The organism is Methylobacterium indicum, assembly GCF_017347565.1.
Classification (GTDB): domain Bacteria; phylum Pseudomonadota; class Alphaproteobacteria; order Rhizobiales; family Beijerinckiaceae; genus Methylobacterium; species Methylobacterium indicum.
Genome location: NZ_AP024145.1, coordinates 792,118 through 848,293, shown reverse-complemented (window position 1 = coordinate 848,293; position 56,176 = coordinate 792,118). Strand labels below are relative to the sequence as shown.

At 71.1% G+C, this 56,176-nt stretch carries 49 protein-coding genes (2 of these 49 running past the window's edge); 30 read left to right on the top strand and 19 right to left on the bottom strand.

Annotated features, from left to right (window positions below; translation table 11 throughout):
- From rsmI to miv_RS03865, 3 genes are all read left to right on the top strand, one after another.
- Nucleotides 1-761: the 3' portion of a 16S rRNA (cytidine(1402)-2'-O)-methyltransferase gene (gene rsmI / locus miv_RS03875; protein ID WP_207183384.1), read on the top strand. 208 nt of this gene lie to the left of the window's left edge; the window shows 761 of its 969 coding nt (coding positions 209-969); the start codon falls outside the window, past its left edge; the stop codon is at nt 759-761.
- On the top strand, nt 745-1,128 hold the full coding sequence (locus miv_RS03870) for a YraN family protein (RefSeq protein WP_207181533.1): 384 nt from the start codon (nt 745-747) through the stop codon (nt 1,126-1,128). The genes rsmI and miv_RS03870 overlap by 17 nt, the downstream gene beginning before the upstream one ends.
- A gap of 161 nt (nt 1,129-1,289) precedes the next feature.
- On the top strand, nt 1,290-1,433 hold the full coding sequence (locus miv_RS03865) for a hypothetical protein (RefSeq protein WP_162234104.1): 144 nt from the start codon (nt 1,290-1,292) through the stop codon (nt 1,431-1,433).
- Between the two features lie 187 nt (nt 1,434-1,620).
- Here miv_RS03865 and miv_RS03860 read toward each other — a convergent pair whose 3' ends face one another.
- Complete coding sequence (locus tag miv_RS03860; protein ID WP_207181531.1) at nt 1,621-1,995, bottom strand: ArsR/SmtB family transcription factor; 375 nt, start codon at nt 1,993-1,995, stop codon at nt 1,621-1,623.
- A 118-nt stretch (nt 1,996-2,113) separates the two neighbouring features.
- On the opposite strand from miv_RS03860, the gene miv_RS03855 reads away from it, so the two are divergent.
- Nucleotides 2,114-2,860, top strand: a complete 747-nt coding sequence (locus miv_RS03855) for a glucose 1-dehydrogenase (protein ID WP_207181529.1) — start codon at nt 2,114-2,116, stop codon at nt 2,858-2,860.
- A gap of 243 nt (nt 2,861-3,103) precedes the next feature.
- Here miv_RS03855 and miv_RS03850 read toward each other — a convergent pair whose 3' ends face one another.
- Complete coding sequence (locus tag miv_RS03850) at nt 3,104-3,415, bottom strand: response regulator (protein WP_420865532.1); 312 nt, start codon at nt 3,413-3,415, stop codon at nt 3,104-3,106.
- Nucleotides 3,416-3,654: 239 nt separating this feature from the next.
- Here miv_RS03850 and miv_RS03845 point away from each other — a divergent pair, with 239 nt between their 5' ends.
- Genes miv_RS03845 through miv_RS03835 form a run of 3 tightly spaced genes read left to right on the top strand, consistent with a single transcriptional unit; the run spans nt 3,655 to nt 6,532 of the window.
- On the top strand, nt 3,655-4,626 hold the full coding sequence (locus miv_RS03845) for a glycine betaine ABC transporter substrate-binding protein (RefSeq protein ID WP_244748856.1): 972 nt from the start codon (nt 3,655-3,657) through the stop codon (nt 4,624-4,626).
- A gap of 23 nt (nt 4,627-4,649) precedes the next feature.
- On the top strand, nt 4,650-5,789 hold the full coding sequence (locus miv_RS03840; protein ID WP_207181527.1) for an ABC transporter permease: 1,140 nt from the start codon (nt 4,650-4,652) through the stop codon (nt 5,787-5,789).
- An 8-nt stretch (nt 5,790-5,797) separates the two neighbouring features.
- A complete protein-coding gene (locus miv_RS03835) occupies nt 5,798-6,532 on the top strand; it encodes an ABC transporter permease (RefSeq protein ID WP_207183382.1) in 735 nt (244 codons plus the stop codon).
- On the opposite strand, the gene miv_RS03830 is transcribed toward miv_RS03835, so the two are convergent.
- Complete coding sequence (locus miv_RS03830; protein WP_207181526.1) at nt 6,521-8,578, bottom strand: M3 family metallopeptidase; 2,058 nt, start codon at nt 8,576-8,578, stop codon at nt 6,521-6,523. The genes miv_RS03835 and miv_RS03830 overlap by 12 nt on opposite strands.
- Before the next feature lie 151 nt (nt 8,579-8,729).
- Here miv_RS03830 and miv_RS03825 point away from each other — a divergent pair, with 151 nt between their 5' ends.
- The gene (locus miv_RS03825; RefSeq protein ID WP_244748854.1) at nt 8,730-9,602 is read left to right on the top strand and encodes an extensin-like domain-containing protein; all 873 of its coding nucleotides are present in this window, start codon (nt 8,730-8,732) and stop codon (nt 9,600-9,602) included.
- Between the two features lie 92 nt (nt 9,603-9,694).
- Nucleotides 9,695-10,804 (top strand): L,D-transpeptidase family protein, encoded by a 1,110-nt coding sequence (locus tag miv_RS03820; RefSeq protein WP_207181524.1) that lies wholly within the window; start codon nt 9,695-9,697, stop codon nt 10,802-10,804.
- Nucleotides 10,805-11,037: 233 nt separating this feature from the next.
- On the opposite strand, the gene gyrA is transcribed toward miv_RS03820, so the two are convergent.
- Nucleotides 11,038-13,803, bottom strand: a complete 2,766-nt coding sequence (gene gyrA / locus miv_RS03815; RefSeq protein WP_207181522.1) for a DNA gyrase subunit A — start codon at nt 13,801-13,803, stop codon at nt 11,038-11,040.
- Nucleotides 13,804-14,118: 315 nt separating this feature from the next.
- Between gyrA and miv_RS03810 the strand changes: the two genes are divergently transcribed.
- Nucleotides 14,119-15,345, top strand: coding sequence for an MFS transporter (locus miv_RS03810; protein WP_207181520.1), 1,227 nt, complete (start codon nt 14,119-14,121; stop codon nt 15,343-15,345).
- An 80-nt stretch (nt 15,346-15,425) separates the two neighbouring features.
- On the opposite strand, the gene miv_RS33680 is transcribed toward miv_RS03810, so the two are convergent.
- Entirely contained in the window at nt 15,426-15,812 is a 387-nt protein-coding gene (locus miv_RS33680; RefSeq protein ID WP_207181517.1) for a DUF2934 domain-containing protein, read from the bottom strand.
- Nucleotides 15,813-16,140: 328 nt separating this feature from the next.
- Here miv_RS33680 and miv_RS03800 point away from each other — a divergent pair, with 328 nt between their 5' ends.
- Nucleotides 16,141-17,112, top strand: a complete 972-nt coding sequence (locus miv_RS03800; RefSeq protein WP_244748853.1) for a metal ABC transporter solute-binding protein, Zn/Mn family — start codon at nt 16,141-16,143, stop codon at nt 17,110-17,112.
- Between the two features lie 46 nt (nt 17,113-17,158).
- Here the strand turns inward: miv_RS03800 and miv_RS03795 are convergent, their stop codons facing one another.
- Both miv_RS03795 and miv_RS03790 read right to left on the bottom strand, forming a co-directional pair.
- Complete coding sequence (locus miv_RS03795; protein ID WP_048431130.1) at nt 17,159-18,445, bottom strand: ArgE/DapE family deacylase; 1,287 nt, start codon at nt 18,443-18,445, stop codon at nt 17,159-17,161.
- Nucleotides 18,446-18,689: 244 nt separating this feature from the next.
- Nucleotides 18,690-20,261 (bottom strand): GMC oxidoreductase, encoded by a 1,572-nt coding sequence (locus miv_RS03790; RefSeq protein ID WP_207181515.1) that lies wholly within the window; start codon nt 20,259-20,261, stop codon nt 18,690-18,692.
- Nucleotides 20,262-20,409: 148 nt separating this feature from the next.
- Between miv_RS03790 and miv_RS03785 the strand changes: the two genes are divergently transcribed.
- Genes miv_RS03785 through miv_RS03770 form a run of 4 tightly spaced genes read left to right on the top strand, consistent with a single transcriptional unit; the run spans nt 20,410 to nt 23,114 of the window.
- Nucleotides 20,410-20,880 (top strand): DoxX family protein, encoded by a 471-nt coding sequence (locus tag miv_RS03785; protein WP_207181512.1) that lies wholly within the window; start codon nt 20,410-20,412, stop codon nt 20,878-20,880.
- A complete protein-coding gene (locus miv_RS03780; RefSeq protein ID WP_058618065.1) occupies nt 20,877-21,323 on the top strand; it encodes a cupin domain-containing protein in 447 nt (148 codons plus the stop codon). Before miv_RS03785 ends, miv_RS03780 begins: the two co-directional genes overlap by 4 nt.
- A 4-nt stretch (nt 21,324-21,327) precedes the next feature.
- Nucleotides 21,328-22,230, top strand: a complete 903-nt coding sequence (locus tag miv_RS03775) for an SMP-30/gluconolactonase/LRE family protein (RefSeq protein ID WP_207181510.1) — start codon at nt 21,328-21,330, stop codon at nt 22,228-22,230.
- A complete protein-coding gene (locus miv_RS03770; RefSeq protein ID WP_207181508.1) occupies nt 22,227-23,114 on the top strand; it encodes a VOC family protein in 888 nt (295 codons plus the stop codon). The genes miv_RS03775 and miv_RS03770 overlap by 4 nt, the downstream gene beginning before the upstream one ends.
- A 28-nt stretch (nt 23,115-23,142) precedes the next feature.
- On the opposite strand, the gene miv_RS03765 is transcribed toward miv_RS03770, so the two are convergent.
- Nucleotides 23,143-23,640: a P-loop nucleotide/nucleoside kinase family protein gene (locus miv_RS03765; RefSeq protein WP_048426777.1), complete on the bottom strand. Its 498-nt coding sequence runs from the start codon at nt 23,638-23,640 to the stop codon at nt 23,143-23,145.
- 187 nt (nt 23,641-23,827) lie between these two features.
- Entirely contained in the window at nt 23,828-24,199 is a 372-nt protein-coding gene (locus miv_RS03760; RefSeq protein ID WP_048426776.1) for a hypothetical protein, read from the bottom strand.
- A 187-nt stretch (nt 24,200-24,386) separates the two neighbouring features.
- Here miv_RS03760 and miv_RS03755 point away from each other — a divergent pair, with 187 nt between their 5' ends.
- The 7 genes from miv_RS03755 (at nt 24,387) to miv_RS03725 (ending at nt 34,293) form a co-directional block, all read left to right on the top strand.
- A complete protein-coding gene (locus miv_RS03755) occupies nt 24,387-25,115 on the top strand; it encodes a hypothetical protein (RefSeq protein WP_207181506.1) in 729 nt (242 codons plus the stop codon).
- Between the two features lie 33 nt (nt 25,116-25,148).
- Entirely contained in the window at nt 25,149-26,582 is a 1,434-nt protein-coding gene (pyk, locus tag miv_RS03750; RefSeq protein WP_058618059.1) for a pyruvate kinase, read from the top strand.
- Between the two features lie 417 nt (nt 26,583-26,999).
- A complete protein-coding gene (locus tag miv_RS03745; protein WP_048426773.1) occupies nt 27,000-27,416 on the top strand; it encodes a DUF4864 domain-containing protein in 417 nt (138 codons plus the stop codon).
- 64 nt (nt 27,417-27,480) lie between these two features.
- The gene (gene thrC / locus miv_RS03740) at nt 27,481-28,893 is read left to right on the top strand and encodes a threonine synthase (RefSeq protein WP_058618058.1); all 1,413 of its coding nucleotides are present in this window, start codon (nt 27,481-27,483) and stop codon (nt 28,891-28,893) included.
- Nucleotides 28,890-30,185: a M16 family metallopeptidase gene (locus miv_RS03735; RefSeq protein ID WP_207181504.1), complete on the top strand. Its 1,296-nt coding sequence runs from the start codon at nt 28,890-28,892 to the stop codon at nt 30,183-30,185. Before thrC ends, miv_RS03735 begins: the two co-directional genes overlap by 4 nt.
- 4 nt (nt 30,186-30,189) lie before the next feature.
- Complete coding sequence (locus miv_RS03730; protein WP_207181502.1) at nt 30,190-31,239, top strand: UDP-3-O-acyl-N-acetylglucosamine deacetylase; 1,050 nt, start codon at nt 30,190-30,192, stop codon at nt 31,237-31,239.
- A 171-nt stretch (nt 31,240-31,410) separates the two neighbouring features.
- Nucleotides 31,411-34,293 carry an EAL domain-containing protein gene (locus miv_RS03725; protein WP_048426770.1) on the top strand — a complete coding sequence of 961 codons (2,883 nt, stop codon included), beginning with the start codon at nt 31,411-31,413 and terminating at the stop codon, nt 34,291-34,293.
- A gap of 402 nt (nt 34,294-34,695) precedes the next feature.
- Here the strand turns inward: miv_RS03725 and miv_RS03720 are convergent, their stop codons facing one another.
- Nucleotides 34,696-34,980, bottom strand: coding sequence for a hypothetical protein (locus miv_RS03720; RefSeq protein ID WP_207181500.1), 285 nt, complete (start codon nt 34,978-34,980; stop codon nt 34,696-34,698).
- Nucleotides 34,981-35,241: 261 nt separating this feature from the next.
- Nucleotides 35,242-36,132, bottom strand: a complete 891-nt coding sequence (locus miv_RS03715) for a LysR family transcriptional regulator (protein ID WP_207181498.1) — start codon at nt 36,130-36,132, stop codon at nt 35,242-35,244.
- Between the two features lie 161 nt (nt 36,133-36,293).
- Between miv_RS03715 and miv_RS03710 the strand changes: the two genes are divergently transcribed.
- Nucleotides 36,294-37,448, top strand: a complete 1,155-nt coding sequence (locus miv_RS03710; RefSeq protein ID WP_207181496.1) for an epoxide hydrolase family protein — start codon at nt 36,294-36,296, stop codon at nt 37,446-37,448.
- Nucleotides 37,449-37,912: 464 nt separating this feature from the next.
- Here the strand turns inward: miv_RS03710 and miv_RS03705 are convergent, their stop codons facing one another.
- Nucleotides 37,913-38,293 (bottom strand): response regulator, encoded by a 381-nt coding sequence (locus miv_RS03705; protein WP_048461218.1) that lies wholly within the window; start codon nt 38,291-38,293, stop codon nt 37,913-37,915.
- Nucleotides 38,294-38,514: 221 nt separating this feature from the next.
- On the opposite strand from miv_RS03705, the gene miv_RS03700 reads away from it, so the two are divergent.
- A complete protein-coding gene (locus miv_RS03700; RefSeq protein WP_058618071.1) occupies nt 38,515-38,868 on the top strand; it encodes a hypothetical protein in 354 nt (117 codons plus the stop codon).
- A 56-nt stretch (nt 38,869-38,924) separates the two neighbouring features.
- Nucleotides 38,925-39,920 (top strand): ferredoxin reductase domain-containing protein, encoded by a 996-nt coding sequence (locus miv_RS03695; protein ID WP_207181494.1) that lies wholly within the window; start codon nt 38,925-38,927, stop codon nt 39,918-39,920.
- A gap of 7 nt (nt 39,921-39,927) precedes the next feature.
- Here miv_RS03695 and miv_RS03690 read toward each other — a convergent pair whose 3' ends face one another.
- From miv_RS03690 to miv_RS03670, 5 genes are all read right to left on the bottom strand, one after another.
- On the bottom strand, nt 39,928-40,791 hold the full coding sequence (locus miv_RS03690) for an MBL fold metallo-hydrolase (protein WP_207181492.1): 864 nt from the start codon (nt 40,789-40,791) through the stop codon (nt 39,928-39,930).
- Between the two features lie 80 nt (nt 40,792-40,871).
- Nucleotides 40,872-41,903: an SDR family oxidoreductase gene (locus tag miv_RS03685; RefSeq protein ID WP_207181489.1), complete on the bottom strand. Its 1,032-nt coding sequence runs from the start codon at nt 41,901-41,903 to the stop codon at nt 40,872-40,874.
- Between the two features lie 143 nt (nt 41,904-42,046).
- On the bottom strand, nt 42,047-45,235 hold the full coding sequence (locus miv_RS03680; protein ID WP_048429713.1) for an efflux RND transporter permease subunit: 3,189 nt from the start codon (nt 45,233-45,235) through the stop codon (nt 42,047-42,049).
- A 107-nt stretch (nt 45,236-45,342) separates the two neighbouring features.
- Nucleotides 45,343-46,476 carry an efflux RND transporter periplasmic adaptor subunit gene (locus miv_RS03675; RefSeq protein WP_048429712.1) on the bottom strand — a complete coding sequence of 378 codons (1,134 nt, stop codon included), beginning with the start codon at nt 46,474-46,476 and terminating at the stop codon, nt 45,343-45,345.
- A gap of 187 nt (nt 46,477-46,663) precedes the next feature.
- Nucleotides 46,664-46,984, bottom strand: a complete 321-nt coding sequence (locus tag miv_RS03670) for a rhodanese-like domain-containing protein (protein WP_207181487.1) — start codon at nt 46,982-46,984, stop codon at nt 46,664-46,666.
- Between the two features lie 248 nt (nt 46,985-47,232).
- On the opposite strand from miv_RS03670, the gene miv_RS03665 reads away from it, so the two are divergent.
- Nucleotides 47,233-48,513, top strand: a complete 1,281-nt coding sequence (locus tag miv_RS03665) for a glycosyltransferase family 4 protein (protein WP_207181485.1) — start codon at nt 47,233-47,235, stop codon at nt 48,511-48,513.
- A gap of 310 nt (nt 48,514-48,823) precedes the next feature.
- Nucleotides 48,824-50,266, top strand: a complete 1,443-nt coding sequence (gene puuE / locus miv_RS03660; RefSeq protein WP_207181483.1) for an allantoinase PuuE — start codon at nt 48,824-48,826, stop codon at nt 50,264-50,266.
- Nucleotides 50,267-50,405: 139 nt separating this feature from the next.
- On the opposite strand, the gene hmpA is transcribed toward puuE, so the two are convergent.
- Complete coding sequence (gene hmpA / locus miv_RS03655; protein ID WP_207181481.1) at nt 50,406-51,662, bottom strand: NO-inducible flavohemoprotein; 1,257 nt, start codon at nt 51,660-51,662, stop codon at nt 50,406-50,408.
- Between the two features lie 109 nt (nt 51,663-51,771).
- Here hmpA and miv_RS03650 point away from each other — a divergent pair, with 109 nt between their 5' ends.
- Both miv_RS03650 and miv_RS03645 read left to right on the top strand, forming a co-directional pair.
- A complete protein-coding gene (locus miv_RS03650) occupies nt 51,772-52,293 on the top strand; it encodes an Rrf2 family transcriptional regulator (RefSeq protein WP_207181480.1) in 522 nt (173 codons plus the stop codon).
- 298 nt (nt 52,294-52,591) lie between these two features.
- Nucleotides 52,592-54,640: a methyl-accepting chemotaxis protein gene (locus tag miv_RS03645; protein WP_244276526.1), complete on the top strand. Its 2,049-nt coding sequence runs from the start codon at nt 52,592-52,594 to the stop codon at nt 54,638-54,640.
- Nucleotides 54,641-54,695: 55 nt separating this feature from the next.
- Here the strand turns inward: miv_RS03645 and miv_RS03640 are convergent, their stop codons facing one another.
- Nucleotides 54,696-55,529 carry an NAD-dependent epimerase/dehydratase family protein gene (locus tag miv_RS03640; RefSeq protein WP_244276525.1) on the bottom strand — a complete coding sequence of 278 codons (834 nt, stop codon included), beginning with the start codon at nt 55,527-55,529 and terminating at the stop codon, nt 54,696-54,698.
- Between the two features lie 166 nt (nt 55,530-55,695).
- On the opposite strand from miv_RS03640, the gene miv_RS03635 reads away from it, so the two are divergent.
- Nucleotides 55,696-56,176 carry the 5' portion of an SMP-30/gluconolactonase/LRE family protein gene (locus miv_RS03635; RefSeq protein WP_207181478.1) on the top strand. Its footprint extends 455 nt past the window's final position, so the window shows 481 of its 936 coding nt (coding positions 1-481); the start codon lies at nt 55,696-55,698; its stop codon lies beyond the right edge, outside the window.

Here is a 56,176-nt window from a genome sequence, read left to right as displayed (position 1 = left end):
CCGAGGATACCCGCGTCACCCGTACGCTGCTCGCCCATTACGGCATCACCACGCCGCTCGTCGCCTATCACGAGCATTCGGGCGAGGGCGTGCGCGACCGGATGATCGCCCGGATGCAGGGCGGCGAGGCCCTGGCGCTGGTCTCGGATGCCGGCACGCCGCTGGTCTCCGATCCCGGCTTCAAGCTGGTCCAGGCGGCGATCGCGGCGGGGCTCGCCGTGACCCCGATCCCCGGGCCCTCGGCCGCCATTACGGCGCTGGTCGCCGCGGGCCTGCCGACCGACCGGTTCTTCTTCGAGGGGTTCTTGCCGCAGAAGAGCGGCGCCCGGCGCAACCGCCTCGCGGCGCTCGCCGCCATCCCCGGCACGCTGGTGCTGTTCGAGGCGCCCCACCGCCTGCCCGAGATGCTGACGGACGCCGCCGAGGTGCTGGGCGGCACCCGCCCGGCGGCGGTGGCGCGCGAGTTGACCAAGCTGTTCGAGACCGTGCGCCGGGGCGCGCTGTCCGCGCTCGCCGACGAATACGCCGCCTCTGGCCCGCCGAAGGGCGAGGTGGTGGTGGTGATCGGCACCGCGCCCGAGGACGCGCCCGGGCCCGAGCACGACGCCGACCTCGATGCCCGGATCGAGGCGGCGCTCGCCCGTCACTCGATCAAGGACGCCGCCAGCCTCGTCGCCGACGAGACCGGCCTGAAGCGGCGCGAGGTCTATGCCCGCGCCCTGGTGCTGGCCCGCCGCGGCGACGATGCCGGCGAGGCCTGACGCGGCGGCCCGGCGCCGGCTCCACCTCGCCCGGGGCCGGCGGGCCGAGCTTCTCGCGGCGCTCGCCCTCCTCCTCAAGGGCTACCGGCCGCTCGCCTGGCGCGTGTCGCTCGGCGGCGGCGAGATCGACCTGATCGTGCGCCGCGGCAGCGTCGTCGCCTTCGTCGAGGTCAAGGCCCGGCCGACCCTGGAGGCGGCCCAGTTCGCGATCGACGCCCGCAAGCGCCGCCTCGTGTCCCGCGCCGCCCGGGCCTGGATCGCCCGCGCGCCCTGGAGCGCGGGCCTGACGCTCCGGGCCGATGCGGTCTTCGTCGCACCCGGGCGCTGGCCCCGCCACGTCGTCTCCGCCTTCGAGCTGGATTCGTAGCGGTTAGACGCATCCCGTTCATCTTGCGTGCAGCGCAGCATGCCTAAGCTTGTCGGTGCGACCTGAATGGGAACGGGGTGAGCGAGATGCGCAGCGGGTTCGGATGCGAGTCGTGCGGTTCGCCGGCGGTCCGCCTGCCGGCTGCCCTCACGGACGACGCGATGATCCAATGCGACCGCTGCGGCTGCACGCTGATGGCCTGGGGGGCATTCAAGCGCCGGGTCGAGGCGCAGGAGACCGCCGACCTGCGCCGACCTGCGGAGCGGCGCGCGAGCGGGACGCCCCACGACGCGCGCAGCGCCTGATCATACCGCCGCGCCTTCGAACGGATCCGTTCGGAGGTGCAAGGCAAGCCCGAACGGGCATCGGCGCGGATGCGCCGGACGCCTTTGCCTCGACGTAGCGATGCACAGGCGGGAAGGGATGAGACGCGCGGAGCGCCTGGGCGCATGTGCGGTTCGAGAGCAGGCTCTCGAAGCCGGTCCGATTCCGTCAGTCCCGCGAGCCCGGCTCGACCGGCTCGCGGGTTTGCGGCTTCCCGCCGAGGTCGGACGCATAGGCGTTGATGATCCCGACCAGCAGACCGGGGAAGCGGGCCTCCACCTCGGCCCAGCGGGCCTGGTTGCGCATCTCGACGCCGTGGCGCTCGCTGCGGATCAACCCGGCTTCGCGCAGCACCTTGACGTGGTTGGACAGGGACGATTTCGGGATCACCCGATCCCCGATCGCCGAGAGGGCCGAACAGGCCTCCACGCAGCCGCTCCGCATGATCCCGGCGAAGATCGCCGCCCGGTCGGGATCGGCCAGTGCGTGCAGGATCGCCTCGGGCCGCACGTCCTCGATGCTAGGGTGGAACAGGGGTCGCATCGCTCCCCCATACAGGATCCCGATGGGGCCTTGAACTCCAGTCCATTAGTTCCGAAATTCCGAACTATGGGACAAGCGCTCCGCTCCCGGAGCGTGCCCGTTTCGGGGAAACACGCACATGTCGAAGCTCGAGGGCAAGGTCGCCGTCGTGACCGGCGCGTCGAAGGGCATCGGTGCCGGCATCGCCAAGGCCCTGGCGAGGGAGGGAGCGGCCGTGGTGGTGAACTACGCGTCGAGCCGCGCGGGGGCCGACGCCGTCGTCGCGGCGATCGTGTCGGCCGGTGGCAGGGCCGTCGCGGTTCGGGGCGACGTAACCAGGGCGTCGGAGGCCCAGGCCTTGATCGACGCTGCCGTCACGGAGTTCGGCCGGCTCGACGTGCTGGTGAACAATTCGGGCGTCTATGAATTCGCCGCGATCGACGACCTGACCGAGGACCATTACCGGCGCCAGTTCGACGTCAACGTGCTGGGGCTTCTGCTGACCACGCAGGCCGCCGCCAAGCATCTCGGCGAGGGCGGCAGCATCGTGAACATCTCCTCGGCCATCACCCACGTGCACACGCCGATGGCGGCGGTCTATGCGGGGACCAAGGGAGCGGTGAACGCCATCTCGGGCGTGCTCGCCAACGAACTGGCCCCCCGCAAGATCCGGGTGAACGTGGTCAGCCCGGGCTTCGTCGTGACCGAGGGCACGCACACGGCCGGGGTCGTCGGATCGGACATGGAGGCCGGTCTCGTCGCGCAGACGCCTCTCGGCCGCGCCGGTCAGCCGGACGACATCGCCGGGGTGGTGGCGTTCCTCGCATCCGACGACGCCCGCTGGCTCACCGGCGAGGTGATCACCGCCAGCGGCGGCATTCGCTGACATCGAGGTCGGTGCTTTGCGCGCGCTGCCGAGAGGCGCGCGCGCAGGGACGAGGCTCGTGCCGTTCCCGGGCGGTTCGCGGCGGCGAGGACGCGAACGGCGCCGCGCAGAGTGCTGACCGACCCGGCGCGGCCAGATGTCGCGACTGTCGTATCTGAGAATTCGTCTTGCGCCGATCGTCGATCAACGCGCCTTTACTGTTCGAAACCAGACGGTCGCGCCCGGTCTCCGGGCGCGTATCCTTCAGTTCGCCGCCGCGATCGCGGCGATCAGGGTGCGCTTGAGATCCTGCTGGCTGAACGGCTTCTGCACCACGGGACGGTCCCGGAACGGCTCGCGGATGCCCGCCCCGCCATAGCCCGTGGAGAAGATCAGCGGCAGGCCGCGGCGCACGATCGCCTCGGCGACGGGATAGATCGGCTCGCCGGCGACGTTGACGTCGAGGATCGCGACCACGAAGCTCTCGCTCTCGGCCATCTCGAGTGCCTTGCTCAGCCGGGCCGCCGGACCCACGACCTCGCAGCCGAAATCGAGCAGCATGTCCTCCAGGAGCATCGAGATCGCCGCTTCGTCCTCGACGACGAGGACGCGGGCACCGTTCAGGAGGTCTTCGCTTGTTTCCGTGCCCACGCCGGATGTCTTTCCCTCATCGCCCCGTATCGAGGCCCGATCGACCCGTTCCCGCGGCGGCGGTAGCCGCCAAGCCGTCGGGGGTTCCCATCGCCCGCAGCCCGTGCGAGTCCGCGCCGGCAGACGTCACCTGCGCCGGTGAGCCGTCGCCCGGAAAGGCAGTCATGTCAAGCGTAGCCGCCTGGGGCGCGATGCAGCGGCAATCCGGCCCGCCGCGCCCCTTGAATCGACGCCGGGTTCTGGCGGGCGCGGTGGCGGGTCTCGTCTCGGGGGCGGCCGCTCCGGCCCTCGGCTCGACGGGGCGGCCGGTCGTCGTCGCCTCGAAGATCGACGGCGAGGGAGCGCTCCTCGGACAGATGATCGTGATGAGTCTTCGGCGCCTCGGCGTGCCGGTGACCCCTCGGCTCCAGCTCGGCCCGACCCGCATCGTGCGCACCGCCCTCGCCGCGGGCGAGATCGATGCCTATCCCGAGTATACCGGCAACGCCGCCTTCTTCTCCGGCACCGACGCGGACCCGGTCTGGCGCCGGGCCGAGACCGCGCTCGCCGCGGCGCGGCGCTTCGACGAACCGAACGGCCTGACCTGGCTCACGCCCGCCCGCGCCAACAACACCTGGCAGATCGCCGTGTCGGGCAAGCTCGCCCGGGCCGAGAACCTGCGCACGATGGCCGATTTCGCCGGTGCGGTCCGCCGCGGCCTGATCGAACTCTGCGCCTCGGCGGAGTTCGTCGAGAGCCCGGCCGCCCTGCCCTCCTTCGAGCACGCCTACGATTTCGCCCTGCCGCGGGAGCGGATCGTGATGCTGCCGGGTGGCGACACCGCCGTCACCCTGCGGGCCGCCGCGCAAGGGATCAGCGGGGTCAATGCCGGCATGGTCTACGGCACCGACGGGGCGATCGCGGCCCTCGACGTGGTGGTGATGAGCGATCCCCTGGGGGCGCAGATCGTCTACGAGCCGGCGCCCCTCGTCCGCACGGAGGTGCTGGCGCGCCACCCCGCGATGGCGCCCGCCCTCGACCGGCTCTTTTCCGGCCTCGACCTCGCGACGCTGCGCCGGCTCAACGCGCAGGTGGCGGTGGACGGCGACACGCCGGAAGCCGTCGCCCGCCGCTACCTCGCCTCCGTCGCGCCATGATGCGTCTGATGCCTCCACGTACGATGTCTTCGCTCACGACGTCTCGGGCGCTGCCCCTCGCGGCCGCCGGCCTCGCCGTCGCGGCGCTCGTCGCCCTGCCCGTCCTCACGCTCGCGCCGAATCGCCTCGTGCCCGGCGCGCCCGTCGGCATCGGGTTGCCCGGTCTCGGCCTCGGGCTCCTGGCGCTCGTCGCGGCCCTTATCCTTGCCGCTCCCGCCTCCGCCCGGACGAGCCGCCTCGCCCTCGCGGCGGCGCTCGCGGCCTGGTGCGGGCTGGTGCTCGCCACCGGCCAGGGCGCCGCCGGGCTCCTCGCCGGCAAGCCGGCGGCGGCCCGCGCGGTCCTCGGCTCGGGCGCCTGGCTCGGCGGCCTCGCCCTGGCCGGGCTCACGGCCGCGGCGGCCCGGGCCGTCTTCCCACGCTGGGGCGGCCTCGTCGCCGCCTCGCTCCTCCTCGGATTCCTGGCGCTCGCCGCGGGGGGCGGCCTCCTCGATTCCCTCTCGCTCACGGTCGAGTATCGGGCGCGGGCGGGCGCGGTGAACGCGGCGTTCCTCCAGCATCTCGGGCTCGCCGGGGCCGCGCTCGGGCTCGCGCTCGCGGTCTCGGTGCCGCTCGCGCTCCTGCGCCTGCGGGACGGACCGGCCTCGCGCTTCGTCGACGGGCTCCTCAACGGCGTGCAGGTCGTGCCGGCGCTCGCATTCTTCGCCGCCCTGGTGGCGGGCCTGTCCGGGCTGCTCGCCCTCGTGCCGGCCCTGCGGGGGCTCGGCCTGTCGGCCATCGGGCCGGTGCCGGCGGTGATCGGCACCGCCGCCTATCTCTGCCTGCCGCTGGTGCGGGGCCTCGCCGCCGGCCTCGCCGCGGCGGACCCGGCGGTGCTCCAGGCCGCCCGGGCGATGGGTCTCACCCCCGGCGCGACCCTGCTGCGGGTGCGGCTGCCGCTCGGCGCACCCGTGATCGCCGGGGCCCTGCGGGTCGCGGCGGTGCAGAGCGTAGGGCTCGCCACCCTCGGCGGTCTCGTCGGAGCCGGCGGGCTCGGGGCGGTGGTGTTCGAGGGCATGGCGCAGTTCGCCCAGGACCTGATCCTCCTCGGCGCGCTGCCGGTGATCGGGCTGGCGCTCGCGGTCGATGCCGGGCTCGCGCTCCTGACGAACCGGGAGGCCGCATGAACCGCGCGATGAAACGCCTGCCCCGGTTCGCCGCGCCGCTGGCGCTCGGCCTCGTCCTCGCAGGGTTGAGCCTGCCGGAGGTCGCCGGTCCCCTCGTGCGCCTGCTCGGGATGCAAACCGGCACGCCGGTGCCGGCCGGGCGCCTCGCCTGGCTCGCGCGCCACCACCTCGCCCTGGCGCTCGGCGGCTTCCTGCTCGCGGGCGGGGCCGGTCTCGTCCTCGGCATCCTGGCGACGCGGGCGGCGGGCGCGTCCTTACGGGGTGCCCTCGACACCCTGGCGGCGGCCGCCCAGGCCGCGCCGCCGGTGGTGGTGGTGGCCATCGCCCTGCCGGTCCTCGGCTTCGGCGCGCCGCCGATCCTGCTGGCGCTCGCCGCCTACGGGCTGATGCCGGTGATGCGCGGCACCGCCGGGGCGCTCGCCACCGTGCCGGAGGACGTGCGCGCGGCCGCGACCGCGATGGGGCTCACCCCGACGCAGACCCTCCTGCGGGTCGAGCTGCCCCTCGCCGCCGGGCCGATCCTCGAGGCCCTGCGGGTGGTGCTGGTCCTGGCGGTCGCCACCGCGGCGGTGGGCGCGCTCGCCGGCGCCCAGACCCTCGGCACCCCGATCGTCGTCGGCCTCCAGACCCAGAACACCCTGGCGCTGGTCCAGGGCGCGGCGGCGGCGGCCTCGCTCGCCTTCCTGGCCGACGCGGCCTGGCTCGCCGCCGCGTCGGGCCTCGGCCGGCGGCTACGCCGCTAGGCCGCGCTTGCGCAGCAGCGGCCCGGTGCTCGGCAGCCGGCCGCGGAAGGCCGTGTAGGCGCTGCGGGCGTCGCGCAGGTTGCCGGCGCCGTACACGTAGGTGCGCAGGCGCTCGGCGGTGGCAGGGTCGAAGATGTCGCCCGCCTCCCGAAAGGCGTCGAAGGCGTCGGCGTCCAGCACCTCGGACCACAGGTAGCTGTAGTAGCCGGACGCGTAGCCCTCGCCGGCGAAGACGTGCTGGAAATGCGGCGTGCGGTGGCGCATCGCGATCTCGGCCGGCATGCCGATGCGGCGCAGGGACTGCGCCTCGAAGGCGAGCGGGTCGATGCCGCCCTCGGCCTCCGGGGAGAGGTGCAGGTCGAGGTCGACGATGGCGGACGCCGTGTACTCCACCGTGGCGAAGCCCTGGTTGAAGGTGCGGGCGGCGAGCAGCCGGGCCAGCAGGTCCTCGGGCATCGGCTCGCCCGTGCGGTAGTGGCGGGCATGGGTCCGCAGCACCTCGGGCTGCTCCAGCCAGTGCTCGTAGAGCTGCGAGGGCAGCTCGACGAAGTCGCCCGCCACCGCGGTGCCGGCGAGGATCGGATAGGTCACGTTCGACAGGAGCCCGTGCAGGGCGTGGCCGAACTCGTGGAACAGGGTGCGGGCGTCGTCGAAGGACAGGAGCGCCGGCTCGCCCTCGCCGCCCTTGGCGAAGTTCATGACGTTGACGATGATCGGCGTGACCGGCCCGGTCAGACGCTCCTGCGAGCGGAAGCCGCTCATCCAGGCGCCCGAGCGCTTGCTGGCCCGCGCGAAGTAATCGCCGAGGAAGAGGCCGATCACCGTGCCGTCCCGGTCGGCAACCTCCCAGGCCCGCACCTCCGGATGGTAGCGCGGCACCTCCGCGAGTTCGGTGAAGGAGAGGCCGAACAGCCGGTGCGCGGTGTCGAAGGCGGCCTGGATCATGCCCTCGAGGGGCAGGTACGGCTTGATCTCGCCCTCGTCGAGGGCGTGTTCGCGCCGGCGCAGGCGCTCGGCGTAGTGACGCCAGTCCCAGGGCGCCAGGGCGGCCGTCTGGCCGTCCTCGTGCGCGAGGGCCTGGAGCCGGTCGCGCTCGGCCTCGGCCCGGCGGCGGGCCGGGGCCCAGACCTCCTCGAGCAGCCCGACCGCCGCCTCGGCGCTGCCCGCCATGGTGTCGTCGAGGCGGAAGGCGGCGTAGCTCGGGTAGCCCAGCAGGCGCGCCCGCTCGGCCCGCAGGCGCAGGGTCTCGGTGATGATCGCCCGGTTGTCGGTCTCGCCGCCGTTCTCGCCGCGGCGGATCCAGGCGCCGTAGGCGCGCTCGCGCAAGTCGCGCCGGGTCGAGAAGACCAGGAACGGCTCGATCAGCGAGCGCGACAGGGTGACGACGTGCGAGCCGGCAAGCCCGCGCTCCTCGGCGGCCCGGCTGGCCGCGGCGCGCAGGAAGGGCGGCAGGCCGGCCAGATCGTCCTCGCCCGCGAGTTCCAGCATGAACCCGCTCTCGTCGGCGAGCAGGTTCTGGCTGAACTGCGTGCCGAGCTCGGCGAGCCGCGAGGCGATGGCGGCCATCCGCTCCTTGGCCTCGGCGCCGAGTTCCGCGCCGGCGCGGCGGAAGCGCAGGCGGTAGCGCTCGCGCACCCGCTTCTCCTCGTCCGTCAGGCCGTCCTCACCGACCGCCGAGACCCGCGCCCACAGGTCCGGGTTGAGGTAGATCGCGCTGCCGTGGCGCGCGAGCCGCGGCGCCACCGCCCGCTCGACCGCCTGGAGGTCCGGGTTGGTGTGGCTGCCGGCCAGGTTGAAGAAGGTGGCCGAGACCCGCCGCAGCGCCTCGCCGGAGCGCTCCAGCGCCCCGATCGTGTTGGCGAAGGCCGGCGGCTCGGGATTGCCGGCGATCGCCTCGATCTCGGCGACGTGCTGGGCGAGCGCCCGCTCGAAGGCCGGCTCGTAATGCGCGGGGGCGATGCGCTCGAAGGGCGGCAGCCCGTGGGGCGTGGTCCAGACCGGCTCGGAGAAGGGGTTGGGCTCGTGCTCCGCCGTGACGCCGCGCATGTGATCCTCTCGCTGAGATGGCGGGCGACGATAGCCCCTCGGGCGCGGGGCGCAAGCGCGGCGGGACGCGCCGACCGCCCCGGGGATGCCCACCCGCCGGAACGGTCACGCTTGGCCGGCCGTTGGAGAGCGCGAACGGGGGGAACGCGCGATGCCGGGGACGACGATGGGGCGGAGCCTCGCCGCACTGATGGGGTACGCCCTGCTGGCGGGGCCGGCGCATGCCCAGGCACCGACCGGGACACCGCTGAACCGGACCCCGGCCGAGCAGGTTCCCCTGCCGCCGCCCCGGCCCGAGGAGATCAGGGAGCCGGCGCCCCGCCCTCCCGGGTCCAAGGAGACCGTGCCCGGCGAGCCCGCCGCGAAGGACGCGGCCAAGGAGGTGGGAAAGGAGGCGCCCGCCGCCGCCGAGCCCGCCCCCCTGCCCCCCGAGCGACCCGCCGACCTGCCCTCCGGCCCGGCGCCGGGGCCGGCCACGGTCGTGCCCGACGACACCGCCTGCCTGCGGCGTCTGGAGCGCCTCGGCGTCAAGGCCGAGCCGGTGGCTCCCCTCTCGGACGGGTTGTGCGGGGCCATGAAGCCCCTGCGGGTGACCGAGCTGCCGGACGGCGTGGCGCTCGCGCCCGCCGCCACCCTCACCTGTACCGCCGCCGAGGCGCTCGCCCGCTGGAGCACCGAGGTACGGGTGATCGGCGAGCGCACTCTCGGCAAGGCCCCGCAGACGTTCCGGATCGGCGGCTCCTACGAGTGCCGCGGGCAGAACCACGACCCGAGCGCCAAGCTGAGCGAGCACGCCTATGCCAACGGGATCGACGTGATGGGCTTCACCCTGGACGGCCGGTTGCCGATCGCCGTCGGGGCGAGCCGCGAGGGGACGCCGGAGGCGGCGTTCGAAGCCGCCGTAAGGGGCCGGGCCTGCGGCTTCTTCCGCACCGTGCTCGGGCCCGGCTCCGACCCGGCCCACGCCAACCATCTCCACCTCGACGAGCGCGAGCGGCCCGCCGGCCATCGCCTGTGCCAGTAGGGACAGGCCGTCGACGATGCCGCCTGGGAACGTCCGCCCGCGTCCGGCGCTTCTAAGGCTCTGCGGTTCTTCGTAGGTCGGGAGTGGGTCGGATGCGGTCGGCAGCGAGGCTCGGGGCGGTTCTGGTGGTGATGGGTTGCGCGGGGACGGCCGGTGCCGCGGAGACGCCCCTGACCGCGGAGGCGATCAACCAGGCGCAGTTCGCCGCAGGCCCGGCGGAGGGCGCCGCGGAGCCCGGCCAGCCCGCGTCCGACAAGGCGGAAGCGGGCCGCGAGGCCGCGAAGGAGACGGGCAGGGAGAAGGCCGCCGCCGAGAAGCGCCCCGACCCGCTGACGATCCGGACCCAGGTGCTGCTCGACCGGGCCGGATTCTCCCCCGGCGCCATCGACGGGCGCGAGGGCGACAACCTGCGCGGGGCCCTCGCGGGATTCGCCAAGGCCAAGGGTCAGGCCTTTTCGGGCCGCCTCGACGCCGCGGTGTGGCAGGCTCTCGCCGGCACCAGCACCGACCCGGCGGTGCAGCGCTACACCCTGACCGAGGAGGACGCGGCCGGCCCCTACGCCAAGGCGATCCCGCCGAAGATGGAGGAGCAGGCCGACCTGAAGGCGCTGTCCTACACCTCGCCGGCCGAGATGCTGGCCGAGCGCTTCCACATGAGCCGGGGCCTGCTCGAAGCCCTCAACCCGGATGCAGTGCTGACCAAGGCCGGCACGGTGATCACGGTGGCGGCGGTGCCGCCGATGGAGACCGGACGCATCCCGGGCAAGGAGTTGCCCGAGGCGCCGAAGGTCAAGCGGATCGAGGTCGACAAGCCGGCGCTCCAGGTCCGCGCCTACGGCGAGGACGGCGCCCTGATCCACCTCTACCCGGCCTCGATCGGCAGCGAGGAGAAGCCGGCGCCGAGCGGCACCCTGACGGTCGAGGGCGTCGCCTTCGACCCGACCTACACCTACAACCCGAAATACGAGTTCAAGGGCGTCGAAGCGAAGCGCAAGTTCACCATCAAGCCCGGCCCGAACAACCCCGTCGGTCTCGTCTGGATCGACCTCTCGGGCAACGACGGCTACGGCATCCATGGCACGCCCGAGCCGGAGAAGGTCGGCAAGACCGAGTCCCACGGCTGCATCCGGCTGACCAATTGGGATGCCCGGGATCTGGCCAAGCACGTCGAGCGGGGAGCGAAGGTCGATTTCGGGAAGTAAGGAAATTCCTGCTGAATGAATTCAGAAAATCGCGGGATCCCCTCTCCCGTATGCGAGAGGGGTAGGGGTGAGGGTGCTACGGTTCTGATCGAAGCTCAAACCGTACCGCTGCCAGCACCACGCTCAGCGTCTTACACTGAAGCGTGTCACCCTCACCCCTAACCCCTCTCCCACACGGGAGAGGGGAATCACGCCATAGTCTTGAACGTTGGACCCTGTCAGAGCGAACCCGATCAGGCCCCCTCGACCTCCCCGGCATCGCCCTCACCCTCGACGTCGGCCTCCGCCTCGCCTTCGCCCTCGATATGCTCGACCGATACGACCTTCTCGGTCTTGTCGGTGTTGAACACCGTGACGCCCTGCGAGGCGCGGCCGACCACCCGGATGTCGTCCACCGGAACGCGGATCAGCTTGCCGGCATCGGTCACCAGCATGATCTGGTCGCTGGTCTCGACCGGGAACGAGGCCACGAGGGTGCCGTTGCGGGCATTGACCTCCATCGCCTTGATGCCCTTCCCGCCGCGGCCGGAGATCCGATACTCGAAGGACGAGGTGCGCTTGCCGAAGCCGCGCTCCGACAGGGTGAGGACGAACTGCTCGGCCGCCCCCATGCTGATGTAGCGGTCCTGCTCCAGGTTGATCGCGGCCGCGGCCTCCTCGCCCTCGGGCTCGGCATCGGCCGGCAGCTCGATCGCCTCGCCGGTGGCGCGACGGTCGGCGTTGGCGCGCTTGAGGTAGGCCTGGCGCTCCTCGGGCGAGGCCTCGAAGTGGCGCAGGATCGTCATCGAGATGACCTCGTCGCCCTTGGCGAGGTTGATGCCGCGCACGCCGGTCGAATCGCGGCCCTTGAACACCCGCACGTCGGTGACGGGGAAGCGGATGCACTGGCCCGCCCCCGTGGTCAGCAGCACATCGTCGGCCTCAGTGCAGATCTCGACATGGACGATGTGGTCGCCCTCGTCGAGCTTCATGGCGATCTTGCCGTTGCGGTTCACCTGCACGAAGTCGGACAGCTTGTTGCGCCGCACGCTGCCCGAGGCGGTGGCGAACATCACGTCGAGCGTTTCCCAGGACGCCTCGTCCTCGGGCAGCGGCATGATGGTGGTGATGCGCTCCTTGCCCTGGTCGAGGGGCAGGATGTTGACGAGCGCCTTGCCGCGGGCGTTCGGCGCCGCCAGCGGCAGCCGCCACACCTTCTCCTTGTAGGCTTGGCCCTGCGAGGAGAAGAACAGCACCGGCGTGTGGGTGTTGGCCACGAACAGCCGGGTGACGAAATCCTCGTCGCGCATCGACATGCCGGCCCGGCCCTTGCCGCCGCGGCGCTGGGCCCGGTAGGTCGAGAGCGGCACCCGCTTGATGTAGCCGGCATGGGACACGGTGACGACCATGTCCTCGCGCTGGATCAGGTCCTCGTCCTCGACGCTGGAATCCCAGTCGAGGATCTCGGTCCTGCGCGGGGTCGCGTACTCGACCCGGACTTCCGCCAGCTCGTGCTTGACGATGCCCATGATGCGGGCGCGCGAGCGCAGGATGTCGAGGTAGTCGGCGATCTCGTCGGCGAGGCGCTTGAGTTCGTCGCCGATCTCGTCGCGGCCGAGCGCGGTCAGGCGTTGCAGGCGCAGGTCGAGGATGGCGCGGGCCTGGGTCTCGGACAGCCGGTAGGTGCCATCCTCGCGCAGGCGATGGCGCGGATCGTCGACCAGCGCGATCAGGGGCGCGATGTCCTCGGCCGGCCAGTCGCGGGCCATCAGGGCCTCGCGGGCCGAGTTCGGATCCGGCGAGGTGCGGATCAGCCGGATCACCTCGTCGATGTTGGCGACCGCGATGGCGAGACCGCACAAGACGTGGGCGCGCTCGCGCGCCTTGTTCAGCAGGAACTTGGTGCGGCGCGACACGACCTCCTCGCGGAAGTCGATGAAGGCCTGGATCAGGTCCTTGAGGTTGAGGAGCTCGGGCCGGCCGCCGTTCAGCGCCACCATGTTGCAGCCGAAGCTCGTCTGCAGCGGGGTGTAGCGGTAGAGCTGGTTCAGGACCACGTCGGCGACGGCGTCGCGCTTCAATTCGACGACGATCCGCATGCCGTCGCGGTCGGATTCGTCGCGAAGATCCGCGATGCCCTCGACACGCTTCTCGCGCACGAGGTCGGCGATCTTCTCGACCAGCGAGGCCTTGTTCACCTGATACGGGATCTGGGTGAAGATCAGCGCCTCGCGCTCCTTGCGCAGCTCCTCGACATGCGACTTCGCCCGCATGATCACCGAGCCGCGGCCGGTCATGTAGGCCGAGCGGGTGCCCGAGCGCCCGAGGATCGCGCCGCCGGTCGGGAAGTCCGGGCCCGGGATGATGTCGTTGAGGCCCTCGATGGTGATCGCCGGATCGTCGATCAGCGCGATGCAGCCGTCGATCACCTCGCCGAGATTGTGCGGCGGGATGTTGGTCGCCATGCCGACCGCGATGCCGCCGGCGCCGTTGACGAGGAGGTTGGGAAAGCGGGCGGGCAGGACCGCCGGCTCGTCCTTCGACTCGTCGTAGTTCGGGTTGAAGTCGACCGTGTCCTTGTCGATGTCCTCGAGGAGCGACATCGCGGGCTTGGCCAGGCGCGATTCGGTGTAGCGCATCGCCGCCGGCGGATCGCCGTCGACCGAGCCGAAATTGCCTTGGCCGTCGACCAGCATCAGCCGCATGGCGAAGTCTTGTGCCATGCGGACGAGGGCGTCGTAGATCGACTGGTCGCCGTGCGGGTGATACTGGCCCATCACGTCGCCGACGATGCGCGCCGACTTCACGTACTTGCGGTCCGGCAGGTAGCCGTTCTCGTACATGGAGTACAGGATGCGGCGATGCACGGGCTTGAGGCCGTCGCGCGCGTCCGGCAGGGCGCGGCTGACGATCACGCTCATCGCGTAGGCCAGGTAGGACTGGCGCATCTCGTCGGTGATCGAGACGGGCTTGATGTCGGTCGCGGGCGGGGGGGCGCCGGTCGGGTCGTTCTCTGCCAAGGTCTGTCTCTCGTCGCGGCCCGCGCGGGCTCACATCTCGCTGCCGGCAGGCTTAGCCGAATTCGCCTCCGAGCACCAGCCTGAAGGGCACCGGCGCAGGACGCGGAAGGCGAAGCAAATCAGCATCTTAGATGGGCGTTCCGGGGATGTTCCACAAGCCCGCACGACCCTGTGGACGAGTGTCCCGCGAAGTCGTTAGAGATTGGCAAAGGATGCGGGAGCGAGGGGACCGGAAACGAGGGCCCGCCCGCGCCGGGAGACCGCCATGGACCCCGTGACCCTCTGCAGGCCGGGCCCGGATCGGGAACGGACGCCGTGAGCGCGCAAGGGCGCTGGCCGGTGATCGCGGCCTTGGGCGTGACGCAGATCTTCGCCTGGGGCTGCAGCTACTACCTGCTGACGGTGCTCGGGCCCTCGATCGCGGCGGAGACCGGCTGGCCGCTGCCGTGGATCTTCGGCAGCCTCACCGCCGGCATGCTGGCGGCGGGCGCCGTCGCGCCCCTCGCCGGCCGCCTCATCGGGCGCCATGGCGGCCGGCCGGTGCTCGCGGTGTCGTCCGGCCTCCTCGCCACGGGCCTGACGCTCCTGGCGCTGGCGCCGAACCTGCCGGTCTTCGCCCTCGCCTGGCTGGTGATCGGCCTCGGCATGGGGTCGGGGCTCTACGACGCGGCCTTCGCCACCCTGGGGCGGCTCTACGGCGCCGATGCACGCCCGTCGATCACGGCACTGACCCTGTGGGGCGGCTTTTCGAGCACGCTGTGCTGGCCGCTCTCGGCCTTCCTGCTGGCGCATCTCGGCTGGCGCGGCACCTGCCTGAGCTACGCCGCCCTGCAGCTCGCCCTGTCGCTGCCGCTGATCCTCGGCCTGGTCCCGCGGGCGCCGCCGCGGCCGCTCCCGGCCCCCGGCACCCGGGCCGACATCGCGCTGACGCCCGGGGAACGCTCGACCTTCCTGGTGCTTGCGGCCGTGGCGACCTGCACCAGCGTCGCCACCTCGGTGATCTCGGTCCACCTGCTGACGCTGCTCCAGGACCGGGGCCTGACGCTGGCGGCCGCCGTCTCCCTCGGCACCCTGATCGGCCCGTCGCAGGTCGGCGCCCGGCTCCTCGAGGTCGCCAACCGCAGCCGGCACCATCCGATCTGGACGCTCACCGCCGCGGTGGCCCTGATGGCCGCGGGTCTCGTCCTGCTCTGGGCCGGTCTCGTCGCCCCCGCCCTGGTGCTGGTGATCTACGGCGCCGGCAACGGCCTCTACTCGATCGCCCGCGGCACCCTGCCCCTCGTCCTGTTCGGGCCCGAGCGCTATGCCGGGCTCCTCGGCCGGCTAGCCAAGCCGAGCCTCGCCACCCAGGCGCTCGCGCCGTCGGCCGCCGCGTGGCTTATCGCCCATCAAGGAGCCGATACGACGCTGGTCGTCCTGGCGGTCCTGGCGCTGGTCGACGTCGCCCTCGTCGGAATCCTGTGGCGCCTGCACCGCCGTGGATCGGCCGCGCCCCGGCCGATCCACGACGAAAAGCCCCTTCCGCAGGGCGGCAGGGGCTGAAGCGCAAAAAACCCCTCCCGCGGGGCGGGAGGGGTCGAGGTCCGAGCGCAGCGCGTTCCTGCTTTCCGCAACGCCGACGGTCAGTGGGTGGTGACGGTCTCCGCCGCGGCGGTCCGGCGCCGGCGCGGGGCGGGCTTTGCGGCCGCCTGCGCCAACTCGGTCACGGCCTTCACCGCGGCCTTGGCGGCGGGGGTCTCGGCGGCAACCTTCTTGGCAGCGGGCTTGCTGGCAGCGGGCTTGCGGGCCGCAGGCTTGCGGGCCGGCTTGGCGGCCATGTCCGCCGGGACGGCCTGCGCCTCGACGGCCTCGTCCGTGCCGGTCTCCCGCGCGACGACGGGCGCCTCGTTCGTGCCGCGCAACTCCTGCTCGGCCAGGGCCCAGTAATGCGCGTCGCGGCCGTGCCTGCGGCCGTCGCGTTCCCAAAGGGCGTAGGCCCGCTCGCGGATGCTGGTCTCGATGTGATCCATCCCGACCTCCTGTTGGTTCATGTGGGCGGACCTTCGCGAGTCATGGTTAAGGAAAGCCTAATCACCACTATCCCCAGTCGCGTGGACCCTCGACGGCGAGGGCGGCGGACCGGACCGCACTTGAGCGACGATCCGGCCCGCCGATGACACCGTCCGAGCGAAACCGGCAGGAACGGGGTGACCCGCGCACCCTGGACGCCTCACCCGCACCCGTCCTCGATCCAGGTTAACGGGCGGGCCATCTCCAGGGCAGCGGCGATGTAACAATGTTGCAATTGCCGGTCCGTCGGCCTAGGGGAGGCGCGGGATCGAGCGAGGGAACGGTACGATGCGCGGGTTGAGAATCGGGATGCTGCTGGTGGCCCTGGCCGGGTCCTTGAGCCTCGGGTGGAGCGCGCCCACGGCAGCGCAGTCCCCTCCTGCGGCGCCCGTCGCGGCCGAGCCCGCGAAAGCGGAACCGACCCGGGTCGTGGCGTCGTTCTCGATCCTCGGCGACCTCGTGCGTCAGGTCGGCGGCGATCGTGTCGCCGTCACCACGCTCGTCGGGCCGAACGGCGATGCGCACAGCTTCGTGCCGGCCCCGGCCGACGCCCAGGCGGTCGCGGCCGCCCGCCTCGTCGTGGTCAACGGGCTCGGCTTCGAGGGCTGGATCGACCGCCTGATCAAGGCGTCGGGCACCAAGGCCACGGTGGTGGTCGCCGCCAAGGGCGTCGTCCCGATCGAGGAGGACGAGAGCGGGCAGGAGCCGTCCCATGCTCACGGGCACGACCACACGATCGATCCCCATGCCTGGCAGAACGTCGCCAACGCCAAGCGCTACGTCGTCGCCATCCGTGACGGTCTGACCGCGGCCGACCCCGCCGGCGCGGCGATCTACGCGGCCAACGCGACGGCGTATCTCGCGAAGCTCGACGCCCTCGACGCCGAGATCCGGACGGAACTGGCGGCGATCCCCGAGGCGCGCCGGCGCATCGTCACCACCCACGACGCCTTCGGCTACTTCGCCAAGGCCTACGGGATGCGCTTCCTCGCCCCCCAGGGCGTGTCGAGTCAGAGCGAGGCCACCGCCCGCGACGTCGCCGCCATCGTCCGGCAGGTGCGCCGCGACAAGATCCCGGCGGTCTTCCTCGAGAACGTCTCCGATCCGCGGCTGATGCAGCAGATCGCCCGCGAGAGCGGCGCCAAGGCGGGAGGCCGGGTCTTCTCCGACGCCCTGTCCGAGCCCGGCGGCCCGGCCACGACCTATCTCGACATGATGCGCCACAACGTGCGGGAATTCGTGGCGGCGCTGAAGGCGTGAGGGTGGGGGCGACGGACCCGCGCCGGCTCCGTCGCCGCCCCTCCCTCTACGCGGCCGTCTCCGTCCCGCACCACTCGGCGACGAACAGGGCCATCGCGGTGGTGATGCGCTTGAGCGAGGCGAGGCTGACCCGCTCGTCGAAGCCGTGGATGTTCTCGCTCTTCGGCCCGTAGCAGAGCGCCGGCACCCGGTCGTAGAGGGCGTGGACCCGGGTATCGAGGTAGCCGGCGGTCATGAAGCTCTCGAGTGCGCGGCCGGTCGCCGCTTCGTGCGCGCGGCCGAGCACGGCTTCCGCCTCCGAGCCCTCGTCGAGCACGTAGCCCTCGGCGAAGAAGCCGTGGAAGCTGACGCTCGGCGGGCTGTTCGACAGGAAGGCGTCGTCGCGGGAAAACGCCGCCACCGCCGCCTCGATCTCGCGGGCGGCCTCCGCAGCGCTCACCCCCGGATAGAGCGCGATGCGGCAGTCGATCCGGCACCAGGCCGGCACCGAGGAAGCCCAGTCGCCGCCCTCGATCCGGCCGATATTGAGGTTGATCGGGTGCGCCTCGCCCTCGAAATGCGGGCGACCGGCCTTGTCGGCGTTCCACCTTTCCTCCAGCGCCCGCAGCGCGCCGATCACCCGGTAGGCGGCGTCGATGGCGTTGGCGCCGGTGCCCATCTCGCGGACATGGACCGGCCGGCCCCGGACCTCGACCCGGAACCACAACACGCCGGTATTGGCGCGCACCAGCATCTCCTCCTCGGGCTCGGGGATCAGCACCGCGTCGGCGCGGTAGCCGCGCAGATGGGTCATCAAGGCGCCGTTGCCGGTCGATTCCTCCTCCACCACCGATTGCAGCGTGACGGTCGCGGCGGGCTGGAGGCCGATGCGCCGCAGGGCATCGAGGACGAACAGGTTGGCGGCGTGCCCCGCCTTCATGTCGGCGCCGCCGCGGCCGTAGAGCCAGTCGCCCTCCACCACCGGCTCGAAGGCCGGGTGGGTCCAGAGGTCGGCGGGGCCCGGCGGCACCACGTCGACATGGGCCTGGAGGATCAGCGAGCGTCCGCGCTCCTCCCGCGGCCGGTGGATGCCGACGACGATCGGCGCCTCGGAATGCTCAGGGCTGAACCGGGCGCCGCCGGGATGCGCCTCGATCTGCGCCCGGTCCATGGCGAAGCGGTCCATGGCGTAGCCCCGGTCGCGAAAGCTGCGAAAGACGAAATCCTGGATCGCCTGCTCGTCGCCCCGGATCGAGGGAAAGCGCATCAGCGCCTGGGTGTGGGCGATCTGCTCGGAAAAGCCGTCGGCCACGGCCGTGATGATGCGGTCGCGCAGGGCGGGGTCCAGGGGCATGCGGGGCTCCTCTGAGGGCGATCCCGTCATAGCCCGGGAAGCGGCGGCGCACCTATGCGCGTGGTGCGCGCCGCCTTGCACGGTCCGATCCCCGCCCTGGACGATAGGGGCGGGGATGGAGGTCTGATACCCAATCCGGAGGATCACTTCCGGATTGGGTATCACAAGCCCGCGCGGCGCTTGAGCGAAGCCGATTTCCGCGTCGCGAAGCGATCAGGCGGAAATCATACGAGAAGGCTCGGCGCTACGCGCCCAGCCGCCCGATGATGTGGTCGGCCACCCGCAGCGAGTTGGCGATGATCGTCAGGGTCGGGTTCACGGCGCCGATCGACGGGAAGAAGCTCGCATCGGTGACGTAGAGATTGTCGAGCTCGTGCGCCTTGCAGTCGAGGTCGAGGACGGAGGTCGCCGGGTCGGTGCCGAAGCGCAGGGTCCCGGCCTGATGGGCGGTGCCGCCGATCGGCACGTCCTTGCCGAGATAGAGCGAGCGGTCGAACAGGTGCGGATGGATCTCGAGCCTGGAGCAGAGATTGCGCAGCTTGGCCTTGAGCCGGTGCAACGCCTCCTCGTTGGTCTGCGTGAGATCGAGCCGCACCTTGCCGTTCTCGTAGAAGATGCGGTTCTGCGGGATGGGCAGGTCCTCGGTGGTGAGCCAGAAATCGAGGGAATGGGCGGCGATCCAGTCGAACGGCTTTTCCGGGAACCATTGCAGGAAGCCCGGCAGGCCCTCGCCGCGGATCTGTACCCCGTCCGACTTGCCGACCATCTGGATGTGGCCGAGGGGATAATCCCAGTCGTCGGCGCCGAAATAGAAGTCGTTGAGGCCGAGCGTCTTCTGGAACCGGGTCGGGTTCGGGGTGCGGGAGATGGCCAGCACCGTCGAGTTGTTGTGCCGCATGTAGTTGCGGCCGACCTGGCCCGACCGGTTGGCGAGCCCCTGCGGGTGGGCGTCGCTGGCGGAGCGCAGCATCAGGAGCGCCGAGGAGAGCGCGCCGCAGGCCACCACCACGATATCGCCGGTGAACACCTCGGTCGCGTCGCCGCGCTTGACCTCGACGCCGGTGACCGTCCGGCCGGCCGGATCGGTCAGCAGCCGGTCGACATAGGCGTTGGTCATCAGCGTGAGGTTGTCGTGCGCCGCGAGCGCGGGATCGACGCAGGTGACCTGCGCATCGGCCTTGCCGTTGGTGATGCACGGGTAGCCGTCGAAGGCGTCGCAGCGGATGCAGGCCGAGTGCGGCAGGGGCTTGCCGTCGCGCTCGTCGAGCCGCACCCCGACCGGCAGGTGGAACGGGTGATGGCCCTCGCGCTTCAGCCCGTCGAACAGCTCCTGGATCCGGGGCTCGTGGGTGATCGGCGGGTAGGCGTAGGGTTTCGAGGATGGCGGCTCGGTCGGATCCTCGCCGCGCTGGCCGTGGACGTAGTAGAGTTCCTCCGCCGCCTGGTAATACGGCTCGAACACGTCGTACTTCACCGGCCATTCCGGCGAGATGCCGTCCGGGTGGCGGATTTGCCCAAAATCCTTCTCGCGCAGGCGGAGCAGGACCGAGCCGTAGACCTTGCTGTTGCCGCCGACGAAATAGTGCAGGCCGGGATGGAAGCTCGACCCGTCGGCGCCGTACCAGGTCTCCGGCGCCTGGTAGCGGGCATCGACGAAGACCGCCTGGCTGTCCCAGTTCTCCCGCTCCCGCGGCAGGTAGTCGCCGCGCTCGAGCAGCAGGATGCGCTTGCCGGTCTGGGCGAGCCGCCACGCCATGGTGCCGCCGCCCGGCCCCGACCCGACGATGACGACGTCGTAGTGCCGGTTCTCGCTCATCGGTGGGTCCCCTCGTCCGCGAAAAAGCCGCGGGATGACGCAGGGCCGGTCGACCGTGCGAGGCGGATATGGCGGGGCTGGCGCGAAGGTCGAGCCGCCCCACTTAGCTTTTCGCACATGCGAAACTGGGCAGCGAGGTCACGGGCGGATGGCAACCTTCAGCATCGCGGTCGCGTTCGGGGTCAGGCTCCTCCTGGTGATGCTCTTCCTGCCGTTCAGCGCGCTGGACAAGATCTTGAACTTTCGCGGGGCGGTGGGGCAGGCCCGCCAAGCGGTGCACGCGACGGCCCCGGCCACGGCGCTGATCCTCGCCGGCCTGTTCGTCGAGATCGTGATGTCGCTCGGCATCCTCACCGGCATCGCCGACCGCTTAGCCGCCTTCGTGCTGGCGGGCTATTGCGGCGTCACGGCGCTGCTCTGGAAGCAGTTCTGGAAGCCGGGCGATTTCTGGTCCGGCGGCAAGGGCCGCGAGCTTTTCTGGGATTTCTGGAAGAACCTCGCGCTCGCCGGCGGGTTTCTGCTCGTCACCTTCGGCACCGGGGCGGCGACGGTCGAGACGTTCGTCTCGCACCCTTTCGCCTCCTCGAAGCCCTACAGCCTCAGCGAGACCGCCCGATGAGCGACGAGACGCCCAAAATCCCCTACTGGCACCTCTGGGCCGATGCGGACGGGATCAGCCACCAGACGCGGTGCGCCTTCACCGAGTTCGAGAAGAAGTCGATGTCGCCGCCGGCCCCGCCGCAATGGCAGGGGCAGAAGACCCATGACGGCGCCACCGTGTTCGTGACCGTGCAGCCGGTCGGCTGGACCGGCGACTGGCACCCGAACCCGAAACCGCAATGGATCGTCCCGCTGTCGGGCCGCTGGTTCGTCGAATCGATGGACGGCACCCGGGTCGAGATGGGGCCGGGCGAGATCTCGTTCGGCGAGGACCAGAACGTCCGCGAGGTCGACGGAAAGAAGGGCCACCGCTCCGGCACGGTCGGGGACGAGCCGGCGGTGCTGATGATCGTCCAGTACGATTCGGCGCCGACCACCGACGCGGCCTGCCGGTTCCGGTGACCGCATGGACGGGTTCGAGATCCACGACGAGCGCTTCAAGCACTACGTTCTCGCCAATGCGCCGCTCGAAGAGCTGGGCTCCGGCTTCCGCTGGATCGAGGGCCCGGTCTGGATGGGCGACGCCGACTGCCTGCTGTTCCAGGACCTGCCGCGCAACCGCACCATGCGGTGGATCGAGGGTGCGGGCTTCTCGGTCTATCGCGCGCCCTCGAACTACGCCAACGGCCAGACCCGGGACCGCGAGGGCCGTCTGATCGCCTGCTCGCATCGCGGCCGCTGCCTCACCCGCACCGAGTACGACGGCACGGTCACGACGCTGGTCGAGCGCCATGCCGGCAAGCGGCTGAACGCGCCCAACGACGTGGTGGTGAAGTCGGACGGAACGATCTGGTTCAGCGACCCGGTCTACGGGATCTCGAACGACTACGAGGGCGGGCGGCAGACTTCCGAGCAGCCCCCGGCCCTCTACCGCTTCGATCCGCGAACGGGCGAGATCCAGGTGATGGCCGGCGATTTCGACGGGCCGAACGGCCTCGCCTTCTCGCCCGACGAACGCCGGCTCTACGTCGCCGAGACGGGAGACCAGTCGAAGCCGGACCCGCGCCAGTACATCCGGGTCTTCGACGTCGCGCCCGACGGCGCCTTGTCGGGCGGCGACATCTTCCACAAGATCGAACCGGGCTATTGCGACGGGATGCGGGTCGACGAGGACGGCAACGTCTGGTCGAGCGCGGCCGACGGGGTGCATTGCATCAGCCCGGAGGGCAAGCTGATGGGCAAGATCCTGGTGCCGCATCCGGTCTCGAACATCACCTTCGGCGGGCCGACCAAGAACCGCCTGTTCATCGGCGGCTCGCACACGCTCTATTCCATCTTCCTCGACCGGCGCGGGGTGCAGACCCCGTGAGCGCCGCCCGCCTGCAAGCCCTGCGTCTCGCCCGGATCGCCCTCGCCGCCGCAGACCCGGACGGGCTGGCGGCGTTCTACCGCGCGGCTTTGGGCTTCACCGACGCCGAGGCGGCGCCGGGCGATGTCGTGCCCCTGCGCCTCGGCGAGCAGCGTCTCGACCTCGCGACGGCGGCGCCCGCCGGGCGGCCCTATCCGGGCGACGTACCGGGCTTCAGCCCGCTCTTCCAGCACTGCGCCATCATCGTCGCCGACATGGCGGCGGCCCATGCCCGCCTGTCGGCGCATCCGGGCTGGCGCCCGATCTCGACCGACGGCCCGGTGCGGCTGCCCGCCGCCTCGGGCGGCGTGACGGCGTTCAAGTTCCGCGACCCGGAGGGCCATCCCCTCGAATTCCTGGCCTTCCCGCCGGACGCGATTCCGCAAGCCTGGCGACGGCCGGGAGCGGCCGATCCGTGCCTCGGTCTCGACCACTCGGCGATCTCGGTCGCCGACACCGCCCGCAGCGTCGCGTTCTACGAATCCCTCGGGCTCTCCGTCGTATCGCGCTCGCTCAATACCGGTCCCGAACAGGCGCGCCTCGACGCCGTGCCCTCCCCGACCGTGGAGGTGACGGGGCTGGGCTTCCCGGACGGGCGGCCGCCGCATGTCGAGCTCTTGTGCTACCGCGGCGAGCATCCGCGGACCGTCTCCGACCTCGCGATCGGCGACGTGGCGGCGACCCGGCTGGTGATCGCGATGGCCGACGCTGAGGGTCTCGCGGCCGCCCGCGCCGCCCATGCCGACCGGCTCGTCCCGGCCGAGCCGGTATCTCGATCCGCCATGGGCGGTGGCACCCTTCTGCGCGACCCGGACGGACATTTCGTGATGCTGACGTCCAGGTGAGGCGAGGGCCCGCCCCGGCAGCGGCGCCCTACGCCTCCTGCCGGTGCAGCACCACGTCGAACCCCTCCTCCGGAGCCGGCGGCACGAAGTAGCGGGTGAACAGGTCGAATGCCGCGTCGTCCACCGTGAATTCGTGCGTGCCGGCGGCGTTGCGGGCGCGCAGGCGCGCCTTGCACAGCGCGTCGTCGGCTTCGAGGTAGTGGAGCCGATGCGCCACCTCCGCCTCGTGGACGATCGTCCGCATCCAGGCCCGGCTCTCCGGGGTGTTCGCCGGACAGTCGAGTACGACGGACAGCCCGGCCCGCAGCAGCGCGACGAGGTGCGGCGCCATCACGCCGCGCAGGCGCCCGGCGTTGCGGACGTAGTCGGCGAGGCTGTTCTGCTCGCCCGGATAGAGCCCGGCGAGCCACTGGTCCTCCCGGACCAGGATCGTCGCGGGCTCGGCGGCGAGGCGGGCCGCGAGCGTCGATTTTCCAGCGGAGATCTTGCCGCACAGGAGGTGCAGCACTGCATCGGTATCGAACATGACGGAACAGACCTTCCGGGCGCCAAGAGGCACCACCAGCACTTCACGGGATCGCGGACAGCCGAAACCCGGCCCGACTCATCGGGCCGGGTGGGTAATTCGGTGCGACGACGCGACATGAAGAGGGACAGTCATGGTCGGGATCGGGGCCGTGATCGACCCCCAGGGGTCAAGCGGTGAGACGGCGTCAGGCCGCCAGCACCCGGCGGGACAGCGGCGCCGACGAGCTCGGGATACCGGCCCGCTGCAGGGCGATCTCGGCGCCCCGACGCGACTGCTTGAGGGCGACGAGGGCCGACCAGCGCATCGCCACCTCGTGGCGGGCGGCGAGGCGCCCCGCCGCATCGTAGCGGCGCCAGCCGCAGCGCGCCTGGCCCGCCGCGTCGGTCTCGTCGTAGGTCTCGTAGCGGGCCACCAGGGCACCGGCGGCGTCGAACTCGTCGTGGTACCAGCGCACGCCGTCGAGCGGGGCGCCGCGGCTACGCGACCCCCGGATCACCAGACGATGCTCGACGGGTGTGCGGAAGATCGTCTCGAACACGGGCGGCTGAAACAGCATGACCGTCGATACCCCCTACGTATCGTCGCCGGAACGTTTCTTGGAGACAGGGTGCGTTGCAGCATAACCGGCGTCAAGAGCGTGGCGCCGCGGCGGACGATGCGATTGCGGCCCCGACGGGTGCTCCTTTGGTCCAAGGTGCCCTAGCTTTCGCGGCGACGGGGCAACGCGCGACAGGATGGTGGCGATGGAGGGTGGGACGCGGCGTGGCGCGGGGTTGCTCGTTGTGGCCTGGCTCGCGGGACCGGGAGCGGCCCTCGCGGGAGAGGGCGATTGCGTCGATTACGGCGCCCTCGGTCCCGGTCCGAGCCTCGGCACGGTCAAGGCCGGCGAGGCCCGCGTTTCCTTCGTGCAGGGCGCGTCCGACCGCAAGGGATGCCCCGGGCCCGATCCGGCCTGCCGCGAGAAGGCGTTCGTAGTGCCGGGCAACACCGTGATCCTCGGCGGCACGATGCCGGGCTACGTCTGCGCCACCTATGTCGGCAAGGCGGGCGCGGTGCGCTCCGGCTGGCTGCCCGCGGGATCGGTCGACCGCGCGCCGGAGCCGCCCGCGCCCGGCCCGACGGACTGGACCGGCACCTGGACGGCCCCCGAGCAGACCCTCGTCATCCGGCCGGGCAGGGCCGCCGGCACGCTCTCGGTCAAGGGCGATGCGACCTACGGCGCCCTCGACCCCGACCGCGTCCGCCGCGGTGCCGTGAACATGGGCAGCGTCGAGGGCACGACAGCCCCGAGCGGAGCGTTCCTCGCCTTCACGATGGGAGACGGGGGCACACTGCCCTTCGCCGCCGGCGAGCCCGGCGATTGCCGGATTCGCCTCAGGCTGCTGCCGCCCTTCCTCCTTGCCGAGGACAACACGTCCTGCGGCGGCATGAACGTCAGCTTCACGAACGTCTACCGTCGCACCAAGCCCTGATTCCGAAATCCCCGCGAGAGCAAGGAGCGCCCGATGCGCCGCCACCGCCACGCCAAGATCGTCGCCACCGTCGGCCCGGCCAGCAACACGCCGGAGCGGCTGAAGGCCCTCTTCCTTGCCGGGGTCGACACCTTCCGGCTCAACTTCTCGCACGGCACCCACGACGACCACGCCAAGGTCCACGCCGCGATCCGCGCGCTGGAGCAGGAGACCGGCCGGCCGATCGGAATCCTGCAGGATCTGCAGGGCCCGAAGATCCGCATCGGCACCCTGCGGGGGGACAAGTTCGACCTCGCCACCGGCGACCGCATCCGCTTCGTGCGCGACGGCCGGGAGGGCGGACCGGACGCGATCCCCCTGCCCCACCCGGAGATCTTCGCCGCCGTGGCCCCGGGCCAGGAACTCCTGATCGACGACGGCCGGGTCCGGGTGCGGGTCGCGGGCGTCGACGACGACGCGATCGACGCGGACGTGGTGGTCGGCGGGCCGATCTCCAACCGCAAGGGCGTCAACCTGCCGGGCACGGTGCTGGCCCTCTCGCCGCTGACCGAGAAGGACCGGCGCGACCTCGCCTTCGGACTCGATCTCGGGGTCGACTGGGTCGCGCTGTCCTTCGTGCAGACCCCCTCCGACGTGATGGAGGCGCGCGGGCTGATCGCCGGCCGGGCGGGGCTGATCGCCAAGATCGAAAAGCCCTCGGCGCTCGACCACATCGAGGACATCATCCGCATCGCCGACGGGGTAATGGTGGCCCGCGGCGATCTCGGCGTGGAATTGCCGCCCGAGGACGTGCCGGGGCGCCAGAAGGAACTGGTGCGCGCCTGCCGCCGGGCGGTGAAGCCGGTGATCGTGGCGACCCAGATGCTCGAATCGATGGTGTCGGCGCCCTCCCCCACCCGGGCCGAGGCCTCGGACGTCGCGACCGCCGTCTATGACGGCGCCGATGCGGTGATGCTCTCGGCCGAGTCGGCGGCGGGGCGCTACCCGATCGAGGCGGTCTCGATCATGGACCGGATCATCCGCCGCACCGAGCAGCACCGGCTCTACCGCTCCCTCGTCCGGGCGAGCGAGCCGGAGGTCGAGGACAGCCCGCCCCACGCCGTGGCCGCCGCGGCCGCGACCCTCGCCGACGCGATCGAGGCGGCGGCGATCGTCGCCTTCACGTCGAGCGGCACCACCGCCGCCCGCATCGCCCGCAAGCGCCCCAACGTGCCGATCCTGGCGGCGACCTCCGACACGGCGGTGTCGCGCCGCCTCAGCCTGTACTGGGGCGCGCATTCGGTGCTCGGCCCGGAGATCGACTCCTACGAGGCGATGGTCGACCGCGCCGCGGAGGTCGCCGCCCAGGAAGGGTTCGCGCAGGCCCCGGACCTCGTGGTGGCGGTGGCCGGCATCCCGTTCGGCCGGGCGGGGACGACCAACAACCTGCGGGTGGTGGAGTTGGGGCGGAAGGCGAGCGGGGTATAGGCGAGCTCAGTCACTCGACAGAAATCACAACAACCAACGAAACGATCGCAAAACCGTCGCGATCAATTCCTCCTTCCACCACCTCATCCTGAGGTGCTGGCGATCGGCGATCGCATTCGACCGCAGGAAGCCTCGAAGGAGGGCTCCAGAGATCTCGGAGGTTTCTCTGGAGCCCTCCTTCGAGGTCAGTCGATCTTCGATCGACTAACACCTCAGGATGAGGTGAGAGGGTAGGAGATTCGGCCTCTACGGGAACCGGGACGCTGATGATCAGGCACCCGCCCCCTTCCCTCCGCGACCGTCCGCCATTCCCAAAATGTTCGGACGAGGACAAGTTGTGTGCGCGGCATCGGCCTGCTACGCTGCGTTATCCCGATCGGATACCGCCCATAAAGACACACCCAGGAGGGCCCGGCCATGCGCACCCTCGTCGCCCTGATGACCCTGCTCGCCGTCGGCCAGGGCGCCCTCGCGGCCGGCAGCGGCGACCGGGAGGCGGCCCGGGCGGTGATCCGGCGCCAGCAGGACGCCTTCCGGCAGGACGACGCGGCGACGGCCTACGCCCAGGCCGCGCCCGCCATCCGGTCGATCTTCGGCACGCCCGAACTGTTCATCGGCATGGTCCGGCAGGCCTACGCGGCGGTCTACCGCAACCGCCGCTTCGAGTTCGGCACCGACGAGGAACTGCCGGACGGAAGCCTCGCGCAGGGCGTGCGGATCCAGGACCAGGACGGCACCGACTGGGAGGCGCTCTATACCCTGGAGCGCGACGCGGACGGGGCGTGGCGGATCACCGGCTGCCGCCTGCGCAAGGCGCCCGGCACCAGCGCCTGAGCCGCGGGCTGACGCGCGGTCCGGATTCGTGTAGGGCCTGCCGTCGGCCTCAGGACTGATCACCGTGCTCCATGTTTCGACCCGCGGCGCCGCCGCGCCGCTGACCTTCACCGACGCGCTGCTGGCGGGGCTCGCCCGCGACGGCGGCCTCTACATCCCGCAGAGCTGGCCGCAGATCTCCCGCGAGACCATCGCGGGTCTCGCCGGGCGGCCCTACGCGGAGGCGGCCAAGACCGTGCTGTCGCCGCTGGTCGACGGCGAGATCGCGCAGGCCGATTTCGACCGGATGATCGACGAGGCCTACGCGACCTTCCGGCACCCGGCGGTCTGCCCGCTGACCCAGCTCGGCGACAACCTCTTCCTGCTCGAGCTGCATCACGGCCCGACGCTCGCGTTCAAGGACGTGGCGATGCAGCTGCTGGGCCGGCTGATGGACCACGCGCTGAAGGCCAAGGGCAGCCGCGCCACCATCGTGGGTGCCACCTCGGGCGATACCGGCAGCGCCGCCGTCGAGGCGTTCCGCGGCCTCGACAACGTCGACGTGTTCATCCTCTACCCCCATGGCCGGGTGTCCGAGGTGCAGCGCCGGCAGATGACCACGGTGGATGCCGGCAACATCCACGCGCTTGCCGTCGAGGGCACGTTCGACGATTGCCAGGCGATCGTGAAGGCGCTCTTCCAGCACCCGCGCTTCGCCGACGAGGTCCGGCTCTCGGGCGTCAACTCGATCAACTGGGCCCGGGTCGCCGCGCAGGCCGTCTACTACTTCACCAGCGCGGTGGCGTTGGGCAGCCCGCACCGCCCGGTCTCGTTCTCGGTGCCGACGGGCAATTTCGGCGACATCCTGGCCGGCTGGGCCGCCAAGCGCATGGGCCTGCCGGTCGGCCGGCTGATGATCGCGACGAACGCCAACGACATCCTGACCCGGACGCTCGCGACCGGCTCCTACGAGGTGCGGGGCGTCGCGCCGACCACCTCGCCGTCGATGGACATCCAGGTCTCGTCGAACTTCGAGCGCCTGCTGTTCGAGGCGCTCGACCGCGACGCCGCGTCCGTCAACCGGCTGATGGCCGGCCTGAAGCAATCGGGCGCCTTCACCCTCGACGAGCGGACCCTGGCGCGCATCCGGGCCGAGTTCGACGCGGCGGCGGTGCCCGAGGACGAGGTCGTCGCCGAGATCCGCGACGTCTACAAGGGCACCGGCCAGATCATCGATCCCCACAGCGCCATCGGCGTGCGCGCCGCCCGTAAAGCGCTCGCCGAGGATCCGGCGACCCCCGTGGTGGCGCTCGCCACCGCGCATGCCGCCAAGTTCCCGGATGCGGTCGAGGCCGCGACCGGCGTGCGCCCGGCCCTCCCGCCGCATCTGGCGGATCTCCTGGAGCGGCGCGAGCGCTTCACCGTGCTGCCGAACGACGAGGCGGCGGTGGAGCGGGCGATCCGCGAGCGCGCCCGCATCCTGAGGAGTGCCGCATGAACCAGCATTTCGCGACGCTCGGCGCCTCGCCGGACCTCAAGATCACGCGGCTCGCCAACGGGCTCACCGTCGCCACCGAGGCGATGCCGGGAGTCGCCACAGCGACCCTCGGGGTCTGGGTCGGGGCGGGCTCGCGCAACGAGCGGCCGGAGGAGCACGGGCTCAGCCACCTCATCGAGCACATGGCGTTCAAGGGCACGGCGACGCGCTCGGCCCGCCAGATCGCCGAGGACATCGAGAATGTCGGCGGCGAGATCAACGCCGCCACCAGCGTCGAGCAGACGAGCTACACCGCCCGGGTGCTCGGCGAGGATGCCGAGGTCGCCCTCGACGTGCTCGGCGACATCCTGACCCGCTCGGTCTTCGAGGCCGGCGAGCTCGCCCGCGAGAAGGGCGTGATCCTGCAGGAATACGCCGCCGTCGAGGACACCCCCGACGACGTCGTCTACGACGCCTTCACGGAGGCCGCCTTCCCCGACCAGCCGATCGGCCGGCCGATCCTCGGGCGGCCCGAGACGATCCAGAGCTTCGACCGCGCGGCGATCGAGGCCTATCTCGCCCGCGAATACACGCCGGGCCGGATGGTGCTGGCCGCCGCCGGTGCCGTCGAGCACGACGCCATCGTGGCGGCGGCGGAAAAGCATTTCGGCGCGATGCCGGCCAGCGAGGCGCCCGAAGCGGTGCCCGGGCAGTATCGCGGCGGCGAGCGCCGGATGAAGCGCAAGCTCGAACAGGCCAACCTGGTGCTCGGCCTTCCCGGCCTGTCGTTCCGCGACGACAGGTATTACGCCACCCACCTCTTCGCCCAGGTGCTCGGCGGCGGTCTGACCTCGCGGCTCTGGCACGAGGTGCGCGAGACCCGGGGGCTCGCCTACGAGATCCACGCCTTCCACTGGCCGTTCAGCGATTGCGGCCTGTTCGGCATCGGCGCCGGCACCGCGGGCTCCGACCTGCCGGGCCTCGTCGACGTGACGCTCGCCTGCCTGCGCGACGCCGCCGACACCGTGGACGAGGCCGAACTCGCCCGGGCGAAGGCGCAGCTCAAGGTCGCCCTGCTCTCGGCGCTCGAGACCCCCGGCGGGCGCATCGAGCGCACGGCGCGCCAGCTCCTCGCCTGGGGCCGGGTGATCCCCGCCGCCGAGGTGATCGCCAAGGTCGATGCCGTGACGACCGACGACGTGCGGGCCGCCGGCCGAGCGCTCATCGCCGGGGCGCCGACCCTGGCGGCGATCGGCCCGATCAAGACGCTGCAGAGCCTCGACACCGTGGGCAAGGCGCTGCGGGGAGCCTGACGCGATGCAGCGCGAGGCGACGCTCGGCCGGAGCGTGTCGGTGCGCGGGCCCGGGATGCATACCGGCCGCGTCGCCCGCGTGACGATCGCGCCCGCCCCGGCCGGTCACGGCATCCGCTTCGCGGTACCGGGCGCCGGACCCGCGGTGCCCGCCACCACCGTGCCCTGGATCGCCAGCCGCATGTGCACGGCATTGGCCCTCGCCGACGGGCGCAAGCTGCGCACGATCGAGCACCTGATGGCGGCGCTCTCGGCCTCCGTCATCGACAACGCGGCGATCACCGTCGAGGGCACCGAGATCCCGATCCTCGACGGCTCGGCGTCGCGCTGGTGCGGGCTGATCGATTCGGCCGGTCGGGTGGTGCAGGAGCGGCCGCGCGAGGTCCTGCGGATCCGGGCTCCCTTCCAGGTCGACGGGATGCACGGCTTCCTGCGGGCCGAGCCGGCCGAGGCGTTCGCCGTCGACGTCAGCACCGACCGGCTGCCGGGCTTCGGCGTGCTGCGCTGGGCCGGCCCGATCGATCCGGCCTCGTTCCGCACTGAGATCGCCCGGAGCCGCAGCTTCGGCAACGCCTCGCTGATCTGGCGCACGCTGCTCAAGACCCGGCTCGCCCGCACGCTGCTACCGGCCGGAACCCGGGACCGGCTCTGGGCCCGCTCCTTCGACGCCCAGACGGTGCGTGGCGACGGGCCCGAACCGACCCTGGCGCAGCCGGAGCACAGCCGCCCGATCGGCCCGGACACCGACGCGCGGATGCACCCGCGCGACCGCGAGCCGCTGTTGCGGGGGGCCCGCCCCGGGCGGGTGGCGATCCTGCTCGGCGGCCGGGTCCTGGGCGGCGCGCGCTTCCCCGACGAACCGGTGCGGCACAAGATCCTCGACCTCGTCGGCGATCTCGCGCTGGCCGGCCGGCCGATCCTCGGGCGCATCGTGGCGAACTGCCCGACCCACGCCCTGACCTTCGCATTCCTGACCGAGCTGATGCGCCACCCCGAATGCTGGGAGGTCGTCACCCTCGCCGAGGCAGGCCCCGGCAACGCCGCCACAACTTGATTTGGCCGCAAAGCGGAGCGATCGAAGCCCGCCGACGGTCGCGCTCGCGGACGGCCGGGGAGATCCGGGACCTCCGCCTTGCCCGCAAGCTTGGGCGTCAGTACGGTCCGGCCTCTCCTCATGCCGCCCCGTGGCCGCGATCGCCCCCGTCCGGTCGGAAGACCCCGAAGCTTGCGTACGCTCTCACTCGTCCTCGCCTGCCTCGCCGCCCTCGCCGGGCTGGTCCTCGCCGCGCCGGAGGCCCGCGCGGTCGAGGCCGTGCGCGTCACCCTCGACTCGCAGGCCATCGACCTCACCCCGGCGATCGAGCGCTACCGCTCGGACGGCGACCTGATCCAGATCTCGACCGCGCCCGGCAAGGACGGCATCGTGCGCCGCATCGCCGTGAAGGCGCGCGAGACCGGCGCCCGCCCGGACTGGATGGTCTTTGCGCTCACCAACGACACCGACGAGCAGATCGACCGCCTGCTGGTGGCCCCGCATTTCCGCCTCGTCGGCTCCGGCGTGGTCTGGCCCGATCTCGGCGGCTCGCGCATCGCCGCCATCACGGCGAGCCAGGGCATCCGGCCCGAGCGCGACGAGAGCCCGGACGCCGACCAGTTCGTCATCACGCTCGATCCCGGCACCACCGTCACCTTCGTGGCCGAGCTGCGCACGCCCAACGTGCCGCAGGTCTACCTCTGGGATCAGGACGCCTACCGCAAGAAGGCGACCGGGCTGACCCTCTACAAGGGCATCATCATCGGCATCGCCGGGCTCCTGGCCCTGTTCCTGACCATCGTGTTCGTGGTCAAGGGCGCGATCATCTTCCCGGCGGCGGCCGCGCTCGCCTGGGCGGTGCTGGCCTATGCCTGCATCGATTTCGGGTTCTTCCAGAGAATCTTCCCGGTCACGGAAGCCGCCGAGCGGATCTATCGCGCCTCCGCGGAGGCCGTGCTCGGCGCGACCCTGCTGGTGTTCCTGTTCGCCTATCTCAACCTCGCCCGCTGGCACGTCCGCTACAGCCACGTCGCGCTGATCTGGCTCCTGTTCCTCGCCGGCCTCGTCGGCCTCGCGGTGATCGATCCGCCGGTGGCGGCGGGCGTGGCGCGGATCTCGGTGGCGACGGTCGCGGGCGTCGGCCTGCTCCTCATCGTCTATCTCGCCATCCACAACGGTTACGACCGGGCGATCCTGCTGATCCCGACCTGGCTGCTGCTGCTGGCCTGGGTGGTGGCGGCGGGCTTCGCCATCACCGGCCAGCTCCACAACGACCTCGTGCAGCCGGCGCTGATCGGCGGCCTCGTCCTGATCGTGATGCTGATCGGCTTCACGGTGCTCCAGCACGCCTTCGCGGGCGGCGGGATCGGCAACAGCCTCGTCTCCGACACCGAGCGCCGCGCGCTGGCGCTCACGGGGGCCGGCGACGTGGTGTTCGACTGGGACGTGCCGGGGGACCGGGTCTTCGCCGGCCCGGAGATCGAGGGACAGCTCGGCCTCAAGCGCGGGGCGCTGGAGGGTCCGCAGGCGAACTGGCTCTCCCTCCTCCACCCCTTCGACGTCGAGCGTTACTCGGCGGCCCTCGACACCGTGATCGAGGAGCGCCGCGGCCGGATCTCCCAGGATTTCCGCCTGCGCTCCGCCGCCGGGCCGTATTACTGGTTCCGCCTCAAGGCGCGGCCGGTGATCGGCACCGACGGCGAGGTGGTGCGCATCGTCGGCACCATCGCGGACGTGACCGAGTCGAAGATCGCCGAGGAGCGCCTGCTCCACGACGCGGTGCACGACAACCTGACCGGCCTGCCCAACCGCGAATTGTTCAACGACCGGCTCGACGCCGCGATCGCCCTGGCGAGCCAGGACCCGCGCCTGAAACCCACCCTGTTCGTGGTCGATATCGACCGGTTCAAGCAGGTCAACGACGCGATCGGCCTCTCGGCGGGCGATTCGATCCTGCTGACCCTGTCGCGCCGCCTCAACCGGCTCCTGCGGCCGCAGGACACGCTTGCCCGCATCGCCGGCGACGAGTTCGCCGTGATCCTGCTCTCCGAGCGCGACCCCGACCGGATCATCGCGTTCGCCGACAGCATCCGCCGGGCGATCACCACGCCGATCACCTATGCCGACCGCGAGATCTTCCTGACCCCGTCGATCGGCGTCGCCCTGCACGAGGCGGGCGCGGTGGTGAAGCGGGACGACGTGGTGAAGAACGCCGAGCTCGCCATGATCAACGGCAAGCGCCAGGGCGGCGACCGGATCGAGGTCTATCGCCCGACCATGCGCTCCGACCGCGGCGAGCGGATGATGCTGGAGAGCGACCTGCGCCGGGCGCTGGAGCGCAACGAGATCAAGGTGCTCTTCCAGCCGATCGTGCGCCTGGAGGACCGTACCGTCGCGGGCTTCGAGACCGTCTTGCGCTGGGACCACCCGCGGCTCGGCCGCGTCGCCCCCCAGGTCTTCCTGCCGATCGCGGAAGAATCCGGCCTCATCGTCAATCTCGGCGTCTTCGCGCTCGAGCGCACCGCCGCCGAACTCGCCGCCTGGCAGCAGGCCCTGGTGGTCGAGCCGCCGATCTTCGCCTCCGTCAACCTGTCCTCGCGCCAGCTGCTGCGCCACGACCTCCTGCACGACGTGAAGACCGTGCTCGCCCGCACCGGCGTCGTCCCCGGCTCGCTCAAGCTCGAGCTGACCGAGGCCCTGGTGATGGAGAACCCGGAATATGCCGCGCAGATGCTCGCCCGCATCCACGAGCTCGGCGCGGGGCTCTGCCTCGACGATTTCGGCACCGGCTACTCGGCGCTGACCTACATGCAGCGCTTCCCGTTCGACACGATCAAGATCGACCAGTCCTTCGTCCGCCAGATGGCGAACGGCCGCTCCGGCATCCTGCGCTCGATCGTCCGCATGGCCCAGGAACTCGGCCTCGAGATCGTGGCGGAGGGCGCCGAATCGGAGGCCGACGCGCTCGCGCTCGCCGAGATCGGCTGCGACTACGCCCAAGGCTTCGCCTTCGGCGAGCCGATGTCGGTGCTGCAGGCGCGGCAGTTGGTGGGGGCGGCGCCGGAGGCGGCGTGAGGGGGCCGCCTTCTGCGATCGCAGGAAGGTCGGCCGGGCCGTTTCGGCCGCGGAGTCGGTGTTATTCCGCGTGGATCACGGATGTTCGGCGGCAACCGCGCAACACCTTGATCGCTGTTCCAGACCTGAAATCCGGTCTGCCCGCCTGGCGAACCGCCGTCCAAGGGCGAACTCACCAGTCATTATGGCAGGGGGCGATCGCCTTGCGGAAATTCGCATAGATTAAGTGTATCGTACCAAGTGAGTCTTTAGCAGAGCGGGCGGACGCATCGGTCGCCCAGCGCGCATCAAGGCGAGCTATGCGCGGCCGCTTCTGTCCGCATATGTATACCCTACCGGATTTTGAGCATCGTTCGGTCAGCTTTCGACCCCGAGCGGTCATGCGTCACAATCTCCACCCCTTCAGTCCCTCCTCGGCCAGATCAGGCGCACAAGAAAAAACGCCCAGGCATTGCAGAGACTCGTCAGGACGTAGCCGAGGCCCCCTACGAGCAGGGCGATTGCAGCGTCCACGAGGTAGCAGTCCAGGGCATTGCCGTGAGGTCCCTTCAGGCGCAGTGCCATGAAGGCTGATAATGCATAGATTGGCGCTGACAGAAACGGAACTCGACGTTGCCGCCGTGCGATCTCAGCACAGCTGAAGACGCCTTTGTCAATCAATTTGTCTTCCTTGCGGAAGAAGGACATGAAATGCGGCTTTCAACCAGAGCGGACTGCAGCGCGGCGCGGCGCTCCGAGGTTCGTTCGGTGTTCCGGCCGTCCACAGGGGCATACCCGGACAGATGCGGGGAGTCGATTCGGGCAGCTTTCGACCCAAAGCGGTCCCGCAGCATCAAGCGCTACTCGCTTCGGCACTGCCGTTCATGCGCGATGCCAACGTAGAGAGATCCCGACCATCTACGACCACGCCTGTTCACTGGACGGAAGATCAGACCATGCGTCGCGGGTTCAGCGCCGGTCGACTTCAGGAAGCCAGGCCAGCAAGGCATCGATAAAAACCCGCACCTTCGCCGAGAGGCTATGGCGGCTGGGGTAGATGGCGTGAATGTCGATCAAATCGCCTCCGTGCCTAGGCCAGAGGCGAACGAGCCTGCCGTCCGCGACCGGGGCGGCCGCGAGAAAGTCGGGCAGGCGGGCGATGCCGCCGCCTCCCAAAACCACCGGCAGCAGCGCCGCGGAGTCCGAGACGACCACCGCAGGCAGGAACTCCACGCGCTCCACACCGTCGCCGGCCGGCCCGGGCCCCCACGTGGTCGCACGATCGGAATAGGCAATCAGCGTATGATCTCCGAGGTCGGCGACGCTGGCGGGCGTGCCCCTGGCGGCCAGGTAGGCGGGGCTGGCGCAGGTCCAGGTTTCCGAAATCATGAGGCGGCGCGCGATCAGGTCACTGTCGGGCAGCGCGCCGACCCGGATCACGAGGTCGACGGGCTCCACGGGCATGTCGATGAAGCGGTTCTCGACGTCGAGCACAACCCGCACCTCCGGGTTGGCGGCCAGGAACGCGGGCAGCATAGGCGATACGAGCGCCACCGCGACGGTGAACGGCAGGCTGACCCGCAACGTGCCCCGGGCCACACCCGCGAGGCCGTCGAGCGCGGCCGCAGCCTCGTCCACGTCGACGGCGATGCGCAACGCGTGCGGGTACAGCGCCACGCCCGCATCGGTGAGGCGCAGGTGCCGGGTCGAGCGATCGACCAGCGTGGCTCCCACATCGCGCTCCAGCCGGGCGAGCGAGCGACTGATGCTGGATTTCGGCACGGACAACGCGCGCGCCGCAGCCGACACGCTCAGCAGGTCGGCGATACGGGCGAAAGCGCGCAGGTCATCCAGCTGCATCGTCGTTCCAGTTCGGCAACAGCCTGTCGCGGTGCGCCCATCTGACGATGGAAGTGAGGGCCAGCCATAACACCCCGACCATTCGCAGGGGACGGGTCATGAACGAGGACGCGGGGGCGCCGCCCTCACCCCCGGCTCTGCGGGTCGACGAGGATTGTGCCATGACCGATGCCATCACGCCGTTCCCGATCCGAATTGAGGATGCAACCCTCGCGGACCTTGCCCAACGGCTCGATCGAGTCCGCTGGCCCGATGCGGGTACCGTCACGGACGGGAGCCAGGGTCCGCCACTCGGCGCTGTGCGTACGCTCGTCGACCGTTGGCGCAGCGGCTACGACTGGCGCACCGCTGAGGCGCTGCTCAACGGCTGGGGCAGCAGCCTCACCACCGTCGACGGACTTGGCATCCACTTCCTCCACGTGCGCTCGCCAGAACCCAACGCGATGCCGCTGGTCCTGGCGCACGGTTGGCCGGGGTCGGTCCTAGAATTCAGAGACGTCATTGGGCCCCTGTCGGATCCCGTAGCCCATGGCGGTGACCCGCGACACGCTTTCCACCTCGTGATCCCGTCGATGCCGGGCTTCGGCTTCTCTGACCAGCCGAACGCTCCGGGCTGGGGCGTCGCGCGCGTCGCACGGGCCTGGGGCGAACTGATGCAGCGGCTCGGCTACGGGGAGGGCTGGATGGCGCAGGGCGGCGACTGGGGCGCGGCCGTCGTAACGGCTCTCGCGCACATGCGCCCCCCGGGACTCGCAGGCATCCACCTCAACATGGTCATGTTCCGCCCCACCGACGAGGAAATCGCGGAGGCGACGGCGGCAGAGCGGGCGATGCTCGCCGATGCAGGACGCTACTGGAGCGAGCATTCCGGCTATATGCAGCTGCAGAATACGCGGCCGCAGTCGATCGCTTTCGCGCTGGCGGACTCGCCGGTAGGCCTCGCTGCCTGGATCTATGCGCTGTTTCGCGACGTGACCGACAGCGGTGGTGCGCCCGAACAAGCAATCCCGCTCGACCACATAATCGATGACATCATGCTTTATTGGCTTCCCAATGCCGGTGCGAGTGCTGCCAGGTTCTATTGGGAGAACGCTCAAGGCCGAGCGGAAGGAATGTTTAGCGCGCCGATCCCGATACCAGCTGGCATCAGCATGTTTCCCGGCGAAGCGGTGCGCCTGTCACGGCGTTGGGCCGAGCGGCGATTTGCAGACCTGCGCTTTTTCAACGAACCGACCAGGGGTGGCCACTTCGCTGCGATGGAAAACCCGGCTGCGTTCATCGACGACGTACGAGAAACCTTCGGCCTCATCCAGTAAGCGCGCCTCCCCGAACAGGCGGATCCGGCGCCGTAGATAACTCTGCTGGTTCCGGATCCGGTAAGATGGCCCGCCTCTTCTCGGGTGAGGATCGTAGCGCCGGCGATAGAGGGTCCGCTTCCCACCCCTTGCGGATCACAGGCGCGGTGCTCCGAGGCGCGTTCGTTATTCCGGCCATCCAGAGCGGCATACCGCAGCGGTTCGCACTGCGGCACGCTGAGGCGGCGTCTGTTAGGCTGTTGGACGGCCCACCGTGCGTACGACACCCGAACGGACAACGTGGCACTGTCGCCTCGTCGGGAGTTCCATTGAGCCCCGCCCTAATTGACCAAATCAGACACGAAGTCTTTCTATATCGAATGGATCGAGTCTTAAAATGCAATAATATAAGACGATCAGTCATCAACAGCGTCAGAACAGATCAACCGACGCGCATCAATCCGCCGAACCGCCCCCGCGCCGCGTCAAACCCGCTCGCCCCCCACCATCTCCCCACACAACATCCCCAACGCCTCGACCAGCCGCTCCGGGTTCAGCGGCTTTCTCAGCATCGGGAGGTCCGGCCACAAGAGCCGCATCGCGCGGGGCAGGACGCCGCCGGTGCAGATCAGGACCGGGATGCCCTTGGCGATCAGGCCCTCGGCGGTTGGGGTGGCCTCGCCGTCGGCGAGGTTGAGGTCGAGGATCGCGAGGTCGATCGCCTCGAGGTCGATCAGCGCCAGGGCTTCGCGGTTGGTCCGGGCCGGGCCGACGGCGTGGGCGTTCGCGCCGGTGACGATCTCGGTCAGTTCCAGGGCGACCAGCGCCTCGTCCTCGACGATCAGCACCCGTCGTCCGTCCAGCATCGCGATCTCCGTCGGTTCGGGGCGGGCGAATCGGTGCCCGGCCCCGGCATCCGCGGCGAGAGTGTGTCGCCGGCCGGGCCCGGTCAATCACGCGGATGCGGCACCCGGGATTAAAGGCTCCTTAACCATGTTGCCGGCATGGTTTGCCGGGCCGTGATCGGCGGCGGCGCGCCCATCGGGGCGCGACCCGGGCGGCTTGGACGAGGCGCGGAGTGTCGGCGATGGGCGAGGCGGCGTTGAACATCGCGGGCCAGGAGCGGGGCGGCCCGGATTTCGATCTGGTGCGGCGCCTGCTCCTCCCGCCGGGCTGGCTCGGCCCCCGGCCCTACCGCCTGCCCGAGCCCGACGAGGCGCCCGAGGAGGATCTCGACGAGCTCGTCGCCCAGCTCGAGGCCGAGAACAAGGTGATGAAGGCGGTGATCCGCTCCGAGCGCGAGGCGGCCGCCGAGCTGCGGGCGCAGGTCGCGGCGCTCACCACCCAGCAGGCGCAGGACGACACCATCCAGGACGACCTGCGGGCCGACCGCGACCGCTGGGCCTCGCTGGTCGAGCGCCTGCTGTTCGCCTCCCGTTGAGGCGCCCCCCGCATCGACCCGAGATCACGGGTCCCCGCAGTCGCACGGAGACGGCCATGAGCCCCCGCTGCTCGCTCGTCGTCAACGGCAAGCCCGTTCGTGTGGCGACCGGCGACACGCCCCTCGATGCCGCGCTGCCCCGGAACGTGGCGGCCGGCCGCGACGGGGTGATCCAGGATGCCCAGCTGCAAGGCGCGCAGATCCAGGATTCCCTGCCGCGCCTGCGCAACACCAGCCGCGCCCGGCCCCGCCTCGGCGACGGCGCCGCCACCCGGCCGGGCCCCGCCCCCTCCCCGCTCGCGGTGTTGCGGACGGTGAAGCGGGCCGGCACGCTGCTCTCCGTCGCCCCGCTCTCCGGCGCGGTGATCGAGGTGGTGGTCACGGTCTCGCGCAACCTCGACGTGGCACCCGGCCAGGCGGTCGAGGTCGCCTTCGCGGGAATGCCGGCGCGGCCCTACTGCCCGACCCAGCGCATCGACGGCAACACCGAGCTCAACGAGCTCGTCTTCCACCTGCGCCGCGACGTCGGCACGCTGGGTCCCGCCCTCGGCGAGGCGGTGCGGCCCGGCCACGTCGTGCGCATCAAGGGACCGGCCGGCGGTACGCCGTACCGTCCCGGCCCCGGCCGCCTGATCCTGGTTTCGGCCGAGACCGGCTTCGCGCCGATCTGGGCGATCGCCCGCGCGGCGCGCCACCGCGAGACCGCCCGCGAGATGGTGGTGGTGGCGGGCGCCGCCGACGCCGACGACCTCTACATGCGCCCCGGCCTCGACTGGCTGCGCGCCACCGGCGTGCCGCAGATCACGCTGGCCGCGAGCCGCGACCGCCGCGGCCAGGCCGACGTGCGCCACGGACCCGTGACCGCCCACCTGCCGACCCTGCGCGGCAGCGACACGGTCCACGTCGCCGGCCCGCCGGACATCGTGCGGGCGGTCGAGCGGCTCTGCGACAGCGTCGGTGCGACCTGCGCCGCCCTCCCGTTCCTGCCCTCCCGCAGCCGGGCCCGCAGCCTGGTCACGCCGGGGGATACGGGGGCGCAATTCGGGCTCTGACCGCCCGTCAGCGCAGGTCGGAGACCGGCACCGGATAGGCGTGCGGCCGCCCGGCCAGCATCGCGTCGATCAGCGCCAGCACCTCGGCCCGCCCGACATTCGCCGCCTGCTCGAACGGCGTCCAGGTCTGGTGGAAGTCGAGCGCCGCGAAGACCTCGCGGTAGCGGGTGAGTTCCGCATGGGTCAGCGGTACGCCGCGCACGAAGGCCTTGTGGGCCGAGATGGTCAGGGCCTCGCGCGGGTTGTCCGGATTCAGCTCGAACTTCAGCGCATCGCCGCAGAACACGATGCCGCGGGTTGCGTCGTGCAGAACGGCGTGGCCGTCGAAATGGCCGGCGGTGCGGTGAAGGGTCAGGCCCGGCAGCGGCTCCAGCACGTCGTCGTACGGCCAGGAGACCTGGAGCGCGGCGCTCCAGGTGAAGTCGGCGGCGGGCAGGCACAGTTCGGGGTCGAAGCGGTCCTGGAGCTGGGGCAGCGCGCCGTAGCTGTGCGGGTGCGACGCCGACAGCAGTGTCATGCCGCCGAGCGCGTCGATGTGGTCGAGCGCCGCCTCGCTGAAGACCGGGCAGCCCTCGAAGCCCATGTTGCCCTGGGGCGTGACGATCAGGTAGGCGCTCGGCCCGATGCCGGTGACCGGCTCGTTCCAGAACTTCCACACCCCCGCCTCGACCTCCTCCCAATGGCACGGGAAGGAAGCCTGCGCTTCGTCCACGCCGCGGAAGCGCCAGCCGTCCTGGGGTACGACGTGGCGGGCATCGAGGCAGAGCGGGCAGCTCGGCGGCGCCGCGAAATGGCGCTGCCAGAAGCCGCAATTGTCGCAGACGAAGCTGGGCAGCTTGAGGGCGCCCGCGAAGGGCAGGTAACCGGGCACGCGAGACCTATCGGGGCGAGGCGGGGGGATGCGGCCGGAGATAGGGCGCGCCCGGCCGGGCGTCGACGCGGAGCGTTCCGTCAGAACACCCGCGGCAGGAGCCGGCGACGACGGCGCCCGAGGCGGCGCGCCGCTCCGGCGCCGAGGGCGAGCGCCGCCACGCCCCCGACGGCGAGCGCCGCGAGGCCGGCGACGAGGACGTCGCGCTGGCGGTCGGTGACGAACTCGCTGCGGGTCGGCGTGGTCTTGTCGGCGAATTTTCCGTCGATCGCGGCGGGTCCGGGAGCGGGTTCGAACAAGTTGCCGGCCTTGTCGGGCGAGGGCGCGCCGATCTGCGCGTCCCAGCCGCGGGCCATGAACCGGTCGGAGAGGGCCGGCGAGACCACCTGCATCAGGCCCATCTGCACGGTCGAGCGGCCGACATAGATGTCGCGGCGGCGGTGGTTGGCCGCGAACAGGATCGCGTCGGCGCAGAGCCGCGGATCGAAGACCGGGGCCGGGATGTCCTGCTCGGCGCCCGTGCGGGTGCGGGCCCAGCCGAATTGCGGCGTGTTCACCGCCGGCAGGTAGACGACCGTCAGGTCGATCGCGACGCCCTCGTGCAGGAACTCGGAGCGCAGGCCGTCGGTGAAGCCGGTCACGGCGTGCTTGGCGGCGCAGTAGGGCACCTGCAGGGGCATCGCGCGAAGCCCCAAGCCCGAACTGACCTGCACGATGGTGCCGCGGTTGCGCCCCCGCATGTGCCGGAGCGCGGCGAGCGTGCCCCAGACCTGGCTCAGATAGGTGGTCTCGGTGACGCGCCGCCATTCCTCGGGCGCGATCTCGGGTGCGGGCGCGACGATCGACGACATCGCGTTGTTGACCCAGGTGTCGATCGGCCCGAGCTCGGCCTCGAACCGGTCGGCGGCGGCATTCACCGCCTCCGCGTCGGCGACGTCGGCGGAGATCGCCAGCACCGCACCGCCGTGCCGGCGCAAGGCCGCTTCCGCATCGCGCAGGCGGCCCTCGTCGCGGGCGACGATCCCGACCGACCAGCCGTCCCTGGCAAACGCATGGGCGGTCGCCAGACCGATCCCCGCCGTGCCGCCCGTCACCACCGCCACCCGTGCCACGCCTACCTCCCGATCTCTCGAATCAGGCCGGCAATGCGGGAGCCGGGCGGGCGGTTCGGGGGCGGCGATGCCGCACCCGAACCGACGACGCCCCCGGACGGTGGCGTCCGGGGGCGTCGGTTCGCGTCACGCGATGAGGCCGGTCACCGCGCCGGCTCGGGCTCGCCGGGGTGCTCGTCGACGCCGCGCCAGCGGTTGATCCGGATCATGACGTTGCGGATCACCACGTAGAAGACCGGTGTCAGGAACAGGCCGAAGATCGTGGCGCCCAGCATGCCGAACAGCACCGCCGTGCCGAGCGCCTGGCGCATCTCGGCGCCCGGGCCGGTGGCGAAGGCGAGCGGCACCACGCCGAGGATGAACGCGAAGGCGGTCATCAGGATCGGCCGCAGGCGAAGCCGGCAGGCCTCGACGGCCGCCGCGACCGGCCCTCGGCGCTCGCTCTCCTCGATCTGGTGGGCGAACTCGACGATCAGGATCGCGTTCTTGGCCGCCAGGCCGATGAGCACGATGAGGCCGATCTGGGTCAGGATGTTGTTGTCCTGGGCCCGGAACTGCACGCCGGCCAAGGCCGCCAGCACGCCGGTGGGCACCACCAGCAGGATCGAGAGCGGCAGCGCCCAGGATTCGTACTGCGCGGCGAGCACCAGGAAGACCAGCAGCACGCCGAGCGCGAAGACGTAGATCGCCGTGTTGCCGACCGCCTTTTCCTGGAACGCGATCTCGGTCCACTCGAAGCTCATGCCGTCGGGCAGGGTCTGGCGGGCGAGCTTTTCCATCGCGTCGAGGGACTGGCCCGAGGAGACGCCGGGCTTCGAATCGCCCTGAACGGGAATCGAGTAGTACAGGTTGTAGCGCTGGACGATCTGGGGGCCGGCGATGTCGCGGATGCTGGCGAGCGTGCCCATCGGCACCAGCGCACCGGTGGAGGAGCGCACCTTGAGCCGCTCGATGTCCTCCTTCTCCATCCGGTACTTGGCGTCGGCCTGGGCGCGGACCTGGTAGATGCGCCCGAAGGTGTTGAAGTCGTTGACGTAGGCACCGCCGAGGTTGACCTGGAGGGTCGAGAAGACGTTGGCGAGCGGCACGTTCAGCATCCGCGCCACCGTGCGGTCGATGTCGAGGTAGATCTGCGGCGTGTCGTTGCCGAAGGTGGTGAAGACGCGGGTCAGCGCCGGGTCGCGGTTGGCCGCCCCGATCAGGTCGCCCGAGACCTGGAGCAGGCGGGCGATGTCCGAGCCCTCGCGGCTCTGCACCTGCATCTTGAAGCCGCCCGCATTGCCCAGACCCCGCACCGGCGGCGGCGGGATCGCGATGATGCGGGCCTCCTGCATCGGCGCGGTCTTGGCGAGCACGGCCTGCAGGATCTTGCCCGCCGTGAGGCCCTTCTCCAGGCGCTCCTTGAAGGGTTTGAGCGGCAGGAACATCACCGCGCCGTTGGTGGTGTTGGTGAAGGTCGCGCCGTCGAAGCCCGCGATGACGACGGTGTTGCCGACGCCGTCGATGTCGAGGGAGCGGCGCGAGACCTCCTGCACCACCGCGGTGGTGCGCTCGAGCGACGAGCCGGGCGGCAGCTGCACCACCACCAGCAGGTAGCCCTGGTCCTGGAGCGGGATGAAGCCCGTCGGCGTGGTGCGCACGAGATGCAGCACGCCGTAGATCACGCCCGCGTAGAGCAGCAGCATGGCAAGGAGCGGCACGAGGCGTCCGGTGAGGAAGCGGATCGTCGCCGCGTAGCCGTTCGCCGTCGCGTCGAAGGCGCGGTTGAAGGTGTTGGCCGCCCAGGACCCGAACCGGGCCAGGAAGAAGCGCGGCCGATGGTGCTCGGAATGGGGCTTCAGCAGCAGCTTGCAGAGCGCCGGCGACAGCGTCAGCGAGTTGAACATCGAGATGATGGTCGAGGCCGCGATGGTGAGCGCGAACTGCCGGTAGAACTGGCCCGAGATGCCCGGGATGAAGGCGGTCGGGATGAACACCGCCGACAGAACGAGCGCGATGGCGACGACCGCGCCGCCGACCTCGTCCATGGTCTTGTGGGCCGCCTCGCCGGGGGAGAGCCCCTCGGCCATGTTGCGCTCGACGTTCTCCACCACCACGATCGCGTCGTCGACGACGATGCCGATGGCGAGCACGAGGCCGAACAGCGTCAGGTTGTTGAGCGAGAAGCCGAGCAGCGCCATCACCGCGAAGGTGCCGATCAGCGAGACGGGGATCGCGATGATCGGGATGATCGCGGTGCGCCAGCTCTGAAGGAAGATCAGGATCACCACGACGACGAGGACCACCGCCTCGCCGAGCGTCTTGTAGACCTCGTGCACCGATTCCGCGATGAACTCGGTCGGGTTGTAGGCGATCTTGAATTCGAGGCCGGGCGGGAAGTCCTTGGCCAGCGTCTTCATCAGCGCCTGGACCTGCTCGGCCGCCTCGAGCGCGTTGGTGCCCGGGCGCTGGAACACGCCGATGCCGATGGCGGGCTGGCCGTTGAGGAACGACTTCGTCGTGTAGTCCTTCTGGCCGAGCTCGACCCGGGCGACGTCGGAGATCCGCACCAGGCGCCCGTCGGACGCCTTGACGATCACCTTGCGGAACTCGCTCGGGTCCTGGAAGCGGCCTTGCGTCTGCACCGTGAGCTGGAACGCCTGGCTCGCGGGCGCGGGCGGCGCGCCGAGCGCGCCCGACGCCACCTGGACGTTCTGCTCCTGCAGCGCGTTGATCACGTCGGTGGTCGAGAGCTGGTAGGAGGCGAGCTTGTTCGGGTCGAGCCAGAGCCTGAGCGCGTATTCCGAGCCGCCGAACACCGTGATGTCGCCCACACCGTTGAGGCGCAGCAAGGGATCGCGCAGGCGCAGATAGATGTAGTTGGCGAGGTAGTTCTGGTCGAAGGTGCCGTCGGGCGAGAGCACGTGCACGACCATCATCAGGTCGGGCGAGGATTTGCGGACCGTGACGCCGAGGTTGCGCACGTCGCCGGGCAGGCGCGGCTGGGCGACCGAGAGCCGGTTCTGGACCAGCACGTTGGCGATGTCGAGGTTGGTGCCGAGCGCGAAGGTGACGGTCAGCTGCATGTTGCCGTCGTTGGTCGACAGCGACGACATGTACAGCATGTTGTCGACGCCGTTGATCTCCTGCTCGATCGGCGTCGCGATGGTGGCCGCCACGGTCTCGGCGTTGGCGCCCGGATAGGAGGCGCGCACGACGACCGTCGGCGGTACGATCTCGGGATATTGCGAGACCGGCAGCGAGATGTACGAGACGTAGCCGATGATCAGGATGACGATCGAGGTCACCGAGGCGAAGATCGGCCGGTCGACGAAGAAATGGGCAAAACGCATCGGTGGGCCTCTCGCGCCCTTCGGCTGGTCGGGCGTGGCGCCCCCGCGACGGCGGGGGCCGTGGCATCCTGACGGGCGCGCCGCCCGGTGGGGCGGCGCGTCCCGGCTTACTCGCGGACCGGCGGCAATTCCTTGACCTCGGGCGTGACCTTGGCGCCCGGGCGCACCCGGGTGAGGCCGACGATCACGATGGTCTCGTCCCCTTTGAGCCCGTCGCGCACCACCCGGTAGCCGTCGATCTTCGGGCCGGGGCGGATGTTGCGGGGCTGGACGACGTTGTCGGGCCCGACCACGTAGACGAGGCGCTTGTCCTGGTTGGCGCCGATCGCCTCGTCGGGGATCAGGATGCCGCGATAGGGCTTCGAGGCCGGCATGCTGACGATGCCGAACAGGCCCGGCTTGATGAAGCGGTCCGGGTTCTCGACGGTGGCGCGCAGCAGCACCGTGCCGGTCGCCTCGTCGACCCGGTTGTCAACGAAGTTGAGCACGCCCTTGCGGGTGGGCTTGGCCTCGCCGGTCAGCGCCACCAGGATCGGCACCGTGTGCTCGTTCTGGGTCGCCCCCATGCCGATCTTGAGCGTGCCCTGGTAGGCCAGGAACGACCGCTCGTCGACGGTGAACGAGAAGTAGATCGGGTCGAGCGAGACGATCGTCGTCAGCAACGTCTGGTCGGTGATGACGATGTTGCCCTCGGTGACGTTCCGCTGCGAGATCCGCCCGTCGATCGGGGAGCGCACCTCGGTGAAGTCGTAGTTGAGCTGGGCCTGGCGAAGCGCCGCGGTGGCGTTGTCCACGTCGGCCTGGGCGGTCTGGGAGTTCTGCCGGCGCTGGTCGGTGACCTGCTCGGAGATGTTGCCCGACCGGCTCAGCGTCTGGGCGCGCTCGAGATCGGTCTGGCTGAAGTTCAGCCGCGCCTTGGCCGAATCGAGGGCCGCGGTCGCCTGGTCGAGGGCCGCCTTGTAGGGCCGGCGATCGATGGTGAAGAGCAAATCGCCCTTCTTCACCACGGCGCCGTCCTGGAAGTGGATCTTTTGCAGGTAACCGGTGACCCGGGCCCGCACCTCGACGTACTCGATGGCGTTGAAGCGGCCGGTGAAGTCGTCGTGCTCGACCACCTCCTTGACCACGGGCTTGGCCACCGTGACCGCGGGGGGCGGACCGCCCGGAGCCTGGGCTCGCGCCGGCACCCCGGCCAGCAGCAGCAGCGCCGGGATCACCGCCGCCAGCCTCAGCCTGCGCATACTCGTTCTCCCGTTCATCTCGTGCATGCGGCCCCGTCGGACGCACGAAAGATGGGCCGGAGCGCATCCGCGTCGAGGGGCTTGGCCGTCACGGGAACCGCGCCTCGTCCGGCGCGGCCCTCCCGGGGCCGTGAAAGTCTCGATCGCCCTGGCGGGCGGCTCCGCCCGCGAGGGCGGGATGGATCACCTATTCGACGGTCTCGCCGGCATTGGCCCAGTCCTTGAACCCGCCGACATAGTGCTCCGAGAGCGCGATGCCCTGGCTCTGGAGGTACTGCAGCGCCCGCGCCGAGCGGACCCCGGCGGCGCAGGACAGGACCGGCCGGCGGCCGTCCGCGGCGATCAGGGCCTGCAGGCGCTCGACGTCGAAATCCGAGAGCGGGAACGACACGGAGCCCGGGATGTGGCCGGAGGCGAACTCGTTGGGTTCGCGCACGTCGATCAGCAGGACGGAGTTGTCCGCCAGGCCGTTCTTCACCGCTTCCCGATTTAGATCGACGATCGCCATGGTCTCACCCGAACGCCGGCCCACCGCCGACCCACGATCTTAGCCGCCCCGTCCGGCTCTTGTCACCGCAACGCGACGGAACGCTGACGAATGCGATAAATCATCATCGCTCAGGGTTGCAAGGGCAACCATCCACGCGCCGGGGCGCGCCTTGTGCGCTGCCGCACAAGGTGGATTCGGCGCGGCCGTGCCGCATGTGTAGGAACGCGGGCAACCGCGTCACCCTCGCCGAGCCGCACCAGGACCGCATGCGCCCGCATCCCGTCGCCTTCGACCTCACCCGCCTCGTCACCCGTCTGCGCCATGCGAGCCCGACCGGCATCGATCGGGTCGACCTCGCCTATGCCCGCCATCTGCTGGGGCAGGCCGGACCGCGCTTCGGGGTGGTCTCGACGCCGGTCGGCCCAAAACTCCTCGATCGCCGGCAGATGACCGACCTCGTCGAGGGGGCGGTCGCGGCCTGGACCGAGGACGTCACGGCCGGGGACGATCCGGTCTACCGCGACCTCGCCGCCCGGCTCGGCCTGCCGGCACCCGCGGCCGGCACCGGCGCGGCGGCCCCCGAGGGGGCGGCGCAGCGGCGCAAGCGTCAGTGGCGGGCCCGGCTGACCGCGTGGCGGGCGCCCGGGCCCGAGGCCTTGCCGCTGAACGCGCTCTACCTCCACACCTCGCATCTGCGGCTCGACAAGCCCGGGCGGTTCGACTGGCTCTACGACCGGCCGGACGTGCGGCCGGTCTTCTTCGTCCACGACCTGATCCCGATCGAGTATCCCGAATACGGCCGCGACGGCGAGGCCGGCCGCCACCGGGTGCGGATGGAGACGATGGCCCGCCACGCCCAGGCGATCGTGGCGAACTCGGACGACGTGGGACGGCGCTTCTCAGGCCACGTCGCGGGGCTCGGGCTCCGGTCGCCGCCGGTCACCGTCGGTCCGCTCGGGATCGAGGCCGCGTTCCAGGCCGCCCCCTCGCCGCCCCCGGCACGGCCGTTCTTCCTCGTCTGCGGCACGATCGAGCCGAGGAAGAACCTGATCACGCTGCTGTCGGCCTGGCGCGAGCTCGCCGCGCGTCACGGGCCGGCGACGTCGCGCCTCGTCGTCGTCGGGCGCCGGGGCTGGGAGAGCGAGAACGTCATCGACCTGCTGGAGCGCTGCCCGGCGGTACGCGCCCACGTCACCGAGGCCTCCGGCCTCTCGACCGCCGGACTGGTGCGTCTGATGGGGCACGCCACGGCGCTCCTGATGCCTTCCTTCGCCGAGGGCTACGGCCTGCCGGTGCTGGAAGCCGCCGCCAGCGGCCTGCCGGTCGTGGCCTCCGACATCCCGGTCCACCGCGAGATCGCGGCGGACTTCGCCGAGTTCCTGCACCCGCTCGACGGCCTGGGCTGGATGCGGACCGTGGAGGATCTGGCGGCGCCGGGCTCCCCCTTGCGGGCCACGATGGCGGGACGCCTCGCGGGCTATCGATCCCCGACCTGGGCCGACCACTTCGCCCGGGTCGATCCGGTGCTGGCGGCGCTGGCGGGGTGACGGTCCGCGCCGGTTTTGCACCGGGGCTGCCGCAAGGCTAAGGTCGGGCCGAGCTTTTTCCTAAGGCCGTCCCCCACCCTCCGGGTGCTGATCCTGGCGCGGCTCCCCTCTCCCGTGTGGGAGAGGGGCCGGGGGTGAGGGTGACACGCTTCCGGGTGAGGCGTCGAGCGCGGTGCCGGCAGCTCGACGGTTCAGGGTCATTGCGGAAGCCTGTCACCCTCACCCCTCCCCCTCTCCCACACGGGAGAGGGGATCCCGCGCCCGTCCCCGCACCGGGCGGAGAGGCGGCGGCCGTGCGAACGGACGCCCCATGACCGACACCCCCTACCCCCGCGACCTCGTCGGCTACGGCCGCACCCCGCCCCAGGCGCGATGGCCGAACGGCGCCCGCATCGCGGTGCAGTTCGTCATCAACTACGAGGAGGGCGGCGAGAACTGCCTGCTCCACGGCGACCGCGCCTCGGAGGCCTTCCTGTCGGAGATCGTCGGCGCCCAGGCCTGGCCGGGCCAGCGCCACATGAGCATGGAATCGATCTACGAGTACGGCTCGCGGGTCGGGTTCTGGCGCCTCCACGCGCTCTTCACCGCGCGCGACCTGCCGGTGACGGTCTACGGCGTCGCCACGGCGCTCCAGCGCAACCCGGACGCGGTGGCGGCGATGCGCGAGGCCGGCTGGGAGATCGCCTGCCACGGCCTGAAGTGGATCGACTACCGCGACTTCTCCTACGAGGAGGAGAAAGCCCACATGAACGAGGCGATCCGCATCCACACCGAGGTGACGGGCGAGCGCCCGCTCGGCTGGTACACGGGCCGCACCTCGGAAAATACGCTGCGGCTGGTGATGGAGGAAGGCGGCTTCCTCTACTCGGCGGATTCCTACGCCGACGACCTGCCCTACTGGGTCGAGGGACCGCGGGCGCCGCAGCTGGTGGTGCCCTATACGCTGGACGCCAACGACATGCGGTTCGCCACCCCGCAGGGCTTCAACGCCGGCGACCAGTTCTTCGCCTACCTGCGCGATTCCTTCGACGTGCTCTATGCGGAGGGCGCCGAGACGCCCCGGATGCTCTCGATCGGCCTGCATTGCCGCCTCGTCGGCCGGCCGGGGCGGATCGCGGCGCTCGCCCGTTTCCTCGACCACGTGGCGGCGCATGACGACGTGTGGGTGACCCGCCGCATCGACATCGCCCGGCACTGGACCAAGACCCATCCGCCCGCAGGCCTGACCCCGAGCCGGATGGGCCGCGCCCTGTTCGTCGAGAGCTTCGGCGACGTGTTCGAGCACTCGCCCTGGGTGGCGGATGGCGCCCACGCCGCCGGACTCTCCGGGATGCAGGACTCGGCCGACGGCCTCCACGCCGCCATGGTCGCGGTGATGCGGGCGGCCGAGCCCGAGCGGCAGCTCGCCCTGATCCACGCCCATCCCGATCTCGCCGGCCGGGTGGCGGCGGCCGACCTCGCGCCGGAATCGCGCGCCGAGCAGGCCTCGGCCGGCCTCGACGCCCTCGACGCCGAGGGCCGCGCCCGCTTCCTCGACCTCAACCAGCGCTACCGCACCCGCCACGGCTTCCCGTTCATCATGGCGGTGCGGGGCAGGAGCCCGGACGAGATTCTGGCCCAGCTCGAGGAGCGCCTCGACAATCCGCCCGAGGACGAGCGGGCCCGGGCGCTGCAGGAGATCGAGACCATCGCACTGCTGCGCCTGCGCCAGCGGCTGCCCTCGCTGCCGGACGTCTTCTCGGCCACGGCCTGACGGACCCGTCGCCCGGGACGGTCGTCGTGTCCGGATTCTGGGTTCCGCGGCGCGGTCCCGGAACGATCCAGGGGTTTTTTTTAAGTCCATCGGTCGGGACGAGGCGGCTCGACGGGTTCGACCGACATCCCCCGGTTCCTCACGCCGCCGCCCGCGCCTCCTCCACCAATTCGTCCGCCGGCCCGAAGACCTCGTAGCGGATGCGCTCCGCCGGTACGCCGAGGCGGGCGAGCCCATGGACGAGGCTCGCCAGGAAGGCTCTGGGGCCGCAGAGATAGTAGGTCGCCTCCGCCGCCGGGGTGTGGGCGACGAGCCAGTCCGGGGTGATGCGGCCCACCGCGTCGTGGTCCGTCCCGAGCCGGTCGCCGGCCCCCGGCGACTCGTAGACTACGTGCAGGCGGATCGCCGGGCAGCCGGCGGCGAGGGACCGGGCCCGCCCGGCCATGGCATGGACCCGACCGTTCAGCGCGCCGTGGACATACCAGGTCGGCCGCTCCGGCGTCTCGGCCCGGATCGTCTCGAGCATGCTCATCATCGGAGTGAGGCCGACGCCGCCGCTCACCAGCACGACGGGCGCGCGCGATTCGCGGTCGAGCACGAAATCGCCGGCGGGGGCGGCAACCTGGAGCCTCGTGCCCGGATCGGCGGCCTCGTGCAGCCAGGACGAGACCCGGCCGGCGGGCAGGCCGGCATGATGGTGATCGTCGGCAGCCTCGCGCTTCACGGTGATGCGGTAGGACCGGTCGTTCGGCGCGCAGGAGACCGAGTAGTTGCGCACGAGCACGCCCTCCCCCGGCAGGGCGAGCCTCACCGAGAGATATTGGCCGGGAACGTGGCGCAAAACTGGCCCGCCATCCGCCGGCACCAGCACGAAGGAGCGGATCGTCTCGCTCTCGACCGTCACGCTCTCGACGCGGAAGTCGCGCCAGCCGGTCCAGCCGCCGGGCCGGGCCGCGTGATCGTGGTAGATCGCCGCCTCGCGATCGATCAGGATGTCGGCCAGGACCCAGTAGGCCTCGCCCCAGGCGGCGCAGATCTCCGGCGTCGCGGCCTCGCCCAGCACGTCCCGGATCGCCCCGAGCAGGGCCTCGGCGACGGATGCGTAATGGGCCGGCAGGATCGCCAGGGTGACGTGCTTTTGGGCGATGCGCTCGACCGCGCCGGCGAGCGCGCCGAGATTGTCGATGTTGCGCGCATAGGCGAGCACCGCATTGGCCAGGGCCTTGGGTTGGGAGCCGGTCTCGCCGTGATGCGACTGGTTGAACAGGTCGCGGATCGCCGGATCCGTGAACAGCCGCTCGTACATCCGGCGGGTGATGGCGAGGCCGTGGACCTCCAGGGCGGGCACGGTGGCCTTGACGAGGGCGATGGTGGCGGGGCTCAGCGGGGACGGCATGAGGATGCTCGACGGTCCAGTGGCTAAAAGATGCATTCGATATGCACCTTTTAGCGCGGACCCTTGAAGGTGTATAGGATTTACAGGTTATGAGGCGGGCGAGGCTCCCATGCGCCTGACGCGCTACACCGACTACGCGTTGCGCACGCTGCTCTATCTCGGGGCGCAGGATCTCGGGACCGGCGCGCCACGGCAGGCCTCGATCGGCGAGATCGCCCGCGCCTACGGCATCTCGGAGAACCACCTGACCAAGGTGGTGCACCAGCTCGGCCGGCTCGGCCTGGTCCGCACCACCCGCGGCCGGGGCGGCGGCCTGCGTCTCGCCCTGCCGCCGGGCGAGATCGTGATCGGCGCGGTGGTGCGCCAGACGGAAGAGGACCTCGCCCTCGTCGAGTGCTTCGGGAGCGGCGCCTGCGCCATCACGCCGGCCTGCCGCCTGCGCCACGTCCTCGGCGAGGCGCTCGACGCCTTCCTGGCCGTGCTCGACCGCTACACGCTGGCCGACCTGCTGGCGGATGGCTCGGCCCCCGACCTGATGCGGCTCCTCGGCCTGCCGGAGGGAGGCGGGCGGGAGGGAGGCGGGCCAGAGCCGGCCGGACACCGGATCGGCCTGTCCGCGGGCGACGCCTGAGCGCAGCCGGCGCCCCCGTCACGCAGGGGATCCGGGCAGAACGCATGGAGCCCATCAATCGATCGTAACATAAATTCGCCACGACCTGGCGTAACCGAATGTTTCCGCTTCGCACGACCGACTGCCGTCTAAGAAATTTTTCTTATTATTCCCTCATCGTCGAAACGGGCAGCGCCACGCATCCAGGATTAACGCAGCGTTATTGGATTTGACAGTACCCGTCCACCAGTGACGTTAAACGATTCCGATGGTTCTGGCGATGTCGATCAAGCGCACATTGTTGTCCATGATGGTCCTGATGGCCGTGACCGCACTCGCCCTCGCCGGCGAGCGCCTGGCGACCAACCTCGGAATTCAGGCCGTCACGAATCGGGTCACGCAGGATTCGGCCATCAACCGCAACCTGTTCGCCGGCCTCGTCGGGATGCGGGTGGAATGGGGCTACGCCCTGAACGTCCTCGCGATGGAGCCCGAGGCGTCCCGGTGGCAGCGGGAGATCTCGGTCGGCGCGCGTCCGGGCCTCGACCAGGGCGTGACGGCGGCCACGCGGACCTTGGTCGCGCTGCCGGACCCGGATCTCGCCGCCAAGGGCCGCGAGATCGCCACCCTGTTCGGCGAATGGACGACGCTGCGCGCCGCCCTCGACCAGGCCTTCGCGCAGCCGCGGGCCGGGCGGGACAAGGACCTCGCCAAGCGCGCGGCCGACCTGGCCGCCCGCGTCATCGCCGCCCTCGAGGCCGCCTCCGACGCGGTCTCGACGCGCATCCAGCACGACGACCCGAGCATGGGTGTGCTGCTCAACGCCCAGTCCGTGGCGTGGCAGGTCCGCATGACGACCAGCCGCTTCGGCTCGGTGTTCAGCCTGGTCACGGCGGCGAATCGTGCGGCGAATGCGGCGGAGGCCGGCGAGATGAACCGGCTCGCGGTCCAGGTCGAGACGGGCTGGGGCATCGTCGGCCGCATGATCGCCTCGGGGGCGGCCAGCCAGGCCGTCCGCGAGGCGCGGGCACGGGCCGACGCGCTGTATTTCGGCGGGCCGTTGGCGGCCATGCGCAAGGACGTGCTGGCGGCGGCCTCGGAGGGCCGGAAGCCCGCCATCGACAAGGCGGAATGGGACAGCGCCATCCTCGCCGGGCGCAACGCCATCACCGACCTGTCGATGGCCATCATGGACGACATGGTTCTCCAGACGCAGGCCAAGGCCTCGCGGGCCGACAGGCTGGTGCTGGTCAACGGCGCGGTCGCCGGGCTCATCGCCCTGATGCTCGTCGTCGCGATCGTGACGGTGCAGCGGCGCGTGGTGGGCGGCATCGCCGGGCTGGCGACGGCGATGCGGCGCCTGTCGGACGGCGATGCCACGGTCGCGGTGCCGGGGATCGCGCGACGCGACGAGATCGGCGCCATGGCCGGCGCCGTCCAGGTGTTCAAGGACAACATCCTGCGCACCCGGGCCCTGGAGCAGGAGACGGCGCTCGCCCGCGCTTCGGCGGACGAGCAGCGCCGGGCCGGCATGCGCCAGATGGCGGAGACCTTCGAGCGGGCGGTGGGCGGCATCGTCGGCCAGGTCGCGGCCTCCGCCAACGAGCTCCAGGCCACCGCCCGGACCATGACCGCCACCGCGACCCAGACCGCCGCGCAATCGACCGCCGTGGCGGCCGCCGCCGAGGAAGCCTCCTCGAATGTCGGCACCGTCGCGGTCGCCGCGGAGGAACTGGGCGCCTCGGTCCAGGAGATCGGCCGCCAGGTCGACGGCTCGGCCCGGCTGGCCCAGGCCGCCGTGGCGGAAGCCGGTCAGACCGCCCGGCAGGTGCGGGCCCTGACCGAGGCCACGGCGCGGATCGGCGACGTGGTCGGGCTGATCTCGTCGATCGCCGCCCAGACCAACCTCCTGGCGCTCAATGCCACCATCGAGGCCGCCCGCGCCGGTGCGGCGGGACGGGGCTTCGCCGTGGTGGCGGCGGAGGTGAAGGAACTCGCCGGCCAGACCGCCCGCGCCACCGAGGAGATCACCAGCCAGATCACGGCGATCCAGTCCTCGACGGGCCAAGCGGCGAGCGCGATCGGCGGGATCACCGCACGGATCGAGGAGATCTCGGGGGTCGCCACCTCGATCGCCGCGGCGGTGGAGGAGCAGGGCGCGGCGACCCAGGAGATCGTCCGCAACGTCGCCCAGGCCGCCACCGGCACCGGCGAGGTCACCGGCACCATCGCGGGCGTCGCGGGCGCGGCGGAGGAGACCGGCGCCGCGGCGAGCCAGGTGCTCGCCGCGGCCTCCGCGCTGTCGCGCCAGTCCGAGCACCTCTCGGCCGAGGTCGCGGGCTTCCTCGCTTCCGTGCGGGCGGCCTGACGGGAGCAGGCACGGCCCGAAGCAGGCACGGCCCGAAGCGCGGGCCGGAGCGGGATCAGCCGCCCCGCTTCGGCCGCTCTTCCTGCGGCGTGTAGTCGATCGTCGTGAAGCTGCCGCCCTGGAGGGTGCGGGCGATCGGGTCGAGGGGGTTCTCCTTCGCCAAGATCTCCTCGGCCCAGTCCTCCGCCGACTGGGTCGGGCGGTAGCCGATCGCGGCGGCGGCCTGCGCGTTGTCCCAGTAGCTGCGCGGATTGTTCGAGGCACCCCAGACCGCGACGTAGCCGGGGATCGGCGCCGCGATGCTGCGCAGGACCAGCTGGCCGAGGTCGTCGTGGCCGAGCCAGGTCGAGAGGTGGCGGAACTCCGTCGGGCGCGGCAGGGCGCTGCCGATGCGGAGCGCCACTCCCTCGATGCCGTGCCGGTCCCAGTACATCCGCCCCATCAGCTCGCCCCAGGCCTTGCTGAGGCCATAGGCGCCGTCGGGCCGGAACGGCGCGTCGATCGCCAGTCGCTCGTCCACCGCATGCATGCCGAAGGCGTGGTTGGAACTGGCGAAGACGATGCGGCGCAGGCCGTGGCGGCGCGCGCCCTCGTAGACCGCCTGGAGCGCGACGAGGTTGTTCTCGATCACCTCCGGCAGGGGCTTTTCCACGCTGGTGCCGGCCATGTGGACCAGCACCTCGGTCCCTTCGAGCAGCCGGTCGACGGCCTCGGGCTCGCGCAGGTCGCCGGTCGTCACCGTCTCCTTGTCCGAGAGCGGCGTCAGCGCCGTCGGCCCGCCGCCGGAGCGCAGGACGATCCCCGCCTCGAGCAGGCGCGGCCGCAGCACCGCGCCGATCTGCCCGCCCGCCCCCGACAGGGCGACCCGCATCCCCGTTGCCTCGCTCATGCCTTCTCCTCCAGTGCCGGCGCCCTTCGGACGGGGCGCCTCGGGCGCCATCATCGGGGAGGCCGGGCCCGGCGTCGAGCGCCGGAGACGGGGATCCCGGGTTGCGTCGGAGCCCGCGGCCCGCGAAGGTCCGCGCCCGAGAACGACAACCAGGGAGGAACGCCCCGTGTGGACGCCGACGATCCGGTATCCCGACCCCGCCATCGAGGTCATCGACCCGTCCTTCGCCCGCTACCGGGTGTTCAGCGCCGGGGTCGAGCGCCTGGCGACGGGCTGCCGCTGGAGCGAGGGACCCGTCTGGTTCGGCGACGGGCGCTACCTCCTGTGGAGCGACATCCCGAACAACCGCATCCTGCGCTTCGACGAGGAGACGGGCGCGGTCCAGGCCTTCCGCAAGCCGTCGAACTTCGCCAACGGCAACACCCGCGACCGCCAGGGCCGCCTCGTCACCTGCGAGCATGGCGGGCGGCGCGTCACCCGCACCGAGTATGACGGCGCCATCACGGTGCTGGCCGACACGTTCGAGGGCAAGCGCCTCAACTCGCCCAACGACGTGGTGGTGGCCCGCGACGGCGCGGTCTGGTTCACCGATCCGCCCTTCGGCATCCTCGGCAACTACGAGGGCGAGCGGGCCGAGCCGGAACTGC

Excerpts from the sequence above, each read along its gene's own strand:
- miv_RS03870 (WP_207181533.1), top strand. The coding sequence starts at position 745 with ATGCCGGCGAGGCCTGACGCGGCGGCCCGGCGCCGGCTCCACCTCGCC.
- miv_RS03865 (WP_162234104.1), top strand. The coding sequence starts at position 1,290 with ATGATCCAATGCGACCGCTGCGGCTGCACGCTGATGGCCTGGGGGGCA.
- miv_RS03860 (WP_207181531.1), bottom strand. The coding sequence starts at position 1,995 with ATGCGACCCCTGTTCCACCCTAGCATCGAGGACGTGCGGCCCGAGGCG.
- miv_RS03855 (WP_207181529.1), top strand. The coding sequence starts at position 2,114 with ATGTCGAAGCTCGAGGGCAAGGTCGCCGTCGTGACCGGCGCGTCGAAG.
- miv_RS03850 (WP_420865532.1), bottom strand. The coding sequence starts at position 3,415 with ATGCTCCTGGAGGACATGCTGCTCGATTTCGGCTGCGAGGTCGTGGGT.
- miv_RS03845 (WP_244748856.1), top strand. The coding sequence starts at position 3,655 with ATGTCAAGCGTAGCCGCCTGGGGCGCGATGCAGCGGCAATCCGGCCCG.
- miv_RS03840 (WP_207181527.1), top strand. The coding sequence starts at position 4,650 with ATGTCTTCGCTCACGACGTCTCGGGCGCTGCCCCTCGCGGCCGCCGGC.
- miv_RS03835 (WP_207183382.1), top strand. The coding sequence starts at position 5,798 with ATGAAACGCCTGCCCCGGTTCGCCGCGCCGCTGGCGCTCGGCCTCGTC.
- miv_RS03830 (WP_207181526.1), bottom strand. The coding sequence starts at position 8,578 with ATGCGCGGCGTCACGGCGGAGCACGAGCCCAACCCCTTCTCCGAGCCG.
- miv_RS03825 (WP_244748854.1), top strand. The coding sequence starts at position 8,730 with ATGCCGGGGACGACGATGGGGCGGAGCCTCGCCGCACTGATGGGGTAC.
- miv_RS03820 (WP_207181524.1), top strand. The coding sequence starts at position 9,695 with ATGCGGTCGGCAGCGAGGCTCGGGGCGGTTCTGGTGGTGATGGGTTGC.
- miv_RS33680 (WP_207181517.1), bottom strand. The coding sequence starts at position 15,812 with ATGGATCACATCGAGACCAGCATCCGCGAGCGGGCCTACGCCCTTTGG.
- miv_RS03800 (WP_244748853.1), top strand. The coding sequence starts at position 16,141 with ATGCGCGGGTTGAGAATCGGGATGCTGCTGGTGGCCCTGGCCGGGTCC.
- miv_RS03795 (WP_048431130.1), bottom strand. The coding sequence starts at position 18,445 with ATGCCCCTGGACCCCGCCCTGCGCGACCGCATCATCACGGCCGTGGCC.
- miv_RS03790 (WP_207181515.1), bottom strand. The coding sequence starts at position 20,261 with ATGAGCGAGAACCGGCACTACGACGTCGTCATCGTCGGGTCGGGGCCG.
- miv_RS03785 (WP_207181512.1), top strand. The coding sequence starts at position 20,410 with ATGGCAACCTTCAGCATCGCGGTCGCGTTCGGGGTCAGGCTCCTCCTG.
- miv_RS03780 (WP_058618065.1), top strand. The coding sequence starts at position 20,877 with ATGAGCGACGAGACGCCCAAAATCCCCTACTGGCACCTCTGGGCCGAT.
- miv_RS03775 (WP_207181510.1), top strand. The coding sequence starts at position 21,328 with ATGGACGGGTTCGAGATCCACGACGAGCGCTTCAAGCACTACGTTCTC.
- miv_RS03765 (WP_048426777.1), bottom strand. The coding sequence starts at position 23,640 with ATGTTCGATACCGATGCAGTGCTGCACCTCCTGTGCGGCAAGATCTCC.
- miv_RS03760 (WP_048426776.1), bottom strand. The coding sequence starts at position 24,199 with ATGCTGTTTCAGCCGCCCGTGTTCGAGACGATCTTCCGCACACCCGTC.
- miv_RS03755 (WP_207181506.1), top strand. The coding sequence starts at position 24,387 with ATGGAGGGTGGGACGCGGCGTGGCGCGGGGTTGCTCGTTGTGGCCTGG.
- pyk (WP_058618059.1), top strand. The coding sequence starts at position 25,149 with ATGCGCCGCCACCGCCACGCCAAGATCGTCGCCACCGTCGGCCCGGCC.
- miv_RS03745 (WP_048426773.1), top strand. The coding sequence starts at position 27,000 with ATGCGCACCCTCGTCGCCCTGATGACCCTGCTCGCCGTCGGCCAGGGC.
- miv_RS03735 (WP_207181504.1), top strand. The coding sequence starts at position 28,890 with ATGAACCAGCATTTCGCGACGCTCGGCGCCTCGCCGGACCTCAAGATC.
- miv_RS03730 (WP_207181502.1), top strand. The coding sequence starts at position 30,190 with ATGCAGCGCGAGGCGACGCTCGGCCGGAGCGTGTCGGTGCGCGGGCCC.
- miv_RS03720 (WP_207181500.1), bottom strand. The coding sequence starts at position 34,980 with ATGTCCTTCTTCCGCAAGGAAGACAAATTGATTGACAAAGGCGTCTTC.
- miv_RS03715 (WP_207181498.1), bottom strand. The coding sequence starts at position 36,132 with ATGCAGCTGGATGACCTGCGCGCTTTCGCCCGTATCGCCGACCTGCTG.
- miv_RS03710 (WP_207181496.1), top strand. The coding sequence starts at position 36,294 with ATGACCGATGCCATCACGCCGTTCCCGATCCGAATTGAGGATGCAACC.
- miv_RS03705 (WP_048461218.1), bottom strand. The coding sequence starts at position 38,293 with ATGCTGGACGGACGACGGGTGCTGATCGTCGAGGACGAGGCGCTGGTC.
- miv_RS03700 (WP_058618071.1), top strand. The coding sequence starts at position 38,515 with ATGGGCGAGGCGGCGTTGAACATCGCGGGCCAGGAGCGGGGCGGCCCG.
- miv_RS03695 (WP_207181494.1), top strand. The coding sequence starts at position 38,925 with ATGAGCCCCCGCTGCTCGCTCGTCGTCAACGGCAAGCCCGTTCGTGTG.
- miv_RS03680 (WP_048429713.1), bottom strand. The coding sequence starts at position 45,235 with ATGCGTTTTGCCCATTTCTTCGTCGACCGGCCGATCTTCGCCTCGGTG.
- miv_RS03675 (WP_048429712.1), bottom strand. The coding sequence starts at position 46,476 with ATGCGCAGGCTGAGGCTGGCGGCGGTGATCCCGGCGCTGCTGCTGCTG.
- miv_RS03670 (WP_207181487.1), bottom strand. The coding sequence starts at position 46,984 with ATGGCGATCGTCGATCTAAATCGGGAAGCGGTGAAGAACGGCCTGGCG.
- miv_RS03665 (WP_207181485.1), top strand. The coding sequence starts at position 47,233 with ATGCGCCCGCATCCCGTCGCCTTCGACCTCACCCGCCTCGTCACCCGT.
- puuE (WP_207181483.1), top strand. The coding sequence starts at position 48,824 with ATGACCGACACCCCCTACCCCCGCGACCTCGTCGGCTACGGCCGCACC.
- hmpA (WP_207181481.1), bottom strand. The coding sequence starts at position 51,662 with ATGCCGTCCCCGCTGAGCCCCGCCACCATCGCCCTCGTCAAGGCCACC.
- miv_RS03650 (WP_207181480.1), top strand. The coding sequence starts at position 51,772 with ATGCGCCTGACGCGCTACACCGACTACGCGTTGCGCACGCTGCTCTAT.
- miv_RS03645 (WP_244276526.1), top strand. The coding sequence starts at position 52,592 with ATGGCCGTGACCGCACTCGCCCTCGCCGGCGAGCGCCTGGCGACCAAC.
- miv_RS03640 (WP_244276525.1), bottom strand. The coding sequence starts at position 55,529 with ATGAGCGAGGCAACGGGGATGCGGGTCGCCCTGTCGGGGGCGGGCGGG.